Source organism: Pseudomonas sp. 5P_3.1_Bac2 (assembly GCF_025465995.1).
Lineage (GTDB): Bacteria > Pseudomonadota > Gammaproteobacteria > Pseudomonadales > Pseudomonadaceae > Aquipseudomonas.
The window spans coordinates 55,519-107,755 of the sequence record NZ_JANLNY010000016.1 but is presented as its reverse complement, the minus strand read 5'-3'; the positions used below and the strand labels follow the sequence as shown (position 1 = coordinate 107,755).

The 52,237-nt window shown below is 63.0% G+C and carries 46 protein-coding genes and 2 pseudogenes; 40 read left to right on the top strand and 8 right to left on the bottom strand.

Going from position 1 to position 52,237, the window contains the following annotated elements:
• The 4 genes and pseudogenes from NTD81_RS10715 to NTD81_RS10700 all read right to left on the bottom strand — a co-directional run.
• A pseudogene (locus tag NTD81_RS10715) lies at positions 1–297 on the bottom strand (acetaldehyde dehydrogenase (acetylating)); the annotation flags it as partial.
• 27 nt (positions 298–324) lie between these two features.
• On the bottom strand, positions 325–1,116 hold the full coding sequence (locus NTD81_RS10710; RefSeq protein WP_262182282.1) for a fumarylacetoacetate hydrolase family protein: 792 nt from the start codon (positions 1,114–1,116) through the stop codon (positions 325–327).
• Between the two features lie 77 nt (positions 1,117–1,193).
• Complete coding sequence (locus NTD81_RS10705) at positions 1,194–1,967, bottom strand: glucose 1-dehydrogenase (protein ID WP_262182281.1); 774 nt, start codon at positions 1,965–1,967, stop codon at positions 1,194–1,196.
• Between the two features lie 18 nt (positions 1,968–1,985).
• Positions 1,986–2,963: a flavin reductase family protein gene (locus tag NTD81_RS10700; protein WP_262182289.1), complete on the bottom strand. Its 978-nt coding sequence runs from the start codon at positions 2,961–2,963 to the stop codon at positions 1,986–1,988.
• 294 nt (positions 2,964–3,257) lie between these two features.
• Here NTD81_RS10700 and NTD81_RS10695 point away from each other — a divergent pair, with 294 nt between their 5' ends.
• The 10 genes from NTD81_RS10695 to NTD81_RS10650 all read left to right on the top strand — a co-directional run bounded on the left by NTD81_RS10695 (position 3,258) and on the right by NTD81_RS10650 (position 17,501).
• On the top strand, positions 3,258–4,910 hold the full coding sequence (locus NTD81_RS10695; RefSeq protein ID WP_262182278.1) for a methyl-accepting chemotaxis protein: 1,653 nt from the start codon (positions 3,258–3,260) through the stop codon (positions 4,908–4,910).
• A 113-nt stretch (positions 4,911–5,023) separates the two neighbouring features.
• On the top strand, positions 5,024–6,211 hold the full coding sequence (locus NTD81_RS10690) for an acyl-CoA dehydrogenase family protein (protein ID WP_262182277.1): 1,188 nt from the start codon (positions 5,024–5,026) through the stop codon (positions 6,209–6,211).
• Between the two features lie 91 nt (positions 6,212–6,302).
• A complete protein-coding gene (locus NTD81_RS10685) occupies positions 6,303–8,012 on the top strand; it encodes an FAD-binding protein (protein WP_262182276.1) in 1,710 nt (569 codons plus the stop codon).
• 10 nt (positions 8,013–8,022) lie between these two features.
• Positions 8,023–9,717 carry an FAD-binding protein gene (locus tag NTD81_RS10680; protein ID WP_262182275.1) on the top strand — a complete coding sequence of 565 codons (1,695 nt, stop codon included), beginning with the start codon at positions 8,023–8,025 and terminating at the stop codon, positions 9,715–9,717.
• Positions 9,718–9,736: 19 nt separating this feature from the next.
• Positions 9,737–10,759, top strand: a complete 1,023-nt coding sequence (locus tag NTD81_RS10675) for a ferredoxin--NADP reductase (RefSeq protein WP_262182273.1) — start codon at positions 9,737–9,739, stop codon at positions 10,757–10,759.
• A 94-nt stretch (positions 10,760–10,853) separates the two neighbouring features.
• On the top strand, positions 10,854–12,401 hold the full coding sequence (locus tag NTD81_RS10670) for a FadD3 family acyl-CoA ligase (RefSeq protein ID WP_410017144.1): 1,548 nt from the start codon (positions 10,854–10,856) through the stop codon (positions 12,399–12,401).
• Positions 12,402–12,575: 174 nt separating this feature from the next.
• Positions 12,576–14,183: a DUF1302 domain-containing protein gene (locus NTD81_RS10665; protein ID WP_262182270.1), complete on the top strand. Its 1,608-nt coding sequence runs from the start codon at positions 12,576–12,578 to the stop codon at positions 14,181–14,183.
• 43 nt (positions 14,184–14,226) lie between these two features.
• On the top strand, positions 14,227–15,402 hold the full coding sequence (locus tag NTD81_RS10660) for a helix-turn-helix transcriptional regulator (RefSeq protein ID WP_262182269.1): 1,176 nt from the start codon (positions 14,227–14,229) through the stop codon (positions 15,400–15,402).
• Between the two features lie 79 nt (positions 15,403–15,481).
• Positions 15,482–16,717, top strand: coding sequence for an NADH:flavin oxidoreductase (locus NTD81_RS10655; RefSeq protein WP_262182268.1), 1,236 nt, complete (start codon positions 15,482–15,484; stop codon positions 16,715–16,717).
• Positions 16,718–16,727: 10 nt separating this feature from the next.
• Positions 16,728–17,501, top strand: coding sequence for an SDR family oxidoreductase (locus tag NTD81_RS10650; protein ID WP_262182267.1), 774 nt, complete (start codon positions 16,728–16,730; stop codon positions 17,499–17,501).
• A 10-nt stretch (positions 17,502–17,511) separates the two neighbouring features.
• On the opposite strand, the gene NTD81_RS10645 is transcribed toward NTD81_RS10650, so the two are convergent.
• Positions 17,512–18,297 (bottom strand): enoyl-CoA hydratase, encoded by a 786-nt coding sequence (locus tag NTD81_RS10645; RefSeq protein WP_262182266.1) that lies wholly within the window; start codon positions 18,295–18,297, stop codon positions 17,512–17,514.
• 134 nt (positions 18,298–18,431) lie between these two features.
• Between NTD81_RS10645 and NTD81_RS10640 the strand changes: the two genes are divergently transcribed.
• On the top strand, positions 18,432–19,208 hold the full coding sequence (locus NTD81_RS10640) for an SDR family oxidoreductase (RefSeq protein WP_262182264.1): 777 nt from the start codon (positions 18,432–18,434) through the stop codon (positions 19,206–19,208).
• A 102-nt stretch (positions 19,209–19,310) separates the two neighbouring features.
• Here the strand turns inward: NTD81_RS10640 and NTD81_RS10635 are convergent, their stop codons facing one another.
• A complete protein-coding gene (locus NTD81_RS10635; RefSeq protein WP_262182261.1) occupies positions 19,311–20,144 on the bottom strand; it encodes an alpha/beta fold hydrolase in 834 nt (277 codons plus the stop codon).
• A gap of 233 nt (positions 20,145–20,377) precedes the next feature.
• On the opposite strand from NTD81_RS10635, the gene NTD81_RS10630 reads away from it, so the two are divergent.
• The 4 genes from NTD81_RS10630 (at position 20,378) to NTD81_RS10615 (ending at position 23,746) form a co-directional block, all read left to right on the top strand.
• Complete coding sequence (locus NTD81_RS10630) at positions 20,378–21,112, top strand: SDR family NAD(P)-dependent oxidoreductase (protein ID WP_262182259.1); 735 nt, start codon at positions 20,378–20,380, stop codon at positions 21,110–21,112.
• Positions 21,113–21,128: 16 nt separating this feature from the next.
• Positions 21,129–21,902, top strand: coding sequence for an SDR family NAD(P)-dependent oxidoreductase (locus tag NTD81_RS10625; protein WP_262182257.1), 774 nt, complete (start codon positions 21,129–21,131; stop codon positions 21,900–21,902).
• 6 nt (positions 21,903–21,908) lie between these two features.
• Complete coding sequence (locus NTD81_RS10620) at positions 21,909–22,538, top strand: nuclear transport factor 2 family protein (protein WP_262182256.1); 630 nt, start codon at positions 21,909–21,911, stop codon at positions 22,536–22,538.
• Between the two features lie 143 nt (positions 22,539–22,681).
• On the top strand, positions 22,682–23,746 hold the full coding sequence (locus tag NTD81_RS10615) for an alkene reductase (protein WP_262182254.1): 1,065 nt from the start codon (positions 22,682–22,684) through the stop codon (positions 23,744–23,746).
• A 110-nt stretch (positions 23,747–23,856) separates the two neighbouring features.
• Here NTD81_RS10615 and NTD81_RS10610 read toward each other — a convergent pair whose 3' ends face one another.
• Complete coding sequence (locus NTD81_RS10610) at positions 23,857–25,050, bottom strand: acyl-CoA dehydrogenase family protein (RefSeq protein ID WP_262182252.1); 1,194 nt, start codon at positions 25,048–25,050, stop codon at positions 23,857–23,859.
• Positions 25,047–26,207, bottom strand: a complete 1,161-nt coding sequence (locus tag NTD81_RS10605; protein ID WP_262182251.1) for an acyl-CoA dehydrogenase family protein — start codon at positions 26,205–26,207, stop codon at positions 25,047–25,049. Before NTD81_RS10605 ends, NTD81_RS10610 begins: the two co-directional genes overlap by 4 nt.
• 191 nt (positions 26,208–26,398) lie before the next feature.
• On the opposite strand from NTD81_RS10605, the gene NTD81_RS10600 reads away from it, so the two are divergent.
• From NTD81_RS10600 to NTD81_RS10480, 25 genes and pseudogenes are all read left to right on the top strand, one after another.
• Positions 26,399–27,292 (top strand): VOC family protein, encoded by an 894-nt coding sequence (locus NTD81_RS10600; protein WP_262182250.1) that lies wholly within the window; start codon positions 26,399–26,401, stop codon positions 27,290–27,292.
• A 9-nt stretch (positions 27,293–27,301) separates the two neighbouring features.
• A complete protein-coding gene (locus NTD81_RS10595) occupies positions 27,302–28,180 on the top strand; it encodes a CoA transferase subunit A (RefSeq protein WP_262182249.1) in 879 nt (292 codons plus the stop codon).
• Positions 28,181–28,190: 10 nt separating this feature from the next.
• Positions 28,191–28,988 carry a CoA-transferase subunit beta gene (locus tag NTD81_RS10590; RefSeq protein ID WP_262182287.1) on the top strand — a complete coding sequence of 266 codons (798 nt, stop codon included), beginning with the start codon at positions 28,191–28,193 and terminating at the stop codon, positions 28,986–28,988.
• Positions 28,989–29,001: 13 nt separating this feature from the next.
• A complete protein-coding gene (locus tag NTD81_RS10585; protein ID WP_262182247.1) occupies positions 29,002–29,895 on the top strand; it encodes an enoyl-CoA hydratase in 894 nt (297 codons plus the stop codon).
• Complete coding sequence (locus NTD81_RS10580; RefSeq protein WP_262182245.1) at positions 29,895–30,995, top strand: NAD(P)H-dependent flavin oxidoreductase; 1,101 nt, start codon at positions 29,895–29,897, stop codon at positions 30,993–30,995. The genes NTD81_RS10585 and NTD81_RS10580 overlap by 1 nt, the downstream gene beginning before the upstream one ends.
• Positions 30,992–31,744, top strand: a complete 753-nt coding sequence (locus tag NTD81_RS10575; protein ID WP_262182244.1) for an enoyl-CoA hydratase family protein — start codon at positions 30,992–30,994, stop codon at positions 31,742–31,744. Before NTD81_RS10580 ends, NTD81_RS10575 begins: the two co-directional genes overlap by 4 nt.
• Positions 31,745–31,752: 8 nt before the next feature.
• The gene (locus NTD81_RS10570) at positions 31,753–32,919 is read left to right on the top strand and encodes an acyl-CoA dehydrogenase family protein (protein ID WP_262182242.1); all 1,167 of its coding nucleotides are present in this window, start codon (positions 31,753–31,755) and stop codon (positions 32,917–32,919) included.
• Between the two features lie 10 nt (positions 32,920–32,929).
• Positions 32,930–33,979, top strand: a complete 1,050-nt coding sequence (locus NTD81_RS10565; RefSeq protein ID WP_262182241.1) for an acyl-CoA dehydrogenase family protein — start codon at positions 32,930–32,932, stop codon at positions 33,977–33,979.
• A gap of 3 nt (positions 33,980–33,982) precedes the next feature.
• Entirely contained in the window at positions 33,983–35,134 is a 1,152-nt protein-coding gene (locus tag NTD81_RS10560) for an acetyl-CoA C-acetyltransferase (protein WP_262182240.1), read from the top strand.
• A gap of 47 nt (positions 35,135–35,181) precedes the next feature.
• Positions 35,182–36,066 carry an SDR family oxidoreductase gene (locus tag NTD81_RS10555; RefSeq protein ID WP_262182239.1) on the top strand — a complete coding sequence of 295 codons (885 nt, stop codon included), beginning with the start codon at positions 35,182–35,184 and terminating at the stop codon, positions 36,064–36,066.
• Positions 36,067–36,227: 161 nt separating this feature from the next.
• Entirely contained in the window at positions 36,228–37,013 is a 786-nt protein-coding gene (locus tag NTD81_RS10550) for an SDR family oxidoreductase (RefSeq protein WP_262182237.1), read from the top strand.
• Positions 37,014–37,023: 10 nt separating this feature from the next.
• On the top strand, positions 37,024–37,494 hold the full coding sequence (locus NTD81_RS10545; RefSeq protein ID WP_262182236.1) for a MaoC family dehydratase: 471 nt from the start codon (positions 37,024–37,026) through the stop codon (positions 37,492–37,494).
• Positions 37,495–37,502: 8 nt separating this feature from the next.
• Entirely contained in the window at positions 37,503–38,705 is a 1,203-nt protein-coding gene (locus NTD81_RS10540) for an acetyl-CoA C-acyltransferase (RefSeq protein ID WP_262182235.1), read from the top strand.
• A 457-nt stretch (positions 38,706–39,162) separates the two neighbouring features.
• Positions 39,163–40,134 (top strand): WD40/YVTN/BNR-like repeat-containing protein, encoded by a 972-nt coding sequence (locus tag NTD81_RS10535; protein WP_262182234.1) that lies wholly within the window; start codon positions 39,163–39,165, stop codon positions 40,132–40,134.
• Entirely contained in the window at positions 40,134–42,518 is a 2,385-nt protein-coding gene (locus NTD81_RS10530) for an efflux RND transporter permease subunit (RefSeq protein WP_262182232.1), read from the top strand. The genes NTD81_RS10535 and NTD81_RS10530 overlap by 1 nt, the downstream gene beginning before the upstream one ends.
• A 131-nt stretch (positions 42,519–42,649) precedes the next feature.
• A complete protein-coding gene (locus NTD81_RS10525; protein WP_262182231.1) occupies positions 42,650–43,891 on the top strand; it encodes a helix-turn-helix transcriptional regulator in 1,242 nt (413 codons plus the stop codon).
• A gap of 255 nt (positions 43,892–44,146) precedes the next feature.
• A complete protein-coding gene (locus tag NTD81_RS10520) occupies positions 44,147–45,535 on the top strand; it encodes a DUF1329 domain-containing protein (protein WP_410017143.1) in 1,389 nt (462 codons plus the stop codon).
• A 105-nt stretch (positions 45,536–45,640) separates the two neighbouring features.
• Entirely contained in the window at positions 45,641–46,213 is a 573-nt protein-coding gene (locus NTD81_RS10515; protein ID WP_262182229.1) for an EthD domain-containing protein, read from the top strand.
• Between the two features lie 144 nt (positions 46,214–46,357).
• Entirely contained in the window at positions 46,358–47,404 is a 1,047-nt protein-coding gene (locus NTD81_RS10510; protein WP_262182225.1) for an aromatic ring-hydroxylating dioxygenase subunit alpha, read from the top strand.
• Between the two features lie 140 nt (positions 47,405–47,544).
• Positions 47,545–48,318 (top strand): enoyl-CoA hydratase/isomerase family protein, encoded by a 774-nt coding sequence (locus tag NTD81_RS10505; RefSeq protein ID WP_262182224.1) that lies wholly within the window; start codon positions 47,545–47,547, stop codon positions 48,316–48,318.
• Positions 48,319–49,352: 1,034 nt separating this feature from the next.
• On the top strand, positions 49,353–49,757 hold the full coding sequence (locus NTD81_RS10500) for a PAAR domain-containing protein (RefSeq protein WP_262182223.1): 405 nt from the start codon (positions 49,353–49,355) through the stop codon (positions 49,755–49,757).
• Positions 49,757–50,287 (top strand): DUF4123 domain-containing protein, encoded by a 531-nt coding sequence (locus NTD81_RS10495; protein ID WP_262182221.1) that lies wholly within the window; start codon positions 49,757–49,759, stop codon positions 50,285–50,287. Before NTD81_RS10500 ends, NTD81_RS10495 begins: the two co-directional genes overlap by 1 nt.
• Positions 50,280–50,636, top strand: a complete 357-nt coding sequence (locus tag NTD81_RS10490; RefSeq protein ID WP_262182220.1) for a hypothetical protein — start codon at positions 50,280–50,282, stop codon at positions 50,634–50,636. The genes NTD81_RS10495 and NTD81_RS10490 overlap by 8 nt, the downstream gene beginning before the upstream one ends.
• A 22-nt stretch (positions 50,637–50,658) precedes the next feature.
• Positions 50,659–51,258, top strand: a pseudogene (locus NTD81_RS10485) (restriction endonuclease fold toxin 5 domain-containing protein); the annotation flags it as partial.
• Positions 51,259–51,456: 198 nt separating this feature from the next.
• Positions 51,457–52,179: an immunity 52 family protein gene (locus NTD81_RS10480; protein ID WP_262182219.1), complete on the top strand. Its 723-nt coding sequence runs from the start codon at positions 51,457–51,459 to the stop codon at positions 52,177–52,179.
• Positions 52,180–52,237: the final 58 nt, after the last annotated feature.

Here is a 52,237-nt window from a genome sequence, read left to right as displayed (position 1 = left end):
ATCGATCATCAGCACACCCAGCTCATTGAGCTTGCGGCTGTTCTCGGCATGCACGTAAGCGCTGGTGGCATCGAAGGCGATGCGGATTTCATCGGCTTTAATGTGGGCGAGCAGGCCGTCGACACCGTCGCTGGTGGTTTTCAGGCCCATTTCGCGGGCGCGGGTCAGGCCTTCGGAAGTGGGGTCGATGCCGACCATCCATACCGGCTCCAGCACCGGGCTGCGCTTCAGTTTGTACAGCAGATCGGTGCCGATGTTGCCCGGCCCAATCAGGGCGCATTTGATCTTCTTGCTCATGGTCTACTCCTGATAGTGGCGCGCCGGTCAGTCGACGAAGCGCAAGCTGGATTCGCCCAGGCCGCTAAGGCTCAGGCTGATTTCGTCACCGGGGCTGACCGGAACCAGTGGAGCCAGGGCGCCGGAAAGAATGATTTCGCCCTTGCGAAAGGGAATGCCGAATTCGCCCAGGGTGTTGGCCAGCCAGGCCACTGCGGCGCAGGGGTGGCCCTGTACTGCACTGCCAAAGCCGTGGCCGGCCGCCTGGCCGTTTTTCAGCATCTGCAGTTCTACTGCGGCCAGATCCAGTGCGCGTGGGTCAATGCGTTGGTTGCCCAGGGCGAACACGCCGCAGGAGGCGTTGTCGGCCACGGTGTCCTGGATGCGGATCTGCCAGTCGTGGATGCGCGAGTCGACGATCTCGAAGCAGGGGGTGACGAACTCGGTGGCATCCAGCACATCGGCGGCGGTGATGCCCGGGCCGGTCAGGTCTGCGCCGAGGATGAAGGCAATCTCGCCTTCGGCACGCGGCTGGATCAAGCCGTGGGCGGAGCAGCTGACCTCGCAGCCGTCGGCGACCTGCATGCGGTCGGTGAGAAAACCGAAGTCCGGCTGATGCACATTGAGCATCTCCTGCACCACTTTGCTGGTGACACCAATCTTCTTGCCGATAACGCGCTCGCCCAGCTGCAGGCGGCGTTCCAGGAAGCGCAGCGAGATACGGTAGGCGTCCTCCAGCTGGATCTGCGGATGTCGTTCGCTGAGCGGGGCAATGGTCTGGCGCCCCTTGAGGGCTTGGAACAGCTCGTCACCGAGCGCTTCGATCAGGTGTGCGTCCATAGGGCAGGATCGCTCCGTGGTAGTGAATAAAAAGGCCAGACCTCCACTCGGGATAAGGCCTGGCAAGTAGGGGATAGTTAGTCGAGCCAAACGCTAGACTCGGCGCCTCCATCTATCTCGAGAACCTTGCCGGTGACCCAGCTCGATGCCGGGCTGGCCAGGAATAGCGCTGCGTCGGCGATGTCTTGCGGCGTACCCAGGCGCTTGAGCGGCGTGGCGCGCTCCATGACCTGGCGCATGTCGCTGCTCATCACTTGGTGCAGGGCGTCAGTCAGGACCGGGCCTGGCGCCACCGCGTTGACTCGCACCTGGGGCGCGAAGTCCTGGGCGAGCAGGCGGGTCAGCTGATTGAGCGCGGCCTTGGCCGAGCCGTAGGCGCTGAAGTGGCGTTGGGCGTAGCGTGCGGCGACCGAGCTGATGTTGAGAATGTTGCCACCGCCGCTCTCACGCATGGCGGGCACGCACAGCTGGCTGAGGGCATAGGTGCTGACGACATTGAAGTCGAGCATCTGCAGCAGCTCTTGCGCGCTCAGCTGCAAGGGATCGTTGGGGCCGCCACCGCCGGCGTTGTTGACCAGGTGGGTGAGGCGGCCGAAATGCTGCAGGCTCTGTTCGACCAAAGCGCGGCGCTGGGCGTCGTCGCTGACATCGCAGGGCACGGCCAGGGCGCGTTGGCCGAGGCCTTCGATCTCGCTCACAAGACTGTGCAGGTCGGCGCGGGTACGGGCGCTGCAGACCACATCGGCACCCGCTTCGGCATAGCACAGGGCAATAGCTCGACCTATGCCGCGCCCTGCACCGGTGACGATGGCGACGCTACCCTTGAGGCTGAAACGCTGGGCGAGGCTCATGTCTGCCGGCTCCTGGTCTTAACGCGGGCCCCAAAGATCGGGCAGACCACAGTCAGTGGCGGCGATCAGGCGCTTGAGCAGTACCTTGAGAGCCTGTGCATCGTTGCTACCCAGGCGCATGGAGACTTCTTCCTCGACCGCCTTGGCCAGGGCGATTTCCTCCAGCGAGGTTTCCCGGCCTGCTGCGGTGAGCACATAACGGGTGACACCTGCCTGGATTTCTCGTGCGACGAGGCCCTGGCGTTCGAGAAACAGCAGGGTGCTCGGTTGCGCGTTCTTGCCGGTATAGCCAACAAAGGTATTGAGCTCTTCCAGCGTCAGGGCATCGCGGATGCACAGTACCGACAGCAAGAAGAAGGCGTGATCGTCGAGCTGCTGTGAGTGCAACTGGCGGCGCAAGGCGTGCAGCATCTGGTAGTGGGAGCGGCCGAGCAGGTAGCCGAGCAGGTCCTCGGTGTAGCTGCACTCTGGCGGCGGGGTGCTGCCCAGGCGCAGCTCCTCGCGCGGCTTGCGTGTGGCCAGGGCGTACTGGCCGCTCTGGAAGGCCAGCGGGGCGCGCTCGCTGTGATCGAAGGCGAGCACTTCGCCGACGAAGATCACATGGTCGCCGCCTTCATACTGGAAGGCCGTGCGGCACTGGAAGCGGGCGGTGCAATCTTGCAGTAGCGGTGCGTTGCTTACCCCATCATCCAGCTCGATACCCGCGAACTTGTCCTCGCCCTGGCGGGCAAAACGTCCGGACAGGCTCTCCTGCTCGGTTGACAGCACATGAACATTCCAGTGTTTGGAGTGGCTGAAGGTCGGCAGGCTGCGTGCGTTCTTGGCCAGGCTCCAGAGCACCATCGGCGGGTTGAGGGATACCGAGTTGAAGCTGTTGGCGGTGATGCCGACCGCTTCTCCGTCTTCGCCACGACTGGTGATGATGGTCACACCTGTCGTGAAGGTGCCCAGAGCGGTACGGAAGGCTTGGGGGTCGAAGCTGAGGTTTGCGGTCATGGCAGGCCCGTTGAGCTGGGATTTGGTGATCGCAGTATCGGCAGACATGCTGACTCCAACATCGTCTCAACGGACTAACGCTGGCGTGGCAGGGTGTCGTCCGTTTGGACGAGGTAATCCCCGGTCTGTGGATGCAACGTGCCGAGCTGGGTGATAGGCCTGAGCAAGAGCTTGCCTCCTGTCCATACCCCTTATACCGGCCTTTTCGCAGGCAGGTTTTTTCAATGGCGCCCATGGCTCGGAATGAGCGTTTTCGCGCATGCCCGCGTCTGGTGCCGAGTGGAGCAGCCGTCGATGTCCAGAACAATAACAATCGCTCAACGCCTGTGGTTTTGGGCTGCGTTGGCCAGTGGGCTTTTCTTCGCTGCTGTCGCTCTGGGGTGGTATGGCCTGGACCAGGCGCGCAATAGCCTGCGCCTGGTGCACGATGAGCGTTTGGCGGCTATTCAGGAGTTCAACGAGGTGCGTGACCGCCTGGATGACAATCTCCGCCTGACGCTGCTGGCCTTCCAGTACGACCCCGCCGGTACTCTGGTGGTGGCCCATGACCGGCCCATCGTCGGTCATCTGGATGCGATCAAAGCCAATGATGAACAGATCGAGATGGCCTGGACGCAGCGCATCAAGCCTCGCCTGGCGGAAGCCGATCAGGAGCAGGGCAGGCTCTTCGAGGAAAATTACAAGGAGTGGCAGATCGAGCTGGAGAGTGTCACCGCTTCCCTGCGCCTGGGGGATTTCCGTACCGAAAGCATGCTGAGCTTCCTGACCGCCGGGATGCCTTTTGCCGAGCAGGCCATGCAGGCGCTGCAGGAGCTGCAGAAGAATCAGGCGCAACTGACGGCGCAGGAGTACGGCGATGCAGAACGGCGCTACCGCCTGAGCCTGATTGCCTATCTAGCACTGGCAGTGCTGGGGGTGTTCGCGGGCAGCGTTACTGCGCTGACCACCCTGCGTCGTCTTCGGCGAGCGTTCGCGGTGGCCGGCGACAGTTTGCAGGCAATCGCGGCGGGTAATCTTTCGCGGTCGATACCGCAGGCGGGCAACGACGAGTTCGGGCGCATGCTGAGCGACATGGCGGGCATGCGCGAAAGCCTCAACGCAATGATTGGCGCGCTGCGTGGACAGGTGCAGCGTCTCGGGGTGGAGGCGCGGCAGATGGCCGAGGCCGCCAGCGGGGCTTCGGTGGCCACCGAACAGCAGGCGGCGGCAGTGAGCAGCATGTCGGCGGCGGTGACGCAGCTGTCGCATTCGATCAGCGAAGTCGAGGGGCATGCCGAGGCCTCGCGGCGCATCACCGAAGATTCCGCCGGGCGCTCGGGTGAAAGCGAGGGCTTCATTCGCGACATGGCCGGCGAGATGCGGCGAATTGCCGAGGTTGTGACGGACACCGCGAGCTATATCCGCGAGCTGGAGACTTACTCCGCCGACATCAATGGCGTGTTGGGGGTGATCAAGGCGGTAGCCGAGCAAACCAACCTGCTGGCGCTCAATGCCGCTATCGAGGCGGCGCGGGCGGGTGAGCAGGGGCGTGGTTTTGCTGTGGTGGCCGATGAGGTGCGCATGCTGGCTCAGCGTACCGGGCGCTCCATAGCCGATGTCGGTGCAACTGTTGAGCGTATCCAGGGTGGCACGCGGGAGGTGGTCTCGCGTATGGAGCAGGCGGTGCAGTGTGTGCAGGAAGGTTCCAGGCTGGCGGAGCAGGCCGGGGCTTCGATTGCGCAGATCCGCCAGGGGACTGAGCAAGTCATACGCGCAGTGGACGACATCAGCGGCGTGTTGCGTGCCCAGGTTGAAGCTACCCGCGAGATTGCCGAGCAGGTCGAGGGGGTTTCGGCAGGCACCAGCGAGCTGTCGCAAGGCGCCGGAAGAAGCGCCGAGGCCGCTGCTGGCCTGGAGAGTCTGGCGGCGGAGCTGGATCAGCTGTCGGCGCGCTTCACCACTGCCTGAGTTAATGCACTGGGCTGTCTGACTAGTCCGGTTTGACGATGATCATCTGCTTGCAGCAACCGAATATCTCTCCATGTCCGCGCAACCGCGCAATAACAAGAGAGAGTCGACGGATGACTGGCATGCGAGAAAAAACGCCCCAAGAGATCGAACTGATCGAACGCGCCCGCAACTTGGTACCCACGCTCAAAGCACGCGCCGCACAGGCAGAGCGTGACTTCAAGGTGCCGGTCGAAACCATTGCGCAAATGCAGGAACTCGGCCTGTTCCGCGCGTTGCAGCCGAAAGCCTTTGGCGGCTACGAAATCGACCTGCGGGCCTTCTTCGAGATCCAGATGACTCTCGCCGAAGGCTGCATGTCTACCGCCTGGATCTATGGTGTGATTGGTGTGCACCCGTGGCAGTTGGCGCGCTACCCGATTGAAGCCCAGCGCGACGTGTGGGGGCAGGACAGCAGTACGCTGATCTCCTCGACCTATATGCCGGTGGCCAAGGTTACGCCGGTCGAAGGCGGCTACCGCATCAGCGGTCGCTGGGGTTTCTCCAGCGGCAGCGAGCACTGCGAGTGGTGTCTGCTGGGCGGTATTCTGCCGCCGGCAGACGATATGCCGGCTGAGCACGGTACCTTCCTGCTGCCCAAGAGCGATTACCGCATCGAGCACAACTGGGATGTACTGGGCCTGCGTGGCACCGGCAGCCACGATATCGTGGTCGAAGATGCGTTCGTTCCGGCGCATCGCGTGCAGCGCACCAATAACTGGACCATCGAGGCAACCCCGGGCCGCCTGATCAACAGCAACCCGATCTATGCGATTCCTTTTGCCCAGGTCTTCGCGCGTGCGGTGTCCACTTCGGCGATCGGTGCGTTGCAGGGGGCGATCAACGAGTACTGCGCCAACGCCGCGCAGCACATTGGCAAGCACGGCGCCAAGACCGCCGAAGACCCGATGGCGCAGACCGCGGTGGCCGATGCGCTGAACACCGTGGACAGCCTCAAGCTGGTGCTGATGCGCAACTACGCGCAACTGATGAAGCTGGCTGAGGCCGGTGAGTATCCGGACGTCGAGATGCGTCTGCAGTACCGCTATCAGTCTTCCTATGTCACCAACATCTGTGCCGAGAAGGCCAGCGAGCTGCTGCGCAACATGGCCGCTTCGGGGCTGTACAACAGCAATCCGGTGGCGCGCATCTTCCGCGACCTGCACCAGGCGCGCGGGCACATCGCCAACAACTACATGGCCTATGGCCGTAGCTATGGCGCGGTGAAGTTGGGCCTGCCCAACCCCGATCCCTTCGTGTGATCGGCCCGGGGCGAGCGCTGTTGTGCTCGCCTTGCTGTAATGCGGCAGCAGTGGCTGCCGATGTTTTCCCTTCGGCTCAGGCATAACAACAATGACAGCTCAAGCTCAAGATCAGTCCATCTATGACGTAGTCGTCGTGGGGTCCGGTGCGGGTGCCATGACCGCAGCGCTCTTCGCTGCCGACCGTGGTCTTTCCGTCCTGGTTCTGGAGAAGAGCCAGCAGTTTGGTGGCACTTCGGCCATCTCTGGTGGCGGCATCTGGATTCCCAATAATCACCACTTCATCGCCAAGGGCGGTAACGACAGCCCGGAAAAGGCCTGGACCTACCTCAAGGCGGCGGTGGGTGACCGAGTCGACGAAAAGCGTCTGCGCACCTACCTGGAGCAGGCGCCGCAGATGGTGAGTGAGCTGGAAGCCTGCAGCCGCGTGCGTTTTGCCGTGGCCGAGAAATACCCGGATTACTACCCGCACCTGCCGGGGTCGTTGCCGGGTGGCCGCTCGCTGGATCCGGAAATCTTCGATGCCAGCGTGCTCGAAGAAGAATTCGCCAACATGCGCCCGGCCTCGGCCACCACGCTGCTGATGGGCAAGATCGCCTGGACCGCGCGCCAGGCGCACAGGGCCATGTCGCGCAGCTTCGGCTGGCGCCTGATGCTGCTGGGGCTGATGCTGCGCTACAAGCTCGACTTCAAATGGCGGCGCAAGAGCGAGCTGGATCGCCGCACGGCACTAGGCGCCTCGCTGGTGGCCTCGCTGCGTCGCTCGCTGATGGATCGCAATGTGCCGCTGTGGCTGGGCAGTGATTTTCGCGAGCTGCAGGTCGAAGCGGGGCGTGTCAGCGGGGTCAAGGTGCTGCGTGACGGTCGCGAGCTGCTGATCGGCGCGCGCCTCGGGGTGATTCTCGGCAGCGGCGGCTTCGAACAGAACCAGGAGCTGCGTGATCGTTACCTGCCCAAGCCGAGCCGTCGCGAGTGGAGCGCCACGCCGCCGGACAACAACACTGGCGCCGCGCTGCTGGCGGCGCAGGCGCATGGCGCCGCCACCGACCTGATGGACTGGGGCTGGTGGGCGCCGACCATCGCCGTTCCGGGTGAGGAGAAGCCCCGGCCGATCTTCGCCGAGCGTGCCTTCCCGGGGCCTATCGTGGTCAACCAACAGGGCAAGCGCTTCGTCAACGAAGCGGCGCCTTACCTGGAATTCGTCGATGCGATGTACCGCGACAACCAGGGCAAGAGCCCCGAGCAGCTGTCGGCCTGGGTGATCTTCGACGCGCACTTCCGCTTCCACTATGCAATGGGCCCGTTGATGCCGGCGCAGATCATTGCCGACAGCCGCCTGCCGGAGCAGTGGCTCAATAGCCTGTACTTCAAGGCCGATACGCTGGAGCAGCTGGCCGATCAGATCGGCGTGGATGCCGCCGGCCTGCAGGCCAGCGTGGAGCGGTCCAACGGCTTTGCCCGCAGCGGCGAGGATCTCGACTTCGGCCGTGGCGGGAACGTCTTCGACCGCTACTACGGTGATGTCAACGTCAAGCCCAATCCCTGCCTGGCGCCACTGGCCAAGGCGCCGTTCTATGCCATGCGCATCGATGCCGGCGACATCGGTACCAAGGGTGGTCTGCTGACTAACGAGCATGCCCAGGTGCTGCATGAGAACGGCCAGCCGATCAGCGGCCTATACGCCATCGGCAACACCTCTGCCTCGGTCCTGGGTACTACCTATCCGGGCGCCGGAGGCACCCTCGGTCCGGCCATGACCTTTGGCTATGTCGCCGCCTGCCATCTGGCTGCGCAGCGCTGAGGAGAGGGTGATGAGCAAGCTTGAGCCGAGCAGCGTCACGGAGATTCTGCAGCCGCTGTATATCGACAGCGCCGACACCCACGAGTGGAACGAGCAGTGCGATCTGCTGGTGGTGGGTTGGGGCGCGGCCGGTGCCTGCGCTGCCCTGGAGGCCCATGCCCAGGGGGTGGAGGTACTGATCGCCGACCGTTTTTGTGGCGGCGGTGCCAGCGTCAAGAGCGGCGGCGTCGTGTATGCCGGCGGTGGCACCCGCCAGCAGGTGGCGGCCGGTTTCCGCGACACGCCGCAGGCGATGTTCGAATACCTGCGGCACGAAACCGCCGGCGTGGTCAGCGACGTCACGCTCAAGCGCTTCTGCGACGAAAGCGTGAGCAACCTGCAGTGGCTGGAGAGCCATGGCGCCGAATACGGTTACAGCATGCCGCCTGGCGGCGGCAAGACTTCCTATCCGGCCGACGGCTACTACCTGTACTACTCGGGCAACGAGATGGTTCCGGCCTACGCCGGTGATCAGCCGCCGGCGCCACGCGGACACCGCACCGTGGCCAAGGGGCAGAGCGGCAAGGTGCTCTATGGCCATCTGCAACAGGCCTGCTATCGCGCTGGCATGCGTGCGCGGCTGCAGTCGAGTGTCAGACGTCTGGTGCTGGATAGCTCGGGCAAGGTGGTGGGGGCCGAGCTGTGGCGTTTGCCGGAGAACAGCGACGTGGCGCGCAAGCACGCCAAGCTGGCGGCCAAGGCCGAGAGCCTGCAGAACTTCCGCCCCGCGTATTGCGACAAGCTGCGCGCGCAACTCAGCCGGCTCGAGCGCGAGCATGCCCGGCCCTGGCTGGTCCGTGCCCGGCAGGGGGTGCTGCTGAGCACCGGCGGCTTCATCTTCAACCCGCAGATGGTGCGTGAGCACGGTGCCAAGTACCTGCGCAACTTCAGGCTCGGCGCCACCGGCTGCGATGGCTCGGCGGTGCGCCTGGGGGCCACGGTCGGGGCGGCCAGCGACAAGCTCGGGCAGGTGTCTGCCTGGCGCTTTCTCAACCCGCCGCAGTGCTGGCCCAAGGGCATCGTGGTCAACCAGCAGGGCCGGCGCTTCTGCAATGAAGAAGTCTATGGCGCGACACTCGGCGCGCCTTTGTGCGAGGAGCACGGCGGCAACGGCTGGCTGATTCTTGACCGCCGCCTGCGCCGCCAGGCGCTGTGGGAGACGCTGCGCGGCGGTTACTGGTGGTTCCAGACCGTCCCGGCGTTGCTGCTGATGCTGCAGGCACGTAAAGGCAAGACACCGGCGCAACTGGCCGAGGTCACCGGCATGGACCCTGCCGAGCTGGAGGGTGCGCTGGCGCGTTACAACGCCGCGGCGCGGGGCCTGGCCGAGGATGAGACCGGCAAGTCGGCCTACAGCCGCCAGGTGCTCGACCAGGGACCGTTTTATGCCTGCGACATTTCCGCCGGCAACCCTGCCTATCCCATGAGCGGACTGACGCTGGGCGGCCTGTGCGTGGATGAAGACAGCGGTGCGGTGCTGAACGGCGAGGGGCGGCCGATCGCCGGCCTGTATGCCGCCGGCCGTGCGGCTGTGGGGGTGGCGTCGCATCTCTATGTCAGCGGTCTGTCGCTGGCGGATTGCGTGTTTTCCGGTCGCCGGGCAGCGCGCGCGGTGGCGCAGCTGAAACAGGCCTCGGGCGAGAAGCGGGCCTGGGCGAAGTCATGAGTTGGATGAGTATCGAATTATGAGTAACTACATGATCCTGCGTGTGGCGCGGGTGGTCGAGGAAACACTCGACTCCCGCTCCCTGGTTTTCGATGTACCGGCTGAGCTGGCCGGGGACTTTCGTTATCAGCCGGGGCAGTTCCTGACCCTGCGCGTGCCTTATGGCGAGGACTGGCTGCCACGCTGCTACTCGCTGTCGAGTACGCCGCTGCTCGACGAGCCCTTGCGCGTGACCATCAAGCGCGTGGCCGATGGGCGTGCTTCGAATTGGCTCTGTGACCAGCTCAAGGCTGGCGATGAACTGCAGGTGATGCGCCCGGCCGGGGTCTTCGTGCCGCGTAACCTGAATGGCGATTTGCTGCTGTTCGGCGGCGGCAGCGGGGTCACTCCGGTGCTGTCGATCCTGCGTTCGGCGCTGCTCGCCGGGCAGGGGCGCATTCTGCTGATCTACGCCAACCGCGATCAGGATTCGGTGATCTTCAAGGAGGAGCTCAAGGCCTTGGCCAGCGCTCACCCTTCGCGCTTGCAGGTGGTGCACTGGCTGGACGCGGTGCAGGGCATTCCGCAGGTCGAGCAACTGACCGAGCTGGCCCGCCCCTTCGCCCATGCCGAGGCATTCATCTGCGGCCCCGGTCCGTTCATGGACGCCGCGGTCAGGGCGCTGCAAGCGCTGGAGATGGCCAAGGCGCGCATTCACGTCGAGCGTTTCGTGTCGCTGCCGGGCGAGGGCGAAGAGCTGCCGGTGGCCGCCAGCGACGCAGCCGTAAGCGCGCAGGTGACCGTGGATCTCGACGGCGCGCGACATGAGCTGGATTGCCAGAGCGGCGAGACCCTGCTGCAGGCCATGGAGCGTGCCGGCCTCAACCCGCCCAATGCCTGTCGCGTCGGTGGCTGTGCCTCCTGCATGTGCACCCTGGAGCAAGGCAGCGCGCAACTGCTGATCAACGATGCGCTGGATGCCGATGAGCTGGCCGAGGGCTGGATTCTCTGCTGCCAGGCGGTACCGACCAGCGCTGCGCTGCATATCCGCTTTCCCGAATGACTCGTCAGATGAGCCTGTAGCAATGACCCAGACCTCAATAACTCAGGCGCCTGACATGGCTCCTGCCGGCGCTGCGGCGCTCTCGATTCCTGCCATGTTGTTTGAGGCCGCGCGCCTGCATGGCGGCCGCTCCGCCATCGAGGAAGACGGTGTGGTCACCGACTACGCCGAGCTGCCTGGCCAGGTCCTGGAAGTTTCACGGGGATTGCTCGCCATGGGCATCGAACCGGGTGACAGGGTGGCCGTGTGGGCACCGAACTGCCGCAACTGGATCATCGCCGCCCTCGGCATCCACTGTGCCGGGGCGGTGCTGGTGCCGGTCAACACGCGCATGAAGGGCCCGGAGGCGGCGGATATTCTCGAGCGCAGCGGCACCCGCGTGCTGTTCGTTCAGGGCGATTTTCTTGGCGTCGATTACCCCGCCCTGCTGATGCCTTATCGGCCGCAGAGTCTGGAGTGCCTGGTGGTCTTCGGCAGCCAGGCGCAGGCGGCAGCGGGCACCCTGGGCTGGAGCGATTTTCTCGCCAGGGGGCTCCAGGTTGATGAAGTCAGGGCTCGCCAGCGGGCCGAGTCGCTGACTCCCGAGCATCTGAGCGATCTGCTGTTCACTTCCGGCACCACCGGCAAACCCAAGGGCGTGATGAGTGCCCATGGCCAGGTGACCCGTGCCTTCCGCGAGTTCGGCAAGGTGCTTGGGCTGGTACCGGGCGATCGCTATCTGATCGTTAACCCGTTCTTCCATGCCTTCGGCTACAAGGCGGGCTGGATGACCTGCCTGCTGGCTGGCGCGACCATCCTGCCGCACCCGGTGTTCGATGCCGAGGTGGTGTTCCAGCGCATCGCCGAGGAGCGCATCAGCGTGCTGCCCGGTCCGCCCACTCTGTACCTGTCGATGCTGGCGCACCCGAAACTGGCGCAGATGGATCTGTCTTCGCTACGCGTGGCGGTCACCGGCGCATCGACCATCCCGGCCGTGTTGATCCAGCGCATGCGCGAGGAGCTGGGCTTCAGCGTGGTGACTACTGCCTATGGCCTGACCGAATGCGGTGGCCTGGCCACCATCTGTGATCCGCAAGCTGCCGCTGAACTGATCGCCGGTACGAGCGGGCTGCCGATTGCCGGCACCGAGGTGAGCATTCGCGACCCCGAAAACCGTGCCTTGGCCGCCGGCGAGACCGGCGAAATCTGTCTGCGAGGCTTCCACGTCATGCAGGGCTATTTTCAGAACCCCGAGGCCACCAGCGAAACCATCGACGCCGAGGGTTGGTTGCATACCGGCGACGTCGGCAGCCTGGACGATGCCGGCAATCTGCGCATCACCGACCGGCTCAAGGACATGTTCATCGTCGGCGGCTTCAACTGCTATCCGGCGGAGATCGAGGCCGGCCTGCTGGAGCACCCCGCGATTGCCCAGGTGGCGGTTATCGGTGTGCCGGACGAGCGCATGGGCGAGGTTGGCTGCGCCTGCGTGGTGCGGCATGTCGGGCAGGCGCTGGGTGAGTCGGAGCTGATCTCCTGGAGCCGCGAACGCATGGCCAACTACAAGGTGCCGCGTTTCGTGCGCTTCCTCGATGGGCTGCCGCTCAACCCTTCGAACAAGGTCGACAAGAACGTGCTGCGCGCCCAGGTGGCCGCAGGCTGAGGGGTGAAACAGAACCACCGGAAAGTGTGGCGGACTAGGCCAAATGGATGATGTGTCCGGGGCAGGGGCTTTCCACACTGCCAGTGTGACCAGCAAGTCTGAGCTCTTGGGGCGCCAGCCTTAGCAGCCAGGTCTGATGCTCGATTGCAATACAACAATAATAAGGAGAGGGCCATGTTTAACAAACAACTGAGATGGGGATTCGCGCCCGGTCTGCTGAGCCTCGCCGTTGCGTTGGCGAGCGGAACCGCAGTGGCGGGGCCGACCATTGAGCTGGGGGAGAGTACTACTCTGGACTCCACGCTGACCGTCAACTACACCGCCTCGATGCGTACCGGCAAGCAGGCCAATCAGTACCTGGAAAGCCTGAACAACGATGACGCGACCCGTAACTTCGACCGCGGTTCGCTGATCACCAATCGTGTCAGCCTGTTCGGTGAGCTGTTGCTCAAGCACGAGAATCTCGGTGCAGTGCTGCGCGGCAGTCACTTCTACGACGCGGTCTATAACGACAGCAACGACAACGACTCGCCGGGCACGGTGAACAAGTCTGGTGCGAACAACCACTTCGTCAGCGATACCCGTCGCGACAGCGGCAGCCGCGCTCGTCTGCTCGACGCCTACGTGTATGGCGACTTCGACGTGTTCGACGATCAGTACCTGTCGCTCAAGGCCGGTCGCCATCTGGTGGCCTGGGGCGAGAGTCTGTTCTGGCCGAACATCAGCCAGGGCCAGGCGCCGGTGGATACCACCAAGTTCAACGTTCCGGGCACCGAGGCCAAGGATGCGTATCTGCCCATCGGGCAGTTCTCCGGCATCTGGACCCTCAACGACAGTCTGGCGCTGATGGCCTACTACCAATACGAGTGGGAAGAAAGCCAGCTCAGCCCGGTAGGTGACTACTTCAACTCCAGCGATATCTTCGGCCCAGGTGCGCAGTACTTCCGTTATGCCGCTGGCAACCCCGAAGTCGCAGCCATGCGCTACACCGGCGAGGAAGAAGCCAAGGACAGCGGCCAGTGGGGTGCCGGCGTGCGCTACCGCCTGACCGAGAGCACCGAAGTGGGCCTGTTCCACACCCGTTACCACGAGCGAGTCGGCGCGCTGTTCTTCAGTTGGGGGCCGGACACCGTGTACTCCACCCTCGACGGTGCAATGTCCGACGGCACCTACAAGCTGGGCTACTTCGAGGACGTCGAGCTGACCGGTATCAGCTTCAGCTCGAAGATCGGCGACTCGGTGCAGTACGCCGGTGACCTGAGCTACCGCGATGGCTCCGCCGTGTACCTGGACAACGGCGCCCCGGCGCGTGGCCAGCTGTGGCAGGCCAACCTCAATGCCATGTACATCATGGGACCCAACTCGCTGGCGCAACAGACCAGTTTGTATGGCGAAGTGGTGCACCAATACATCGAGGGCGTGGATGACGTGGATGTCAGCGTCGGCGGCTACGCAGCCGGCAGCTACGACAAGTTCGTCTACGACGGCCAGACCCGTGGCTCGAGTCTGTTGGGTGTCGGTGCGCAGTTTGACAACCCAGGCGTGTTCAGTGGCTGGGATCTGACCAACAAGATCACCTGGCAGCAGAACATCGATGGCAGCTCGCTACAGGGGCTGGGGCGCGAAGAAAAGCGTCTGACGGTGAGTGCCGATCTCAAGTACCTGGGTAACTTCCAGGTGGGGCTGACCTATGTCGACTACCTGAGCTCGCCCAACATCGCCAAGGGTCGCACCATGGCTGACCGCGACTATGTGTCGTTCAACGCCAAGTACAGCTTCTGATGCACCGGGCGGCCGCCGCGCTCTGCTGCCGCAGGCGCAGAGCATGAGCGAAGACCACGAGGGCCACGGCCCTGGGGGTTCGCCGCCGGCGGCCGAGCCATCACAGGACTGGCTCGAGCTGGTCTACGAAGGGGTACTGGAACCTGTGCCCTGGACTCTCCTGCTCGAGCGTCTGCGCCTGCATCTGCAGGCCAATTTCGTGTCCCTGGCCATCCGCTCGCCGAGTGCCGATGATCCGGGGCAGGTGGTTTTCGCCGGCGCTGCCGTGTCTGGTACGCAGCTGGCCTACGAGCGCTCCTTCTACGCGCTCGATCCTTTTGTCGATCTGCCCAGTGACCGCGTGCTGATGCTGCACGAGTGCGTCGATGAGCAGCAATGGCTGGACAGTGCCCTGTACCGCGATTTCCTCAGTGCGCTTGATATCCGCCATGTCATGGGCGCTGACATACGGATATCGGCGGGGCAGTCGAGCCGCCTGCGTATCAGCCGGGGCAAGCAGGGCGCGCCCTTCGGTGAGTCTGAGCGGCAGTTGTGCATGGGCCTGTTGCCGCACCTCAGGCATGTCCTGCGCATCTATGCCCGTTTGGATGATCTGGAAAGCGAGCGGCGTCTGTACGCCTCGACCCTGCAATGCCTGAATATCGGCACCCTGCTGCTCGATGCGCAGGGACAGGTCCTGCAGTGCAGCGAGGTGGCGAGTCAGTTGCTGACCGGCGAGCACGGTTTACAACTGCTGGCGGGGCGCCTGCATGCTCAGGCCGGCATGGACGAGCGGCGGCTGTGGCGGGCGATCAACCATGTGCTGGAGGCACGCGCCAGTCACAGCGCCGAGCTGGTCGAGGCGGTGTCGCTGAGCTGGGCGGGCAAGGGGCTGGGCATCTTGTTGCGCGGCCTGGCGCAGAAGGAATGCTTCGAATGCGGCTTGCCGGCGGCCGTGGAGGTGATTCTGCGCGATCCGCAGCGCCAGCCGGAACCCTCCGAGATGCTGCTGCGGCAACTGTTCCTGCTCACCCCGGCCGAGGCTGCGCTGGCGGCGCAGCTGTGCCACGGGCAGAACCTCGAGCAGGCCGCGATCGATTTGGGCATCAGCCGCAACACCGCCCGGGCGCATCTGCGGGTGATCTTCTCCAAGACCGGGACGGCCCGGCAGGCCTCGCTGGTGCAGTTGCTGCTGGGCAGTGTCGCCGCCCTGCATCCGCTGGCGGCGCAAAAGACTTAGTCCCCTTGGACGATGTTGCTGGTGCGCCTGGCGGATGACGCTTGTGGCTCCCTCACAAGCACAAAAAAAAGGGCTCACCATGCACGTACCGGCTGCTGCTGATTCGACCGCTTTTCAACCTTTGACCCTGGGGCCGCTGACCTTGCGTAACCGCTTTATCAAGGCGGCGACCAACGAAGGGGCCTCGCGGGGCGGCCTGCCGACCAAGCAGATGGTGCGCCTGCATGAGTCTCTCGCCGCCGGCGGTGTCGGCATGACGACCGTGGCCTACTGCTCGGTGAGCGCCGACGGCCGCACCTTGCCCGATCAGATCGTCCTGGCCCCCGATACTCTGGTGCATCTGCGGCGGGTGGTGGAGGCGGTGCAGCGCCACGGTGCCGCCGCTTCTGCGCAGATTACTCACGGTGGCTGCTTCACCTTTCTGCCGCCGCAGCAAACAGCGCGGCCACTGTCCGCCAGCGGCGGTTTCAACAAGGTCGGCGTGATGAGCGGCATGTGGCGCAAGCAGGCCATGAGCGAAGCCGATCTGCAGCAGGTGGCGAGCGAGTTCGTGCGTGGCGCGCGCCTGGCGCGTGAGGCCGGTTTCAATGCCGTGGAGCTGCACATGGGCCATGGCTATCTGCTTAGCCAGTTCATCTCGCCGCTCTATAACAAGCGTCACGACCAATATGGCGGCAGTCTGGAAAACCGTCTGCGCTTTCCGCGCCTGGTATTGCGCCAGGTGCTCGATGCGGTGGGCAAGGACCTGGCGGTGCTGTGCAAGTACAGCATCACCGAAGGGGTGCGTGGCGGTAACAACGGTGAAGATGGCGCGGCCATCGCGCGCATGCTGGAGGCGGAGGGGGCGCACATGCTGGTGCTCAGTGCGGGGATGAATGTGGAGTCGACCAGCACCACCTTCGGCTCGACTTTCCCAAAGGAAAACCGGGTCAAGACCGGCAATGCCCTGGTCAATGCCGCCATGTTCCTGAAGAACCTGAGCGAGCCAACCATCGCATTCCGCGAGCTCTACCTGCTGGAGCAGGCGCGCCTGGTGCGGGCCGCGGTGAAGCTGCCGCTGGCCTATATCGGCGGGGTTAAGAGTCTGGATGGCATCGAGCAGTTGATGCATGAGGGTTTCGATGCGGTTGCGCTGGGGCGGGTATTGCTGGCCGAGCCAGACTATGTGAACAAGCTGCACAGCGGCACCAGTCGCGACTCGATCTGCACGGCCTGCAACCGCTGCGTGGCGATGATGTATACCCCGGGCGGCACCTCGTGCGTGCTCGGTGCGCCGGGCGATGCGCTACTCAACAGCCAGGCCGCGGCATCCTGAGGAGTTGAGCATGTTGACGACTGTGGTGAGCGGTAGTGCGTCGGGCATAGGCGCGGCGGTCGTTCAGGCGCTGCGTGCGGCGGGGCAGCGGGTGATCGGCATCGACCTGCGGGATGCCGAGGTGATCGCCGATTTGTCCTCGGCTGAAGGGCGGCGTCTGGCGCTGCAAGCCGTGCAGGCGCAGCTGGATGGGCGCCTGGAGGGGCTGGTGCTGTGTGCCGGTCTGGGGCCACAGGTGCGGCCGGAGTCCTTGATTGTTTCGATCAATTATTTCGCTGCGCTGGAACTGCTCGATGGCCTGCTGCCGCTGTTGCAAAAGGGCGACAGTTCGGCGGCGGTGGTGATTTCCTCGACGGCGGCGACCAGCCTGGAGTGGGCCGATAATCCGCTGGCCGGGGCGCTGGTCGCGGGCGATGAGGCGGCGGCCGGAGAGCGGGTGATGGCGGCGGGCGCGCAGGGCGGCTATCTGGCCTACGCCGCCTCGAAGAACGCGCTGAGCGTGGCGGTACGCCAGCGCGTGGCGACCTGGGGGCAGGCAGGGGTGCGGCTCAACAGCGTCGCGCCGGGTGCCACCCGGACGCCGCTGCTGGCGGCCGGTTTGCAGGACCCGCGCTATGGCCAGGCGATCCGCGACTATATCTCGCCGCTCGGGCGCAATGCCGAGCCGCATGAAATTGCCGAGGCTGTGCTGTTCCTGCTCGGGCCGCGGGCCAGTTTCATCCACGGCGCGCAGCTGTTCGTCGATGGCGGGATCGATGCGCTGACGCGCCCGACCCGTCTCTGATCCGCTTGGCTCAGCGGCCCTCGAAGCGCGGTGCGCGCTTCTCGAGGAAGGCCTGCATGCCTTCCTTCTGGTCTTGGGAGGCGAACAGCAGGGCATTGGCCTTGCGCTCCAGGGCCAGGCCGGCCTCCAGCGAGGCGTCCATGCCGGCCAGTATCACCTCCTTGATCTGCTCTGCCGCCAGTGGCGGCATTGCGGCGATGTGACGGGCTATCTGCAGGGCGTGCTCGAACACCTGCTCGTCGGCCACCACCTCGCTGATCAGACCGGCGATCCAGGCTTCCTCGGCGCTGATCGGCTGGCCGGTGAGCGCCATGCGCATGGCCTTGGCCTTGCCGACAGCGCGCACCAGGCGCTGCGTGCCGCCGATGCCAGGCATGATGCCGATGCGGATCTCCGGTTGGGCGAAGCGGGCGCCACGGCCGGCGACGATGATGTCGGCGATCATGGCCAGCTCGCAGCCGCCACCGTAGGCATAGCCGCAGACCGCGGCGATGACCGGTTTCGGGCAGTGTCGGATCGGCGCCCAGAGGCGTTCGGTGTGGCGCTGGTGGATGTCGATGGCACCGACCCCGACCATGCTGGTGATGTCACCACCGGCGGCAAATACCTGCTCGCCGCCAGTGAGCAGGATGCAGCGCACCTGCCGGTTCTGGCCGAGGTCGGCGAAGTGCTGCGAGAGCAACTCCTGCAACTCCAGGCTGAGGGCGTTGGTCGCCTGCGGGCGGTTCAGGCGCAGCACGGCGATACCGGCTTCCGGGAATTCCAGCAGCACAGGGGGGAGGATGGGCGCGGACATGCCGGGGCTCTCGCAGGCGGTAATGACTGAGCGCATGTTCCTGCGCGCCAGTACCTCGCTCATCGTCCATTTAGACGACGAGGCGCTGGCGATGACTGCCTAGAGTGCGGGCATTAATGCAACAGGAGCAGTTTATGGATATCCAATCGGGCCTGGATTACCACGGCAAGGTGGTGCTGGTGACTGGCGGGGCCAAGGGCGTCGGTGCTGGCATTAGCTGCAGCTTTCTTGCCGCCGGAGCGCAGGTGGTGATATGTGGCCGCAATGCGCCGCAGCAGCTGCCGCAGGTCGAGGGTCGCTGTGCCCATTTCATCGCCGCGGATGTGCGCGACATCGAGTCGGTGCAGAGTCTGTTCGCGCAGATCCTCGGAGAGTTCGGTCGTCTCGATGTCGTGGTCAACAACGCCGGCGGCAGCCCGTCTGCCGATGCCGCCACCGCTTCGCCGCGCTTCAGCGAAGGCATCATCCGTCTGAATCTGATTGCCCCGCTGAACGTGGCGCAGCAGGCCAATACGATCATGCAGGCGCAGGCCGAAGGCGGGGTTATCGTGTTCATCGGCAGCATCAGCGCGCTGCGCCCGTCGCCGCAGACCGCCGCCTACGGCGCGGCCAAGGCCGGCATCCTGTCGCTGATGACTTCTCTCGCCGTGGAGTGGGCACCCAAGGTGCGCGTGGTCACGATCAGTCCGGGACTGGTGCGTACCGAGCAGTCGCATCAGCACTATGGCGATGAGGCGGGGATCGCCGCGGTCAGCGCCACCATTCCGGCCGGGCGTCTGGCCAATCCGGAAGACATCGGGGCGGCCTGTGTCTATATCGCCTCGCCGCTGGCCAGTTATGCCAGTGGTTGCAATCTGCTGCTGCATGGCGGCGGCGAGTGGCCGGCGTTCCTCGCCGCATCCAACGCCTGACATAGCGTTACCCGCGCGCCCGCATCCGCTGTGTCTGCGGATGCGGGCTGGGTATTTCCGGGGCAGGCATTCAGGCGCGGATAGTCCGCGCCTGAACAGGGCTCAGCCGTGCTGCAGGAAATCCAGACAGGTACGGTTGAACAGCTCGCGATGCTCGACCTGCACCCAGTGGCCGCAGCGGTTGAGCACGACGAAGCGGGCGTTGGGCGCGCCATCGATGATGCGTTGGGCGCCGCTGACCGGGTTGAAGTTATCGTTGCTGCCCCAGAAACCGAGGATCGGGCAGTCGATCTCGCCCAGGCGCGCTTCCATGTTGGGGATCATCATGGTGCTGAACAGGTTTTTCGGCTGGGTCACTGCCACAGCCACGCGTTCGGCGAGCAGGTCGTCCGGCAGGGTCGAAGGGTCGAACAGCTGCAGGCTCATCATGCTGCGCATCTCGGGCATGCCGATGGGGCCTGCGCCGAACAGCGTGACCATGCGCTGGATGCCGGACATCTTGAAGTAGGTTTCGCGCTCTTCAACGCCGCCCGGCGCCAGCAGGATCAGTCGTTCTACCCGTTGCGGCTCGGCCAGCACCAGGCCCAGGGCGATGGCACCGCCCAGGGAGTTGCCCAGCAGGGTGCAGCGCTCGATGCCGGCGGCGTTGATGAACTCGCGCAGGGTGGCGACGAAGAAGGCCAGGTCGTATTGGCCGTCGTCAGGCTTGTCCGAGCGGCCGAAGCCGGGGAGGTCGAGGACGATGTTGCGATAGCCGGCCTCGACAAACTTCGGGAAGTTGCCCTTGAAGTTGCTGAAGCCGCTGGCACCCGGGCCGCTGCCGTGCATCCACAGTACTACCGGGCCCTGGCCCTCATCGAGATAGTGCAGGCGCAGTCCGCTGGACAGGGTCAGGTAGTGGCCGACGGGCAACGGCAGATCTTGTGGCTGGGTCATGTGGAGTCTCCATGGTTGTTTTTATGCTCGAGCCAGTGGCGCGAGTCCGCCTGTGGCGATAGTCCGTCGCAGCCGGTACGCGGGCATCGTCCGTTCAGACCAGCTCACTTCGCCGCGGGGTTAGTCCCATCGGACGATGTGCCTTGCCCGTCGCGGTTCAATCATGGTGGCCAAGTTGGTCGCATTGCTCGCGACCCCAGGTTGTGAACTCAAAGCTAGGCAGGAGAAAAACAATGAAACTGCAAAACAAAGTTGCCTTCGTCACTGGCGCGGGTCAGGGCATGGGCCTGGCTATCGTGCGTGGTTTTGTCGCCGAGGGCGCCCGTGTGGTGGCTGCCGACATCAATCTGGAAACCCTGCAGCAGGCTGTGGCCGAGTTCGGTGACAAGGTGCTGGCGATAGCCTGCAACGTCGGCGACAGCGCCTCGGTGGCGAATGCCATCGGCCAGGCCGAAAGCGTGTTCGGCGGGCTGCACATCGTGGTCAACAACGCCGGCGTCGGCGGCCTGGACAGCTTCCTGGAAACCCCTGACGAAAGCTGGCAGCGGGTTATCGGCGTGAACCTGACCGGCACCTTCTTCTGCGCTCGCGAAGGCGCCAAGCTGATCATCAAGACCGGCCAGGGCGGCAGCATCATCAACCTGTCCAGCACCTCCGCGCTGAGCGGCGAAGGCCCCAACCACTACTGCGCCTCCAAGGCCGGCGTCATGGGCCTGACCCGTGGCATCGCCCGTGAGCTGGCCAGTCAGGGCATTCGCGTCAACACGCTGGTGCCAGGGCCGACCAACACCCCGATGATGGCCGGCATCCCTGACCAAATGATGGCCGACCTGCTCAAGAACGTGCCGCTGGGTCGCCTTTGCGAAACCGACGAGATCGCCCGTGTGGCGGTATTCCTCGCCTGTGAAGACTCGAGCTTCATGACTGGCCAGAACATCGCCGTGAACGGCGGCATGTCCTTTATCTGATTCAGGGGTATTCGCAATGACTCAACGTCTGCAAGGCAAGATCGCTGTCGTTACGGGTGCCGGTTCCGGCATCGGTGAAGCCACTGCTATGCGCTTCGCCGAGGAGGGTGCCGTCGTGGTGCTCTGTGGCCGTAACGCCGAACCGCTGGAAGTGGTGCGCGAGAAGATTCAGTCCGCCGGTGGCAAGGCCGAAGTGGCCGTCGCCGACGTCAGCGACGAGGCTGCCTATGTTGGCGCCATCGAAGCCGCCGCCAAGCGTCATGGGCGTCTGGACATTCTGGTCAACAACGCCATGGCCTTCACCTGGGGCAGTGTCGACAGCATGTCCACCGAAGACTGGCGCGCCAACTTCAATACCACCGTCGACGGCACCTTCTGGGGCACCCGCACTGCGGTGCGCCTGATGAAGGACAGCGGCGGTGGCAGCATCGTTAACATTTCCTCCATCTGTGGCCAGTTCGGCACCGCCTGGATGAGTGGTTACTCCGCCGCCAAGGCGGCGGTGAACAACTTCAGCCGTGCTGTGGCCAGCGAAGGCGCGCCCTACGGCATCCGCTGCAACGTGGTGATTCCGGGGGTGGTCGATACCCCGGCCATGGCCGGCATGTTGAGCGATCCGAAGGCCCGCGCGAACACCGAGAAGCTGATCCCGATGAAGCGTGTCGGCAAGCCGGTGGAGCTGGCCAACGCGATTCTGTTCCTCGCCTCGGACGAAGCCTCCTATGTCACGGGTGCCTGCCTGAACGTCGATGGCGGTCGCAGCTCCGATCTGTACACCGTTGTGGAGTGAGCCTGCATGAGCGATGACAACCTGCTGGCGCGCATCGACCGACTGGAGTCGCTCGACGCCATTCGGCAACTGGCTGGCAAGTACGCGCTATCACTGGATATGCGCGATCTGGATGCCATGGCCAACTGCTTCGCCCCGGATGTGCGGGTCGGTCGCGACAAGGTCGGCCGTGCCCACCTGAAGGCCTGGCTGGACGACACCATGCGTCTGCAGTTCCACGGCACCTCGCATCACCTGGGGCAGCACATCATCGAGTTCAAGGACCCGGATCACGCCACCGGCGTGGTCTATTCCAAGAACGAGCATGAGACTGGCCCGGAGTGGGTGATCATGCAGATGCTGTACTGGGATGACTATGAGCGCATCGACGGGCGCTGGTGCTTCCGCCGCCGCTTGCCGTGCTACTGGTATGCCACTGACCTGAACAAGCCGCCGATCGGCGGCCTGAAGATGCGCTGGCCGGGGCGCGAGCCCTATTCCGGCAGCTTCCATGAGCTGTTCCCCAGCTGGGATGTCTTCTGGGCCAGTCGTCCGGGCAAGGACGAGTTGCCCGAGGTGGCCGCGCCCGCGCCGCTGGAAGGCTTCCTCTCGACCATGCGCCGTGGCGCGGGCGATCCGAAGATCCGCGTTCGCTAAGGCGCAGATAACCCTTTTTCGCCCTCCTTCCTGTGCTCACTGGTCCATGGGGAGGGGGGCTTTTTTATACCGGACAGAGCTGCGCTGCCGAGACCCTTGCGCGGTAGTCGGCGCCTGTCAGCCCTGATCAAGGAGTCGCAAGCATGAGTCTGCTGTTTCACCCTCAGCAACTGGGCGAGCTGTACCTGCCCAATCGTATCGTCATGGCGCCCATGACCCGTAGCCGTGCCGATGAGCGTGGCGTGCCCACCGCCGAGATGGTCGAGTATTACCGCCAGCGCGCCAGCGCCGGACTGATTGTCGCCGAGGGGGCTGCCCCTTCCGCCGACGGCCTCGGATACTGCCGCACCCCGGCGATCTATAACGCCGAGCAGGTCGCCGGCTGGCGCGCGGTGACGGATGCAGTGCATGCCGAGGGCGGGCTGATCGTGCTGCAACTGATGCATGTTGGGCGTGCTGCCAGCCACCACAACAAGCCGGCCGGCGCCCGTACCGTGGCACCCTCGGCGCTGCGTGCGCAGACCCAGGTGTTCAGCGATGCCGCCGGCATGGTCGATACCGATGAGCCCCATGCACTGACTTGCGAGGAAGTACAGGCGGTGATTGGCGATTACCGCCAGGCGGCGATCCTCGCCCGTGAGGCCGGTTTCGACGGCGTCGAGCTGCACTGCACCAGCGGCTACCTGCCGATGCAGTTCATGGCCAGCGGCACTAACCAGCGCACCGATCAATACGGTGGCTCAGTGACGAACCGCGTGCGCTTCCCAGCCGAGGTGCTCGCCGCCATGGCCGATGCCATTGGTGCCGGGCGCGTGGGCTATCGCATGTGTCCGGGCAACCCCTATAACGACATTCAGGATGACGATCCGGCGGCCACTGCAGTGGCCCTGATGGATGCCGTCGAACCGCTGCGTCTGGCCTACCTGCACATCATGCGCTCACCGCTGCCGCAGCTCGATGCCTTCGCTCTGGCGCGTGCTCACAGCGGCACGGCGCTGATCCTCAATGACGGCTTTGATGCGGTTTCCGCCGAGGCGGCGCTGCACCAGGACGGTGGGGCGGCGGTATCCTTCGCCCGTCACTTCATCGCCAATCCGGACCTGGTCGAGCGCATGCGCAACAACCGGCCGCTGGCTGCCTTCGACCGCAAGACCCTGTATACCGTCGGGGCCAAGGGCTACAGCGACTATCCCGCCTGGAGCGAGTAAGGCTCAGCGGCGGCTGCGCTGCAAAACGCCCGATGCATGGCATCGGGCGTTTTTCATTGGCTCGCTTAATCGCTGCCGGCCTGCACAACGAGGCCTGCGTGAGCGGCCCTTCAGGCCTGCACGCGTGGCTCGCGCGGCATGCCCAGGGCGCGCTCGGCGATGATGTTGCGCTGGATCTCGTTGCTGCCACCGTAGATGGTGTCGGAACGGGTGAACAGGAACAGCGACTGCAGGCGCGACAGTTCATAAGGTGCAGCGTCGAGTAGTTCGGCCTGATCGCCGAGCACGTCCATGGCCAGCTTGCCCAGCTCCAGATGCCAGGTCGACCAGGCCAGCTTGTAGATCATCGCTTCGCGGCGCAGGCTGCCGTCCTGGGTGCCGGAAAGCATGCGCAGCGAGTTGTAGCGCAGTACCTTGAGGCCGGACCAGGCCTGGGCAAGGCGCTGGCGGATCAGTGGGTCGCGGTCGGCGCCGTTGTTCTTGGCCAGACGGATCACTTCATCCAGCTCGTTCTTGAACAGCATCTGCTGGCCGAGGGTGGATACCCCGCGCTCAAAGCCGAGCAGGGCCATGGCCACCTTCCAGCCATCGCCGGGCTTGCCGATGATGTTGTCCGCTGCGGTGACGGCATCGGCGAAGAACACTTCGTTGAACTCGCTGGTGCCGGTCAGTTGCTGGATCGGCTGCACCTGGATGCCCGGCTGATCCATGGGCACCAGCAGGAAGCTCAGGCCATGGTGGCCGACGCTGCCCGGCTCGGTACGGGCCAGTACGAAACACCATTGCGATTCGTGGGCCAGCGAGGTCCACACCTTCTGGCCATTGACCAGCCAGTTGCGGCCTGCGGCATCGAGCTGGGCGCGGGTCTTGACCCCGGCCAGGTCGGAGCCCGCGCTCGGCTCGGAATAGCCCTGGCACCAGAACTCCTCGCCCTTGAGGATGCCGGGCAGGAAGCGTTGCTGTTGTTCGGGGCTGCCCATGGCGACCAGGGTCGGGCCGATCAGGCCTTCGCCGATGTGGCCCATGCGGCCGGGGCCGCCGGCGCGGGCGTACTCTTCACAGAAAATCACCTGCTGGCTGATCGACAGCTCGCGTCCGCCCAGGGACTGGGGCCAGGCCAGGCCGATCCAGCCGCCCTGGGCCATTTCCCGCTCCCAGGCTTTGCGTTCCTCGGGGAACGCGTGCTCGTCGCCCGGTCCGCCGCGGAAACGCAGGTTGGCGAACTCGCCTTGCAGGTGCTCTTCGAGCCAGGTGGCAACCTCCACGCGGAAGGCTTCATCCTCGGTGCTGAATCCGATTTTCATGGGCGGGACTCCAGGATCAGGGTGGCCAGACGCTCGCGGTGCCAGCTGGGACTGCCCAGCATCTGCTCACTGGCGCGGGCGCGTTTGAAGTACAGGTGCGGGTCGTATTCCCAGGTGAAGCCAACGCCGCCGTGCAGCTGAATCGACTCGCCGGCGCAGCGCATGAAGGCCTCGCTGGCTTCGCTCTTGGCGATGGCGGAGGCCTCGCCCAGCTCGCCGGCGAGCTGGGCGTCGCCTTCGCTGGCCAGAGCCTCCTGGGCTACGCAGGCGGCGTAGTAGGCCGCCGAACGGGAGTTTTCGATGCTTAGCATCAGGTCGGCGCAGCGATGCTTGATGGCCTGGAAGCTGGCGATGGCACGGTTGAACTGCTTGCGCTCGGCGATGTAGGCCAGCGTCAGGTCCAGGCTCTGCTGGGCGCCGCCGACCTGTTCGCAGGCCAGGGCGATGGCGCCGATCTGCAATACCTTGTCCAGCAGCTCGGCACCGTTGCTGGCCGGGTGCAGGCACTGTTCGGCAGTCAGCGCTACGTCTTGCAACTGGATGCGCGCCAGGCGGCGGGTCTGGTCCAGGGTCGGCAGGGCCTCACGGCTGATGCCGGCCTGATTGGCCGGTACGGCGAACAGCGCCAGGCTGCCGTCATCCCCTTCGCAGGCGAGCAGCAACAGGTTGGCCTGCGCACCGTCCAGCACGGCGTCGTACTGGCCGCTGAGCAGCCAGCCGTCGGCCTGCTTGTGCGCCCGTGGTTGTTGCGCCTGGCGCCAGTCGCCACGCTGGTGCTGGTAGGCGACGGTGGCGCACAGGCTGCCCGCGGCCAGCTCCGGCAACCACTGCTCGCGCAGGGCCTCGTTACTCCCCAGCAACAGGGCCGGGGTGGCGAGACAGGCGCTGGAGAGGAAGGGCGAGCAGAGCAGGCGACGGCCCATCTGCTCGAGCAGGATGGCCTGCTCGACAAAGCCCAGGCCGAGGCCGCCGTACTGCTCCGGCACGATCAGCGCCGGCCAGTACAGCTCCTGGGCAATCTGTTGCCAGACCTCGGGGTTGAAACCCTCCGTGCGCAGCATGGCATCACGCACTGCCGCCGAATCGGAGGCCTTGGCGAGAAAGCTGGCGGCGCTCTCCTGAATCATCAATTGCTCGTCGTTGAACGCGAAGTCCATTGCAGGCTCCTTGGGCCGACCTCTGTTGGCCGCGAGTCTGCGTGGACTTGTGCGTGGGCGAATCCCTAAAAAGGACTAGCCGCAGACGAGGCCCATTTCGCTGCCAGCCATAGTCTCAACGGACGATGAGGCATGGGTAGGCGCTTCGCACAATGTGCCTGTCATGAAACGACCAGTTCAGGAGCAGGGACATGATCGAGATCCGTGGATTGAGTTACCTCGTCGCTCAGGTCGCCCATCTGAGCGACTGGCAACGTTACGCTGAAGACGTGCTCGGCATGTCTGTCAGTCAGGCCCCGCAGGGTGGCCTCTATGTGAAGATGGACGAGCGTCCGTTCCGCATGCTGATCACCGAGGGTAGCGAGGGTCGCTATCTTGCCTCGGGCTGGGAGCTGGCCACTGCGGCCGCCTTCAAGCATGCCCTGCAGGTGCTGCAAGAGAAAGGCGTGGCCTTCACTCTGGGTAGTGCTCAGGAGATCGACCAGCGCGGCGTGCAGGAGCTGGCTGTGGTCATCGATCCGTCTGGCAACCGCCATGAACTGTCCTGGGGACATCGTTCCGACTGCTTGCCATTCGTTTCGCCGCAAGGCGTGCCGCGCTTCATCACGGGCGACATGGGCCTGGGGCACACGGTGCTGCCTGCGCCGAATTTCGATGAAACCTTGGCCTTCGTTCGCGATGTGCTGGGCTTCGAAATGTCCGATATTTTCAACTTCCGCCCGGCCCCGGATGCTCCACCCGTGCGCATCTACTTCATGCATTGCGCCAACGCCCGCCACCACAGCCTGGCGCTGGCCGAGTACCCGGTGCCCAGTGGTTGCGTGCATGCCATGGTGGAGGTCGACTCGATGACCGAGGTCGGTCGCGCCCATGACCGCATGCTGGCCCATGGCGCTCAGCTGTCGGCCACCCTGGGTCAGCACCTCAACGACCGCATGACCAGTTTCTACATGAAGACCCCGTCCGGCTTCGATCTGGAGTACGGCTTTGGCGGTCTGCAGCTGGATTGGAAAGAGCACAGCGCCTTCGAATTCACCCGCGTGAGCATTTGGGGGCACGACTTCTCGGTCGGTCGCCAGCAGTAAGGAATCCTAATGAACAAGCAAATGACAACCCAGCAGGCTGTTGCCCTGCTGCGCGACGGCATGACGGTCGGATTCGGTGGCTGGGGTCCGCGGCGCAAGCCGATGGCCGTGGTGCGCGAGATCCTGCGTTCGGACGTCAAGGACCTCACCGTAGTCGGTTATGGCGGCCCGGAGATGGGCATGCTGTGCGCTGCCGGCAAGGTCAAGAAGCTGATCTTCGGCTTTGCCACCCTTGATGCCATTGCGCTCGAACCCTGGTTCCGCAAGTGCCGTCAGGCCGGGCAGATTAAGGAACTGATGGAGCTGGACGAGGGCATGTATCAGTGGGGCCTGCGCGCCGCCGGCATGCGTCTGCCATTCCTGCCGACCCGCTGCGGTCTGGCCACCGATGTCACCCGGCTGAACCCGGAGATCAAGACCATCACCTCGCCCTATGCCGACGGTGAGGTCCTGCTGGCCATGCCGGCGCTGAATCTGGATATCAGCTTCCTCCACGTCAACGAGGCCGATCGCCTGGGCAACACCCTGATCACCGGCAACGACGCCTACTTCGATCATCTGATGGCGCGTGCGTCCGCGCAGTGCGTGGTGTCTTGCGAACGCCTCAGCGAGCGCTTCGAACTGACCGCCGAGCAGGCGCGTTTCAACATGTTCGAGCGCTACCTGGTCACCGGCGTGGTGCATGCGCCGTTCGGCGCGCACCCGACCACCTGTGCCCCGGACTATGGCTGGGACCTGTCGCACATGAAGCGCTACGCCGAATCGGCCGAGGCCGAAAACGGCTGGGCCGCCTACATGGACGAATTCGTGCAGATCAGCGAGGCCGACTACCAGGCCAAGAACGGCGGCGCCGAGCGCCTGTCCACCCTTGCCCAGCCGGTATTCTGAGGAGAAAACCATGAGCGTTGCCAAAGACTTTTCTCTCGCCGAACTGATGATCGTCGCCGCCAGCGAAGCCTGGCGCGGCAATGGCGAGATCCTCGCCTCGGGTCTGGGTATCCTGCCGCGCCTGGGGGCCGGACTGGCCAAGCTGACCCACAGCCCCGAGCTGCTGATGACCGACAGCGAGTGCTTCCTGGTGGAAGAGCCGATCCCGGTCGGCCCACGCGGCGACTACGTGCCGAAATACTCCGGCTACATGGGCTTCGAGCGGGTCTTCGAGTGCGTCTGGGGCGGGCGTCGCCACGCCATGATCGGCCCGACCCAGGTCGACCGCTTCGGCCAGACCAACCTGTCCACCGTGGGCCCCGACTACTACCAGCCGAAGATCGCCATGCTCGGCGTGCGCGGCCTGCCGGGTAACAGCATCAACCACAAGAATTCCTTCTTCATGCCCAGTCACTCGACCCGTGCCCTGGTGCACGAGGTGGACATGGTCTCCGGTGTGGGCCTGAATCCTGAGCGCTGGGAAAAGGGCATGAACCAGGAGCTGATGTCGATTGGCATCGTCCTCACCGACCTGTGCGTGCTCGACTACAACGGCCCGGACAACGCTGCCCAGGTGCTGTCCCTGCACCCGGGCGTGAGCTTCGACGAAGTGCAGGAAAAAACCGGCTTCGCCCTGCTCAAGGCGCCGGGCATGGGCGAAACCCCGTACCCGAGCGAAGAGCAGCTGGCGGTTATTCGCCGTCTCGACCCGCATGATCTGCGTAGCAAGCAGCTCAAGGGCAACCCGCCAGGCATCCGCCAGGCCTGATAGGAAGTAGATGATGAGCGAATTTATCGAGCGGGTGGACAGCAGCGTCTACGAGACCGACAGTCCGGTGAAGTACGCCGTGGCCGATGGCATCGCTAGCGTGACCATGAGTCGTACCGAGTTCAACAATGCGCAGAACTCGCAGATGACCTACGCGCTGGACGCTGCCTTCAAGCGGGCGATCAACGACGACGCGGTCAAGGTCATCGTCCTGCGCGGAGAGGGCAAGCACTTCTCCGCCGGCCACGATATCGGCACGCCGGGGCGCGACATCAACAAGGAGTTCGAGCGCGCCCATCTGCTTTGGGATCACAGCAACAAGCCCGGCGGCGAGTTCCTCTACATGCGCGAGCAGGAGGTCTACCTCGGCATGTGCCGGCGCTGGCGCGAGATGCCCAAGCCGACCATCGCCATGGTCCAGGGCGCCTGCATCGCCGGCGGCCTGATGCTGGCCTGGGTCTGCGACCTGATCGTGGCCAGCGACGATGCCTTCTTTCAGGACCCGGTGGTGCGCATGGGCATTCCGGGGGTGGAGTATTTCGCTCATCCCTACGAGATGAACCCGCGCATCGCCAAGGAATTCCTGATGACCGGCGATCGCATGCCGGCCAGCCGCGCCTATGAGGTGGGCATGGTCAACCGCGTGGTCTCGCGAGCCGAGCTGGAGGCCGCCACCTACGAGCTGGCCGCCAAGGTGGCCAAGCAGCCGCGCATGGGCCTGGCGCTGACCAAGCAGGCGATCAATCACGTGGAAGACTTGGCCGGCAAGCGCACCGCGATGGATGCGGTATTCGCCTGGCACCACTTCGCGCACACCCACAACGAACTGCTGTCCGGCGACAAGCTCGGCGGTTATGACGCCAAGGCCATGGCCGCGGCGAACAAGAAGTCCGCAGGAGAAGCCTGATGAGCAGCTGGCTGCAAACCGAACTGACCCGCCGCCTGGGCTGCCGTTATCCGGTGGTGCAGACGGCCATGGGCTGGGTGGCCGATGCCAATCTGGTGATCGGCACCAGCCGCGCCGGCGGCTTCGGCTTCCTGGCTGCGGCCACGCTGGATACGGCGCAGACCCGCAGCGAAATCGAGAAGATCATCGCCGCCACCGGCAGCCGCAATTTCGGCCTGAACTTTCACATGTTTCAGGAAAACGCCGGCGACTGCGTGGACATGGCCATCGAGTACGGCCTCAAGGCCGTGAGCTACGGCCGTGGCCCGGATGCGGCGACGGTCAGACGTTTCAAGGATGCCGGCGTGCTGTGCATTCCCACCGTGGGCGCGGCCAAGCATGCGATCAAGGCGGTGCAGATGGGCGCCGACATGATCACCATTCAGGGCGGTGAGGGTGGCGGTCACACCGGTGGCGTACCCAGCTCGATCCTGCTGCCGCAGGTGCTCGACGCGGTCGATGTGCCGGTGATTGCCGCCGGTGGCTTCTCCACCGGCCGTGGCCTGGCCTCGGCCCTGGCTGCGGGTGCCTGTGGCATCGCCATGGGCACGCGCTTCCTGATGAGCCAAGAGTCGCCAACGCCAGCCAAGACCCTGGAGCGTTACCTCAAGGTCAGCGATCCGCAGCAGATCCGCGTGACCCTGGCGGTCGACGGCATGCGCCACCGCATGATCGAGAACGCCTTCATCAACCGTCTGGAAAAAGCCAGCGGCCTGGGCCGTCTGCTGATCGCCCTGCGCAGCGCCTGGAGCTGGAAGCAGCAGACCGGCATGAGCAGCGCGCACATGCTCTCGACCCTGCTCAAGGTAATCAAGGAAGAACCCGAGGCGCTGTCGCAGACCATCATGGCCTCCAACCAGCCGGTGCTGCTGCAGAAGTCTATGCAGGACGGCCAGCCGGACGAAGGCATCCTGCCCTCCGGCCAGGTGGCGGCGGCCATCGGCGAGCTGGCCAGCTGCGAAATCATCATTTCCGAGATCGTCGCGCAGGCCGAGGCCTGCCTCGCCGAGCTTTATCAACGCAACGCCCAGCCCAAGGCTGTGGCAGGGAGCGCGCTATGAGCACCGCATTCATCACCAGCCTGGACAACGGTGTGGCCGAGCTGGTCATCAACAAGCCGCCGGTCAACGCGCTCGACAGTCAGCAGTGGCTGGGTCTGGCCAAGACCATCGACGAGTTGGGCGCCAATCCCGAGACCCGGGTCATTGTCATCCGTGCCGAAGGCCGTGGCTTCTGCGCCGGCGTCGACATCAAGGAGCTGGACCAGCATCCGGAGCTGATCGTTAAGGTCAACCGTGGCAATTACGAGACCTTCAAGGCCGTGCATCGCTGCCCGGTGCCGGTGATCGTCGCGGTGCACGGTTTCGTCCTTGGCGGCGGCATTGGTATCACCGGCGCGGCCGACATCGTGGTCGCCTCCGAGTGCGCCACCTTCGCCCTGCCGGAAGTGGACCGTGGCGCCATGGGTGGCGGCGCCCACCTGCAGCGCCTGTTCCCGGTGCAGAAGGTGCGTTACCTATTCTTCACCGGCGACAAGATCGGTGCGCGTGAGGCCGAGCGTTACGGCTTCATCGAACGCGTGGTGCCGCGCGAGCAACTGCGCGACGCCGCGCTGGAAATCGCCGGCAAGATCGCGGCCAAGAGCCCGGCGATGATCCGCATCGCCAAGGAAGCCCTCAACGGCATCGAGGACGGCAACCTGGAAGACAAATATCGCTGGGAGCAGGGCTTCACCCTGCAGGCCTACAACGAGGCGGATTCGGCGGAGACCCGCCGCGCCTTCGTCGAAAAACGCGACGCGAAGTTCTGAGGCACGCCATGGATCTGATCTATACCCCCAAGCAAAAGGCCTTCCGCGCCGAAGTGCGTGCCTGGCTGGCCGCCAACCTGCCCAAGGAAAAGTTGGCCAGCTACGACACCCGTGAAGGTTTCGAGCAGCACCGGACCTGGGAAGGCAAGCTGTTCGAGGCGCGCTATTCCATGGTCATGTGGCCCGAGCACCTGGGCGGCCGTGGCTGCGATCTGATTGAGTGGCTGATCTTCGAGGAAGAGTACTACGGTGCTGGCGCGCCCATGCGCGTCAACATCAACGGCCAGTTGCTGCTCGGCCCGACCCTGATGGAATTCGGCACCGAGGAACAGAAGCGCGACTTCCTGCCGCGCACGGCCTCCAGCGAGATCATGTGGGCGCAGGCCTGGTCGGAGCCCAATGCCGGCTCGGACATGGCGGCGATCAGCTCCAAGGCCACCCTCGACGGCGACCACTATGTGCTGAACGGGCAGAAGACCTGGTCGACCCGCGCCAGTTTCGCCGACATGGCCTTCGGCCTGTTTCGCAGCGATCCGGCATCCGTTCGTCACCATGGCCTGAGCTTCCTGATGGTGCCGCTGGATGCGCCCGGGGTGACCATTCGCCCGATCAAGGCGCTCAACGGCAAAGACGCCTTCGCCGAAATCTTCTTTGACGATGTGCGCGTGCCGGTGGCCAACCGCATCGGTGACGAGGGGCATGGCTGGCATGTGGCAATGGCCACCGCCGGTTTCGAGCGTGGCCTGCTGCTGCGCTCGCCGGCGCGCTTCCAGTCCACTGCCCGGCAGTTGGTCGAACTGTATCGCGCCAACGCTGAAGTGGCCGACCGCGACCCGAGCATCCGCGAGGCAGTGGCCCGTGCCTGGATGGGGGCCGAGGCGTACTGCCTGGGGGCCTACCACACCGTGGGCCGGCTGAGCCGCGGCGAGAAGATCGGCGCCGAGTCGAGCACCAACAAGATCGTCTGGTCAGAGTTGGATCTGCTGATCAACGAAACCGCCATGCGCATCCTCGGTGCCCGTGGCGAGCTGCGCAGCGGCGCGCCGCTGCTGGCCGCGCAAGAGACTGGCTGGCTGGAGGGTTTCCTGTTCGCTCAGGCCGGCCCGATCTACGCCGGCACCAACGAAATCCAGCGCAACATCATCGCCGAGCGCATGCTCGGTCTGCCGAAGTGAGGGGCGGGCGATGAACTTCACCTTTACCGAAGATCAACTGGCGTTCCGTGAGGCCATCAGCCGTTTCCTGATGACCGAGGCCGCTCCGGAAATGCTCCGCGACATCTGGGAAACCGATACCGGGCGCTCGCCGGACCTGCGTGGCAAACTCGCCGAGCAGGGCATGACCGCGCTCTCTGTCCCGGAAGAATGCGGCGGCCTGGGCATGGACGACATCGCCTGGGCGCTGATGACCCAGGAACTCGGCTACTACGCCATTCCCGACTCGCTGAGCGACACCGCCTACCTGGCGGCGGGGCTGCTCGCCGGCTTGCCGCAGGGCGAGGCCCGCGACGCCTGGCTGGCGCAGATCGCCGAAGGCAGCATCCGCGTGGCCGTCGGCCATCCGGTCAACCCCTGGGTGGCCGATGCTCAGGTGGCCGACCTGCTGCTGCTGGCGCATGACGATGAAATTCACGCCCTGCGTAGCGATCAGGTCGAGCTGCAGGCCAATACCAGTATCGATGCCTCGCGCCGCCTGTACTGCGTGAAGTGGACGCCGGGCGCCGAGACGCGCATCGCCGATGCCGAACTGGGTCGCGTGCTGTGGGCGCAGGCCCTGAATCGCGGCGCCCTGTCGGTGGCCGGGCAACTGGTGGGCCTGGCCCAGCGCATGCTCGATCTGTCGGTCGACTACGTCGCCCAGCGCAAACAGTTCGGCAAGCCAATCGGCAGCTTCCAGGCGGTCAAACATCATCTGGCCGATGTCGCCACCCAGATCGAATTCGCCAAGCCGGTGCTGTATCGCGCGGCTCATGGCCTGGCCCGTGGCGAAGCGGATGTCGACGTGCGTATCTCCCATGCCCGTCTGGCCTGCTGCGAGGCCAGCTGGCTGGCGGCACGGCACGGCATTCAGGTGCATGGCGCCATGGGTTACACCTGGGAAGTGGATCTGCAGATGTTCATGAAACGTGCCTGGGCGCTGGACAACGCGTGGGGCGACCGTGCCCTGCACAAAACCCGCATCGACCAGCATCTGCTCGGCGCAGCCTTGCTGCCGGGCAACACCTTCGAGGAATAAATCATGGCCCAAGCCTATATTGTTGACGCGCTGCGCACGCCCACCGGCAAGCGCAAGGGCAGCCTGGCCCATGTGCACGCCATCGACCTCGGCGCGCATGCGCTCAAGGCCCTGGTCGAGCGCAACGTGATTCCGGCTGACGAATACGATGACGTGATCTTCGGCTGCGTCGATACCATCGGCTCCCAGGCTGCCGACATCGCCCGCACCAGCTGGCTGGCCGCCGGCCTGCCGCTGTGCGTGCCGGGCACCACGGTGGACCGCCAGTGCGGCTCCTCGCAGCAGGCGCTGCACTTCGCCGCCCAGGCGGTGATGAGCGGCACCCAGGACGTGGTGGCGGTCGGGGGCGTGCAGACCATGACGCAGATCCCGATCTCCTCGGCCATGCTCGCCGGCCAGCCGCTGGGCTTCCCCGATCCGTTCTCCGGCAGCCTCGGCTGGCGCGCGCGCTTCGCCGATCAGCCGGTCAATCAGTTCTATGCCGCCCAGCGCATCGCCGACCACTGGCAGATCAGCCGTGCCGACATGGAAGCCTTCGCCCTGGAAAGCCACCGCCGGGCCCTGGCGGCCATCGAGGCCGGCCGCTTCGCCCGTGAAGTGGTGGCTTGCGAAGGCCTGAACCAGGATGAGACGCCACGCGCCACTACCCTGGAAAAAATGGCCAGCCTGGAGCCGGTCGATGCGAACTTCCCGAGCATCACGGCGGCGGTGTCGAGCCAGACCTGTGACGCATCGGCGGCCCTGCTGGTGGTTTCGGAAGCGGCGCTCAAACGCTACAAGCTGACGCCGCGGGCGCGCATCCACCACCTCAGCGTGCGTGGCGATGACCCGATCTGGCATCTGACCGCACCGATCGAGGCGACCCGCCACGCGCTCAAGAAGGCCGGTATGCAGATGGCCGATATCGACCTGGTGGAAATCAACGAGGCCTTTGCCTCGGTGGTCATGGCCTGGACCAAGGAGCTGGACTTCGATCCGGCCAGGACCAACGTCAACGGCGGTGCGATCGCCCTGGGCCATCCGCTCGGCGCCACCGGTGCCCGCCTGATGACCACGCTGTTGCACGAGCTGGAACGCACGGGGGGCCGTTACGGCCTGCAGACCATGTGCGAAGGCGGCGGCCAGGCCAACGTCACCATCATTGAGCGCCTGTAAGGGCTTCCGGCAGCAAGTGCCGCGACGAATTTTTGGGAGAATGTGAGATGGGTATTCTGAACGGCCGAGTGGCCATTATTACCGGCGCCGGCGGTGGTCTGGGCGCTGCCCATGCACGGGTGTTCGCTGCCGAAGGCGCCTGCGTGGTGGTCAACGACATCAACCAGGCGGCCGCACAGAAAGTCGTGGATGAGATCATCGCCGCCGGCGGTAAGGCGGTGGCCAACGCCTCCGACATCACCCATTACAGCGACAGCGAAAACGCCGTGAAGCAGGCCATCGAGACCTTCGGCGATCTGCATGTGGTGGTCAACAACGCCGGCATCAACCGCGACCGCATGTTCGCCTCGATGACCGAGGCCGAGTGGGACGCGATCATGAGCGTGCACCTCAAGGGCCACTTCTGCATCAGCTCGCACGCCGTGCATTACTGGCGGGACCAGGTCAAGGCCGGCAAGGCGGTCAGCGCGCGCATCATCAACACCACTTCCGGTGCCGGTCTGCAGGGCTCCATCGGCCAGTCCAACTATGCCGCCGCCAAGGCCGGCATCGCCGCACTGACCCTCAACCAGGCCGCCGAGCTGGGGCGCTACGGCATCACCGCCAACGCAGTGGCACCGGCCGCCCGTACCGGCATGACCACGGCGGTTGAGGCCATGGCCGCACGCATGGCCGCGCCGGAAGATGGCAGCTTCGACTACTGGGCGCCGGAAAACGTCTCCAGCCTGCTGGCCTGGCTGGCCTGCGAGGAGGCCGCGCACATCACCGGCCGGGTGTTCGAGTCCGAAGGCGGCAAGATTTCCATTGCCGACGGCTGGCGTACCACGGCCGGCGTAGACAAGGGCGCGCGCTGGACCCCGGCAGAGCTGGGGCAGGCGATGGCCCGGCTGCTCGCCGCCGAAGTGCCGGCCCAGAAGGTCTACGGCAGCTGACTTAGGCTGGGGCAGCCATCTGCCCGCTCTTTTATGCCCCCATGGCTGTCTGTACGGCCCTGGGGGTTTTTTATGCCTGGCCCACGTCCGTTTTGACGATGTGAGGCGCTGGCCCGGCGTTTATATCTAGCTGCGTACTGTTTATCGCCGAGGTTTTTACCGTGAGACAAGCTCCCCCCTACGTTCCAGGCCACCAACTGTTGGCTGGCAAGTCCGTGCTGATCACCGCCGCTGCTGGCGCCGGTATTGGTTATGCCGCGGCCAAGCGTTGCGCCGAAGAAGGCTGTCGCGCGCTGATGATTTCCGATATCCATCCGCGTCGTCTCGAGGAAGCGGTGGAACGGCTGAAGGCTGAAACCGGCCTGCAGGCCATCTACGGCCAGCTGTGCAATGTGGTGGTGGAAGAGGAGGTTCAGGCCCTGGTGGCTGCGGCCGAGCAGACGCTCAATGGCGTCGATGTACTGATCAACAACGCTGGGCTCGGTGGTCAGAAACGCGTTACCGAGATGACCGACGAGGAGTGGCTGCGAGTGATCGACGTGACGCTCACCGGCACCTTCCGCATGACGCGCGCAATGCTGCCGCACATGGAGACGCGCGGTGCCGGTGCCATCGTCAACAACGCCTCGGTGCTTGGCTGGCGCGCGCAGAAGGAGCAGGCCCATTACGCGGCGGCCAAGGCCGGCGTCATGGCGCTGACCCGGTGCAGCGCAGTTGAGGCCGCGGAAAGCGGCGTGCGCATCAATGCCGTGTCGCCGTCCATTGCCCTGCACGACTTCCTCAGGAAGGCCTCCAGCCAGGAGCTGCTCGAGCAACTGGCCAGTCGCGAGGCCTTCGGCCGCGCTGCCGAGGTCTGGGAAGTGGCCAACGTGATGATTTTCCTCGCCAGCGACTACGCCTCCTACATGGTGGGCGAAGTGCTGTCGGTCAGCTCGCAGCACGCCTGAGGAGGCCCGGATGAGCGTGATCTTCAAGAACGCCGAGCAAATGCTCGGCGCCGCCGGCATGCAGCTGGGGCACACCGACTGGCTGACCATTACCCAGGAGCGCATCGACCTGTTCGCCGAGGCCACTGGCGACCATCAGTGGATTCACGTGGACCCGGTGCGCGCCGCGCAGGGCCCCTTCGGCGCCTGCATCGCCCATGGCTACCTGACCCTGTCCCTGGCCAACCTGTTCATGCCGCAGCTCATGAGCGTGGAGAACCTCGCCATGGGCGTGAACTACGGCAGCGACCGCACCCGCTTCCCGGCGGCGGTCAAGGTCGGCTCGCGGGTGCGTGGGCGCGGCGAGGTGCTGGGTGCCGAGCTGATCGGTGCTGCGGTGCAGTTCATCGTGCGCATCAGCATCGAAATCGAGGGCAGTGAACGCCCTGGCTGCGTGGTCGACACCGTTAGCCGTTACACCTTCAATCCCGTTTGTGAGTGAGTTCCGTCATGACTGAAGTCGTTATTGTTTCCACTGCGCGCACCGCGCTGGCCAAATCCTTCCGTGGCTCTTTCAACGACACCGAGGCCCCGCTACTCGGTGGTCATGTGGTGCGTGCGGTGCTTGAGCGTGCCGGGGTCGAGGGCGACGCCGTGGGTGATGTGATCATGGGCGCTGCGGTGCAACAGGGTACCCAGGCCTACAACATCGGCCGCCTGTGCGCCTATACCGGCGGCCTGCCGCACAGCGTGCCGGGCATGGCCCTGGATCGGATGTGCGCCTCCGGGCTGATGGCCATCGGGGTGGCCGCCAAGAACATCCTCTGCGGCGAGATGGATATCGCCATCGCCGGCGGCGTGGAGTCGCTGTCGTTGACCCAGACCAAGCACAAGAACACCTATCGCGCGCAGTCGCAGGCGGTGCTGGAAGTGGCGCCGAGCGCCTATATCCCGATGATCGAGACTGCCGAGATCGTCTCGCGCCGCTACCATATCAGCCGTGCCGCGCAGGATGAGTACGCCCTGCAGAGCCAGCAGCGCACCGCGGCAGCCCAGCAGGCTGGGCGTTTCGCCGAGGAAATCGTGCCGCTGCGCGCCAACAAGCTGTGCTTCGATAAGGAAGGCAATCCGCTCGGCCATGAGGAAGTACTGGCCGAGCGCGACGAGTGCAATCGCCCGAGCACCAAGCTTGAGGACCTGGCGGCGCTCAAGCCGGTTTGGAAGGACGGCAAGTGGGTGGAGCAGGGCGAGTTCGTCACTGCCGGCAACGCCTCGCAGTTCTCCGATGGTGCCAGCGCCTGCTTGCTGATGAGCAGCGCCGAGGCCAAACGCCGCGGCCTGACTCCGCTGGGCATCTACCGCGGCATAGCCGTGGCCGGTTGTGCGCCGGAGGAGATGGGCATCGGCCCGGTATATGCCGTGCCCAAGCTGCTCAAGCGCTTTGGCCTGAGCGTCAACGATGTCGATCTGTGGGAGATCAACGAGGCCTTCGCCAGCCAGGTGCTGTATTGCCGCGACGCCCTGGGCATCGCCAATGACAATCTCAACGTTAACGGTGGCGCCATTGCCATCGGTCACCCGTTCGGCATGAGCGGTTCGCGGATGGTTGGCCACGCCCTGCTGGAGGGGCGTCGTCGCGGTGCTCGCTATGTGGTGGTGTCGATGTGCATCGGCGGCGGCATGGGCGCGGCGGGGCTGTTCGAGCTGCCTTGAACGTGATGACCCGCAGGGCTTTGCATTGACCAGCGGGTACGGCATCTAACCCATTTGGACGATGTGGGAGCGGGTGCCTGATCCGAATATCAGTGCATACCTTTGCCTGCCGGTTTAACCACCGGCAGGCGTATAAAACAAAAATAAAATGAGGAATCGCCATGTCCGTCGACATGCGTAAACCGATATCGCCTCGGGCAAGCTGGATCAAGGCAGTCGCCTTGGTTGTACCTGTCGTCGCCATCGCTCTCGTCCCGTTGCTGTACCAGGCGACTCCTCACTACATCAAGCCGGCAGCGGCTCAAGTCCAATTCGCTAGCATCGCCTCCCACGAGTTGCGATACATGCCCACCCCGGCGGATATCGGGGCGTTCTGGGCAGCTCTGCGCTAGCTGAAAACAAGAGGAAGCAGAATGCGTGCATTAAAGCATCTCCCTGCCAGATGCGAGGGCGACTCATGCGTCAGTTGATCGCCTATGGCATGAGCGCCCTGGTAATAGCAATCGTGGCGTATGCCTTCGCCCCTCGTAATCCTGCCTCCATGGCCGCCACCACGCTGCATGTTGATCGGGTGCAGATCAACGATATGGTGGCCATCGAGCACAAGTTGGTTGCTGTCGGTGAGCGGGGCACCATCTTGCTCAGCAGTGATAATGCCTTGAGCTGGCTGCCGGCCAGTGTCTCGCCGCAACGGGACATCACGCTGACCGGGGTCGCGGCATTGGGCTCCGGGGTAATGCTCGCCGTGGGCCACGATGGATGGCTGCTGCGCTCGGAGGATGGCGGAAATAGCTGGACGGAGGTCGCCCACGACGAGGAACAGGGTGAGCCGCTGTTGGGCGTGTGGAGTGTCGACGGTCAGCGGGCGTTCGCCTTCGGCAGCTTCGGCAAGTACTACGAGTCTGCCGATGCCGGATTGACCTGGAATGCCCGCGAGGTCAATCCGGATGGTTACCACCTCAACGGTATGGATGGCGGTTCTGACGGCCGGCAGATGCTGGTCGGCGAGCAGGGCCTGGTCATGCGCAGCCTCGATGGCGGCGAGCACTGGGAAACACTGCCGTCCTTCTACAGCGGCTCGTTCTTTGGTGTGGCCCGCCTCAGCGCTACGCGTTGGGTGGTCTACGGCATGCGCGGGAATGTCTTCGTAACCGACGATTTTGGCCAGCAGTGGCAGCACCTCAAGCTCGAACACGGCAACCCGCTGTACGGCCATGTGCGGCTGCCGGAAGGGCAGGGCCTGGTCCTGGTGGGCGCCGACAGCACGCTAGTGCGTCTGGATGAACAGGGGCAGCTGATTGAAAGCACCCGGCGCAAGGGCCTCGGCACCCTGACTTCCGTTGCCGCGCCGAGCGCGCGTCTGGTTCTGGTGGGAGGGGAACACGGTGTTTCTCAAGGCGATCAAAGCAGATTGGCGGTGAGCAAGTGATGACACACAAGCAAACGCGGATGGAGCACTGGGTGCAGTGGTCGGCGGATCAGCTGATGAAGCACCGTAAGGCGCTGCTTGGCCTGTTCCTGTTGGTGACCTTGGTGCTGGGCTACAGCGCCACGCAGATTCGTCTCGATCCGGGATTCAACAAGCAGATTCCGGTGCGCCACGACTACATGGCCAACTTTCTCGACTTCAGTCGCAATTTCACCGGTGCCAATCGGGTGATGGTGAGTGTGCGCTGGACCGGTGAAGGTGACATTTTCAACACCGAGTTCCTTGAGGTTCTGCAGAAGGTTACCGACGAGGTCTTCTTTATTTCGGGTGTCAGTCGCCCTAGCGTGACCTCACTCTTCACTCCCAACGTGCGTTATATCGAGATCACCGAGGATGGCTACGTCGGCGATCTGGTGGTTCCGCCGCAGTACAACGGCACCGAGCAGGATCTGCAGCAGGTGCGCAGCAACGCCATGCGCTCCGGACAGATTGGCCGTCTGCTGGCCAATGATCTGAAGTCCGCCCTGGTGCGTGCCGACCTGCAGGATACCGATCCGCGCACCGGCAAGAAGGTCTCCTATCTGGAGATTGCCGAAGGGCTGGAAAAAATCCGCGCCAAGTACAGCAGCGCGAAGGTCGAAATCAATATCGTCGGCTACGCCAAGCTGGTCGGCGATGTGGTCGAGGGCTTGGGCACGGTGATTGGCTTCTTCGGCGCCGCTTTCTTCATCACCTGGGCCCTGCTTTGGGTGTATACCCGCTCGCTCAAGCTGACCCTGGTGTCGCTGGGCGTGGCGCTGCTGCCGGTGGTCTGGCTGCTGGGGTTGCTGCCCTTGCTGGGTCTGGGTATCGATCCGATGTCGATTCTGGTGCCTTTCCTGATCTTCTCCATCGGCGTTTCCCATGCCGTGCAGATGACCAATGCCTGGAAGCAGGACGTCCTGGCCGGCTCCGATTCGGTCAGTGCGGCGCGTGAGGCCTTCTGCAAGATATTCATTCCCGGTGCGCTGGCGTTGTTGATGAATGCGCTCGGTTTCGCAGTGATCATGCTGATCGACATCCCGATCGTGCATGAGCTGGGGGTGACCGCGTGCATCGGGGTGATGCTGATGATCATCACCAACAAGATGATGCTGCCGATCATCATCTCGCACATGAGCCTGGGACGCGTGGCACAGCAAGGCAAGCGCACCAGCGCTACGACGGCCCCTCATCCATTGTGGTGGCGCCTGTCGGCGTTGGCGGAACCAGGGCCGGCGCTGGTGGTATTTGCCTTGAGTCTGCTGTTGCTCGGTTTCGGCGTGACCAAGGCACGCCAGCTGGCGGTGGGCGATATCGGCACCGGGGCGCCGGAGCTGAGGGCAGACTCTCGCTACAACCAGGATAACGCCAAGATCATCTCCAGCTACTCCATCGGGCTCGACGTGCTGGCCGTATTTGCCGAGGTCAAGGGGGGCGATGAGGCCTGCCTGAACCCTGCGGTAATGCGCTCTGTGGAGGCCTTCGACTTCAAGATGCGCAACGTCGCCGGCGTGCAGTCGCTGCAGAGCGTGGCAGGGATGGGCAAGGAGCTGATTGCCGGTAACAACGAAGGCAATCCGCGCTGGGCCGCGGTCCCTGGCTCCTCGCGCGGGCTGCAGCAGGGCTCTCTGGCCTATTCACCGGACCATGGCCTGGTTACCGATGGCTGCCAGCGCATGCAGATTCTGATCTTCCTTACCGATCATGAGGGCGCCACGGTGTTCCATGTGGTCGAGGAGGCCAAGCGCATCATCGCCGAGGTGTCTGTGCCAGAGGTGCAGTTCAAGCTCGCCGGGGGCAATGTTGGCGTGATGGCTGCCTCCAACGAGGCGGTCAAGCGTGCCGAAGTGGTGATGCTCGCAGCGCTGTTCGGTTCGGTCTCGCTGTTCTGCCTGATCACTTTCCGTTCGTTGCGAGCGGTGCTGTGCATCCTCGTGCCGCTGGGTATCGTGGCCACCTTGTGCAATGCGCTGATGGCCATGCTGGGCATCGGTTTGAAGGTGGCGACACTTCCTGTGATGGCTTTAGGTGTGGGTGTTGGCGTCGATTATGGTATTTACCTGTACGAGCGTATTCAGCATGAAATGGCGGAGGGCAAGAATCTGCGCATGGCATTCTACGAGGCCATGTGCCAACGCGGCACGGCTGCAGTGTTCACCGCGCTGACGATGTCGATCGGCGTGTGCACATGGGCGTTTGCACCGTTGAAGTTCCAGGCCGACATGGGGCTGCTGCTGGCCTTCATGTTTCTGGTCAACGTGTTCGGTGCGATCTTCCTGCTGCCGGCGCTGGCTGCCTGGTTCAATCAGGGGCGGTCATTGGTCAAGCGTGCACCGTCTGCGGTTGCTGCTGATTCGGTTTAACGGTGTAGAGGCCAAGGAGGGTAAATGATTCTGCATGAAGGGTTCGCTTCGGGAGTGCCTGCTACCAGCTAACCGAAGCGTTTGATAACAATAAAAAAGAGCAGGCCGGACCTGCTCTGCGAGGTGTGCACGTGAATCCCTTGACGCTAGACCAGGTGCTGGAAAGAGTCGGACTGAGTTTTACCCGGTACGACAAGATTATTAGCAACATCTACGAAGCTGCTTTCGATACTCGTTGTTTGGGCGAGGCATTGAATCAAGTCCGCCAGCTGTTCCAGGCCAACTATGTGACCCTGATCCTGCGGGCGGCCGATGAGCCGGTGCCAGCGCCCATGATCGTTGCTGGCGATGTTGCGGGCATGGGGGAGACCAATGGCGAAGTGGTGTATCTGACCTACCACGACGAGTCCGCTCCCTTTATCAACCTTGCACCCAATCAGGTTTTCACCATTGCGGACCTGATGAACGATGGTGAGTGGGAACGCTCGACCTATTACCTGCTGTATTGCAAACCCTACAACACGTTCCATACGCTGGGGGCCAACATCACCACTCGGGATGGTGGACTCCTGCGCTTTCGCATCAGTCGTCCGCGATCCAGTCCGCGTTTTTCCGACGATGAGCGCAAGCTCTGTGAGCTCTTCCTGCCGCACATCCGTCGTGCAGTTCAAATGTATTCACAGCTCGATCGCAGTGCCTCCCTGGGCAGTCTGTTCTCCCAGGCGATCGGACGTTTGTCGATAGCCACCATGATCCTGGATGAGAGCAGCATGGTGCTGGAGCTCAATCCGGTAGCCCAGGAAATTCTGCGCAGCAATGATGGATTGAAATTGGTCGGCGGGCGCCTGGAGGCAACTTACCCGAGTGACAACCGCGAGCTGCAGCGGGTGCTGCGCAGCATTGCGTTGCGCCCTGGCGCGGAGGGGGGCAACACTGCCGAGGCGATGTCTATTTCACGCCCATCAGGGCAGGTAAGTTTTGGGCTGGTTGTCGAACCCATACCTTCCCAGGAGCTGGTCGAGGGTAAAGGGCGGCCCGCTGCGGTTGTCTATATCCGCGATGCCGTCGGCAAGTCCCAGGCCAGCAGCCTGGTTACCAAGCAGTTGTTCAACCTGACGCCAGCGGAAACGGGGCTGGCCCTGGAGTTGGCCAATGGCCTTTCGCTGGAGGAAGCAGCCGAGGCTCTCAACATTCGGCGCAATACGGCGCGGGCCCATTTGCGCTCGATTTTCTCGAAGACCGGTGTGCGCCGCCAGACTGAGCTGGTCCGAATCATGCTCAACAGCGTGGTTGCGCTAACTCAGCCTCAAGCGGTGGTGCGTCCCATCGCAGCTGCGGCCCGAGAGACAGAACGACGTCTTTCCAGCATCTGATCCGCTTCCCTTGAATGTCACGGACGACATTCGCGTTAGTCCGTGCGGACGATGTAGAACCTTCCTTCTCCTGTTGTTATTCAGCAGCACCCTGCCGGGGCGAAGGGCGTCATTCTGGTGCGCCGAAGTCTCAGTTGAGACCTGCCTGCCTCGGGCCTCATGCAAGAGGTCTGTCAGCAGTTTTCCAGAGTGACCCCTTGTGTGCCCATGGCGATGCCGCTGGTGCTGATCGTCGATGTCTATAAGGAGAACAAAATGCGTCGTAACCATCAACTCGGTCTGTGTCTGGGTGCTGTGCTGGCTCTGCAGGGACATGTATCCATTGCCCATGCAGCTTTGTCTGCTGAAGAAATCGCCCGACTGGGCAATGATTTAACCTGTTTCGGGGCCATCAAGGCCGGTAATGCTGACGGCAGCATCCCTGAGTTCACCGGCAAGTGGTCGGGTGTGCCGGATGGGATCGAATTCAAGGGCACTGGCCACCACCCGCAGAACCCCTATGCCAATGAGCAACCACTGTTCGTCATCACTGCGCAGAACATGAGTCAGTATGCTGATCGCCTGTCCGAAGGTCAGAAGGCATTGTTCAAGCAGTATCCGCAGACTTTCAAAATGCCGGTGTATCCGAGCCACCGCGACTTCACTTACACCCAGGGTGTCTGTGACGCCACTCTGGAGAACGCCCGCATCGCCAAGCTGGTGACTGATGGCGAGGGTATCGAGGGCCGCGCAGGTGGCGTGTTCTTCCCAATCCCCAAGCGTGCCGAGGAGATCCGTATGAACGCCACCATGGGTGGCCGCTATGCCTGGACCGAGGACTACGTCTCCGACAACGCCTATGTACTCAAGGATGGCAAGATCAACTGGGGGCGCGTGCACTCGCGCAACATGTCGCCGGGCAACGAGCCGGGCAAGGTGATCTACACCAAGGACCTGCCGGTTTCCTCCTATTACAGCAACCTGACCATGCTGCCGCAGCGTGACAAGGGGGAGGTGAACACCGGTGTGACCTACTGGGATTACGTCGCCAAGCCGATTCAGAGCTGGCGTTACGACCCGGGCACCCGTCGTGTGCGTCAGTCCCCTGGTTATGGTTACGACATGGCGTTCCCGGGCACCGGCGGTTCGATCACCGTGGATGAGGTACGTGTATTCAACGGTTCGGGCCAGCGTTACAAGTGGGACATCGTAGGCAAGCAAGAGCTTTACGTGCCTGCCAACAACTACAAGATCCACTCCAAGGATCTGAAGTACGCCGACATGCTTACGCCCAATCACATCAACCCTGATCTGATGCGCTACGAGCTGCGTCGGGTATGGATCATTCGTGCCACCCTCAAGGAGGGTTTCCGTCACCTGTATGCCAAGCGTGACCTGTACATCGACGAAGACAGCTGGTTCCCGGTTCTGGCAGACAACTACGACAACCGCGGCGAGCTGTGGCGCACCTCCATGCTCAACACGATCCACCTGCCTGACCTGCAGGGCTGGCAGGCCGGCGTGGGCCTGTACCACGACCTGAATGCCGGCAGCTACCTGGCGTTCAACCTGATCAACGAGCAGCGCAAAGGCTACATCTTGAACCAGCCGGACATCACCGCCGGTGACTTCGGTCCGGAAGCGGCCCGTCGCCGCGGTCAATAAGTGCGATCCAGCCCGTGGCTTAGGTCGCGGGTTTCTGCAGTGTTTCCAGCGGCCGCTACCCCCGGGTTACGGCCGTTTTTTATGGTCAGCCGACAGGACAATCTTATGAAATACCTCAGCCTGATTCGCCGGCGCGCAGACCTCAGTGCTGCCGAGTTTCGTGACTACTACGAGCAGCGGCATGCACCGTTGGCCCTGCAGTTCTTCCCGCCCAGCCTGTACCAGCGCAACTACCCGGCCGACTGTGCACAGGCTGGCTGCGACTGTCTCAGCGAGTTCGACTACCCCGACGATTTCGATTTGGCCCAGGTGTTCCTGTCCGAGGCTGGCCCGGCCTTGGCGCGCGACGAAAGCAATTTCATGCAGCGCGATTTCACCCGCACCGCACAGGCCCAACTGAAGTGGGGGCGGGCGCCTGAGCAGGTGGCGCCGCGCAGCCGGCAGCTGTGGTTGTTCGCTGGTCAGGTAGCGACAGAGCAGTTGCTGCAGGTGTTGGAGGCGGATGCCGAGTGCCGCGCCGCCGCCCTGTATGAGCTCACACCGTTTTTCTGCGAGGCCTTCCCCTATACGGCGCTTCTCTGCCTGGAAAACCCTCCGGAGGCGGAATGGGCGCAGCGGTTGTTGGCATTTGCGCCGTTGTGCCTGGACGTGAGCAGCTGCCCATCGCCACGATGCTAAGTGTTCTTATTTGTACTAGTCCAAGCAGAGGATGAGTAGCGGTGGACCTTGATAGAAGATGCCCAAGTAAAGATCACTTGTACTCTGTAGGGGAATTCAGAGCGAGTGACCCATTCTGTGAGTGTCTTGAGAGGAACAATAACTATGACGCAACTCGCTGAGATCAAGGTTGAAAACGCTCTGGAGTCACACCGCTACGCGCGTGGTTGGCACTGCCTTGGCGATGCAGATCAGTACCGCGACGGCAAACCGCACACGCTGGACATATTTGGCACCCGTCTGGTGGCCTTTGCGACCAGCGATGGCAAGATCAATATTCTCGATGCGTTCTGCCCGCACATGGGGGCCGATCTCTCTCACGGTACCGTCGAAGATGATCGCGTGGTTTGCCCCTTCCACCATTGGAAGTACGACGCTGGTGGAAAGTGTGTAGAAGTGCCTTACTGCAAGCGCATCCCGCCGAAGGCCAAAACCAAGAAGTGGCTCACCTGCGAAGAGAACAACCTGCTGTTTGTGTGGAACAACCCCGAGGGCAATCCGCCGCGTGAGGGCGTTGTCATTCCGCACCTGCCGGAAATGGACAGCGATGAATGGATCCATGAGTGGAACATCGACATCATGCGCATCGACACCAACCCGCGCGAGTTGGTCGATAACCTGGTCGATGCTCACCACTTCGGCCCGGTGCACGGTACTCCGACCAGCTACTTCTCGAACATCTTCGAGGGGCACATCGGTCATCAGATCTTCCGTGGCGACTCCGAGCACCTTGGCGGCGGCCTGGCGGCAGACTCCGCCTACTATGGTCCGGCGACTCACTTTACGCGCATCAATTCCAACTTCGGCGGAGTCGAGGTCCATGCCATTCTGCTCAACAGCCATGTGCCGGTGACGCCGAACAGCTTCGATCTGCGCTTCGGTTGCATGGTCAAGCGCGTAGCCGGTATGAGCGACGAGCAGACTCGCCAGATTGCGTTGGACTATGTGGTCGGCAACCGTAATTCCTTCTATCAGGATGTGATCATCTGGAAGAACAAGATCCGCATCGACAAGCCGGTATTGGCTGAAACAGATGGGCCGGTTTATCAACTGCGCGAATGGTACCAGCAGTTCTTCATGAACGAGGATCAGGTGCCGGCGAGCATGGCAGAGCGCCGCGAGATCGTCACCGTGGCTCTGAGCAAACCTTAACCTTTAGACGACCTGACAAGGCCGGCCATGTGCCGGCCTTGTCATTTCTGGCTGTAGTTCGAACGGAGGAGGGCGGCCTCCGGCACATGGCATAGCATCTCGGCATTCAATGTTATCGGGCAATCCTGGAGTTGCTAGTCATGTCTCAGCCATCTTTATTAGTCGATCGCCAAGGCGATGTGGTGCGTCTGCACTTTAATCGCCCCGAAGTGCTCAACGCCCTGGATGAAACCCTGGCGCAAAGTCTCTGTGATGCGCTGCGCAAGCTGGCTGACGACACCACTGTGCGTGTGATCGTGCTTGGCGGCAGCGGCAGGGCTTTCATGGCGGGTGGCGATCTTGCGGCCTTGCGTGCTGATCCCGTGGGCGTAGCCAATCGCTTGATCGAGCCTCTGCACGAGAGCGTCCGCTTACTGACGGAAATGCCGATACCCGTGATTGCCTGTGTGCAAGGTGTGGTTGCGGGAGCCGGGCTGAGCTTGTTACTGGCGGCTGATCTGGTGGTGGTGAGCGATGATGCCCGCTTCAGTTTCGCCTACACCGACATTGGAACTAGCTGCGATGGTGGCGCCTCCTGGTCGCTGCCGCGTGTTGTTGGGTTGCGGCGGGCGCTGGAGATTGCGCTGCTCTGCGAGCGGCTCACTGCCACGGAGGCATTGCAGATGGGATTGGTCACCCGTGTGGTGCCTTTGGCGACACTGGACGAGGTGGTTATGGGGATGGCTCGGCGCCTGGCAGGCCGCGAGGCTGTGGCACTGGCTCATTTAAAGCGCCTGATGCGATCGTCTTCGCAGAAGGGTTTGCTCGAGCAGTTGGCAGCAGAGCAACTTGCCTTCAACGATTGTGCTCGGCGCCCAGAATTCATTTCAGCAATCGATCGATTTTATGATCAGCGCCGTCAGCAATCGAAATAGTGATCGTCCTGTTACGCGCAGATCTGGGCTGGTTCAAGCAGGCTTAGTAACTACCGGGGTGCACTTTCAGAACCCGGCAAGGCCTCGGGTCGTTCGCCGCCAACTGACGGATCAAGACCTCCCTCCGCCGGGCTCCCTGGCAAAGCACGCGACGGCCTTTGCCAGAATGTCGCGCTCCCCAGCAACCCGCTCGCTTGAACTCGGCGCGCTGCGGGTCGTCTTCATGATGACGCTGCGCAACCAGCTTGCTCTGTAGCGCGTGATGCGCAGATACGGGCTGTGAGGCGATGCATCCTAGCGAGCAGCTACAGCGGCAGCGGGCAAACCAAGCGCGGCCACTTGCTTTACCACCCCGAGCTTGAGTTCTTCAGGCCAACGCCGGTACCCATGGCCCCTCCTAGTGGACTTTGGAGGTCTCTGCGGAGCCGGGATTATTCAGGGAGCCACCTGAGCCTCAATCTGCGTACTGCAAAACGTCTAGAGTTCCACTGCCGCAGGAAGGAAACGGACGCAGATTTTTCACCGCACCCAGAAACGACTTAGCCCAGCACGGAGGCTGGGCTAAGTCGTTGATTTATATGGTGGGCCCACACGGACACGAACCGTGGACCAAAGGATTATGAGTTGCCTAGAAACGCTGCAAGCCTAGTGAAATCGGGCGGAGCTTAGCGTAGGCACAGTTAGCTGAAAGTAGTGCTGTTATTGATGTTTAACGTAGTTAGGCGAAATCTATAAAAGCTGGTGACTGTACCGCCAGTGTACCGATCTATTTACCGTTAAGATCTCATTTGCCTACCAAACTTGTCTCTATTTGCCGTTTTAACAGCCAAGGGTGAGTGTGTGAGTAGGGAAGTTTTTTGATACGTATGACTGCTTATTTATTTGGAGCGCGGAGCGCTTGGGAGTTACGGGGGGATGCTTACAACTAGGGCCCTAACGCTTTAGTTCGGATACCCTAAGTTCCTAGTTGATTGACGTATCGCCCAACATTGCTTTACAACTAGCTGTAATCTGTTCAGACAAGGATCGTCAGAATGTCAGGAAAACCTGCTGCTCGGGTATCTGACCCAACCGCATGTCCAATTCCTGGGCATGGCACTAATCCCATCGTTACAGGCTCACCGGATGTCCTGTTCGACGGCCTACCAGCCGCCAGACAGGGTGACACCACCGCTTGCGGCTCTGGACTCACGGGTAATCTCGTATCCAACGTCTTCATTAATGGCTTGCCCGTCGCCACCCTTGGAAGTGTGGGCGACCATGGAAATGTTGTAATCGGTGGTTCTGGAACTGTAATCATCGGCAATACACATACGCCAAGCCCTATTTACTCATCTTTCTCTCTGCCTTTGGGAACAAAGCTTTGTCTTCCCTGCCTGCTTTTGGCGGCGAAGCGGAATCAAACTTTTGTTCCGCTTGAATCGCTTGGTGCGAATTAATGAGCTTGCCCGATGGTTTCCGTGGGATTAATGACGAGGTTAGGGCGCGTCTTGCAGAGATCCCGGATTTACAGCTCTACGCACTTGTTGATGGTGCTAAGTACCTTACCTTAGGCAACCGGCTGGATAGCTCCTCAACCCAGTGGCAGTGGTTATTGGCCGGAACCGAGCTGGAAACAATTAAGCATGCAGGTCCTGCCCTTGTTCACCTGAAAGATGATGGTGATTTGCAAAACTGGTTGGTAAGCCGGGACCGCAAGGAGCCGTGGGTATGTTGGCTCATGAGCACGCATGGGTTTGATGTACTTGTCAAGCATCTTGGGTCACTCCTGTTTACCCGATTACCTGATGGCAGAAAATCTCTGTTCCGCTATTACAACCCTACTGTCCGAAGATCACTTGATAGCGTTCTGACTGTTGAGCAAAGGCAGCAAATGATGGGGCCAGTCAATCATTGGTTGGTCTGGCAGCCACTGGGAACCCGCTATTTGGCCATGGAGGCAGCTAGCCACGGAGGGCTAAATGTTTGAGCTATCGAGCGAGCAAGTAGCCCAACTTGATGAAGTACGCAGCGATGAAACAATTGAGCGCTTGTTGCTGGAGTTGCGTACACAAGATCCGGCTTGGTATGACCGACTTGGTTTGACGGGGGGTATTAACTACTTGGCCGGGTATCGACGCCATGCCATAGAGTTGGGGCTAACCGATCCAGAGGTGATTGAGGACTTCATGCGTTACGGTCTTATGTTCCCCAATTTTGATCAAGACAAAGAGTTCGTGTCTTGGATGAAGCGAGCTGTCGCTGACTCACCAGAGCAGCGCTTCAGGGATTATCAGCACGTCATGGAATTTGTCTGGAAACTCAGGAACACTCAATGAAACTGATAGGGACCCAAGTGTTATGGGCGGATTGATCGGCGCAGCGGGGAATTCACTGGGAACTCCGGGGGCGGCTATGGGCTTTAGAGTCACACCTCGGTTAGGCCCCGGCCTTGCTCTACCGCGTCCACTGCCCCCACGACTGCCAATGCCTCCGGCACGGCCTGCACCGCGCCCCATTCCGGAGACGCTTCCCCAATCAAGGCCACTTCCGCGACCGCAGGTGTTGCCGCAGACTCGAACAGCAGACCAAACGCAGGAGCGTACGCGCAGCTGTGATAGCAAGAAGGATAAGGACTGTGTCGATTGTCCACCTGCCGAAGGCACAATGTTGGCCCCTAACAATGGTAAAGGGCACTCAATGTCTAAACAGGCCGCGAGCTATCAAGCCTGGGTAACAGGGTTTCCCTTTCCTTTGGAGTGGAGTTGGAGCGCAACCTGGTGGGATGGGTTCGACGAGCCTCGCTGCACCCTACTTGAGGCTAAGGCTAACTATGCGTTTATGTTTGTTCCCCTCTTGGGAGTGCCCAGGCCTTGGGCTGATGTCAAAAAAAATCTCATTGACCCAGCAATTCGACACTCGGCAAAGGCAAGCCCTACACCCCCAGTGAGAGTCGAGTGGCATTTCCTCCAGCGCGTTGTCTACGAGTATTGTTCTGCTCAGTACCGACGATTGGGGTTGGCTAATTTGACAGCTTTTTGGAACCCCATGCCTGGAAACTCTGAACACGAGGAATACCTGAAGGAGCGTGATCGTGAAAAGCGGGAACTGGAAGACTACTACCGCGATAATCCAGATCTGTCGGTCTAAGGAGCCAGAATGACAAGTCCTTTTCGCTCATTCGTGTTCAAAATGCGATTTGATAAGCAAGCGATTACTTCAGTATCCCGTGACCAGCAGGTGGAGAGGGTTCACCGTTATCTGAGTGCTTTAGGAGGGTTACACCCACTTCTCGGTAAATGGTATTTGCAAGGCTCCTCACTACAGGAGGCGCTGAAAACTGAAGTGGTAGCTGAGGCTAAAAACCTAGAGCGCGCAGCAGCAACAGGATTTGATACCGAATATCCAACCTGGTTGTCACTGTCGCTCTGGAATGGTCAAGAGGATCCGCTACAGGGGGGATTGGCCTTTAATTACTACGCACACGACATGCCCTCTATATCTAGCATTGATTTTGAGGATGCCGGCGCTTTGGTTTCAGCGCTAGATGACCCAGGTGCGTTGCTGGTGGAAATGCTCAGGCTGACGGTAACCATGTGGCCGGAAGTTGATTGGGGCGTTATAGCGCCTAATAAATACTACCTAGACGGCCAAGTCTTCTCAGACCGGCAAACCATCGGCTGGATAGGTTTCTGCCCCCATACGCTGAAACCCAGCGACTTTCCAGATGCTAAAGAGCTCATCGACATACCAGAGCGTGGAACCATCATGGTGAACTTCGAACAGGTGATGGATGAGCGCAACCGCGATCACTTCCGCATCGTCGGAACGCACGACACCAAGCTCGTCGAGTTGGGCTATCTGCCGATGTTTAATAACTGATCGTGAGCTCGGCTGTTGCCTAGAAATGCTGCAATCGTAGCCATCCTATAGCCCGCCG

Excerpts from the sequence above, each read along its gene's own strand:
- NTD81_RS10705 (WP_262182281.1), bottom strand. The coding sequence starts at position 1,967 with ATGAGCCTCGCCCAGCGTTTCAGCCTCAAGGGTAGCGTCGCCATCGTC.
- NTD81_RS10690 (WP_262182277.1), top strand. The coding sequence starts at position 5,024 with ATGACTGGCATGCGAGAAAAAACGCCCCAAGAGATCGAACTGATCGAA.
- NTD81_RS10615 (WP_262182254.1), top strand. The coding sequence starts at position 22,682 with ATGAGTCTGCTGTTTCACCCTCAGCAACTGGGCGAGCTGTACCTGCCC.
- NTD81_RS10555 (WP_262182239.1), top strand. The coding sequence starts at position 35,182 with ATGGGTATTCTGAACGGCCGAGTGGCCATTATTACCGGCGCCGGCGGT.
- NTD81_RS10595 (WP_262182249.1), top strand. The coding sequence starts at position 27,302 with ATGAACAAGCAAATGACAACCCAGCAGGCTGTTGCCCTGCTGCGCGAC.
- NTD81_RS10480 (WP_262182219.1), top strand. The coding sequence starts at position 51,457 with ATGACAAGTCCTTTTCGCTCATTCGTGTTCAAAATGCGATTTGATAAG.
- NTD81_RS10645 (WP_262182266.1), bottom strand. The coding sequence starts at position 18,297 with ATGTCCGCGCCCATCCTCCCCCCTGTGCTGCTGGAATTCCCGGAAGCC.
- NTD81_RS10605 (WP_262182251.1), bottom strand. The coding sequence starts at position 26,207 with ATGGACTTCGCGTTCAACGACGAGCAATTGATGATTCAGGAGAGCGCC.
- NTD81_RS10625 (WP_262182257.1), top strand. The coding sequence starts at position 21,129 with ATGACTCAACGTCTGCAAGGCAAGATCGCTGTCGTTACGGGTGCCGGT.
- NTD81_RS10520 (WP_410017143.1), top strand. The coding sequence starts at position 44,147 with ATGCGTCGTAACCATCAACTCGGTCTGTGTCTGGGTGCTGTGCTGGCT.
- NTD81_RS10600 (WP_262182250.1), top strand. The coding sequence starts at position 26,399 with ATGATCGAGATCCGTGGATTGAGTTACCTCGTCGCTCAGGTCGCCCAT.
- NTD81_RS10620 (WP_262182256.1), top strand. The coding sequence starts at position 21,909 with ATGAGCGATGACAACCTGCTGGCGCGCATCGACCGACTGGAGTCGCTC.
- NTD81_RS10670 (WP_410017144.1), top strand. The coding sequence starts at position 10,854 with ATGTTGTTTGAGGCCGCGCGCCTGCATGGCGGCCGCTCCGCCATCGAG.
- NTD81_RS10565 (WP_262182241.1), top strand. The coding sequence starts at position 32,930 with ATGAACTTCACCTTTACCGAAGATCAACTGGCGTTCCGTGAGGCCATC.
- NTD81_RS10540 (WP_262182235.1), top strand. The coding sequence starts at position 37,503 with ATGACTGAAGTCGTTATTGTTTCCACTGCGCGCACCGCGCTGGCCAAA.
- NTD81_RS10535 (WP_262182234.1), top strand. The coding sequence starts at position 39,163 with ATGCGTCAGTTGATCGCCTATGGCATGAGCGCCCTGGTAATAGCAATC.
- NTD81_RS10570 (WP_262182242.1), top strand. The coding sequence starts at position 31,753 with ATGGATCTGATCTATACCCCCAAGCAAAAGGCCTTCCGCGCCGAAGTG.
- NTD81_RS10710 (WP_262182282.1), bottom strand. The coding sequence starts at position 1,116 with ATGGACGCACACCTGATCGAAGCGCTCGGTGACGAGCTGTTCCAAGCC.
- NTD81_RS10655 (WP_262182268.1), top strand. The coding sequence starts at position 15,482 with ATGCACGTACCGGCTGCTGCTGATTCGACCGCTTTTCAACCTTTGACC.
- NTD81_RS10545 (WP_262182236.1), top strand. The coding sequence starts at position 37,024 with ATGAGCGTGATCTTCAAGAACGCCGAGCAAATGCTCGGCGCCGCCGGC.
- NTD81_RS10630 (WP_262182259.1), top strand. The coding sequence starts at position 20,378 with ATGAAACTGCAAAACAAAGTTGCCTTCGTCACTGGCGCGGGTCAGGGC.
- NTD81_RS10660 (WP_262182269.1), top strand. The coding sequence starts at position 14,227 with ATGAGCGAAGACCACGAGGGCCACGGCCCTGGGGGTTCGCCGCCGGCG.
- NTD81_RS10515 (WP_262182229.1), top strand. The coding sequence starts at position 45,641 with ATGAAATACCTCAGCCTGATTCGCCGGCGCGCAGACCTCAGTGCTGCC.
- NTD81_RS10510 (WP_262182225.1), top strand. The coding sequence starts at position 46,358 with ATGACGCAACTCGCTGAGATCAAGGTTGAAAACGCTCTGGAGTCACAC.
- NTD81_RS10675 (WP_262182273.1), top strand. The coding sequence starts at position 9,737 with ATGAGTAACTACATGATCCTGCGTGTGGCGCGGGTGGTCGAGGAAACA.
- NTD81_RS10505 (WP_262182224.1), top strand. The coding sequence starts at position 47,545 with ATGTCTCAGCCATCTTTATTAGTCGATCGCCAAGGCGATGTGGTGCGT.
- NTD81_RS10585 (WP_262182247.1), top strand. The coding sequence starts at position 29,002 with ATGAGCGAATTTATCGAGCGGGTGGACAGCAGCGTCTACGAGACCGAC.
- NTD81_RS10695 (WP_262182278.1), top strand. The coding sequence starts at position 3,258 with ATGTCCAGAACAATAACAATCGCTCAACGCCTGTGGTTTTGGGCTGCG.
- NTD81_RS10530 (WP_262182232.1), top strand. The coding sequence starts at position 40,134 with ATGACACACAAGCAAACGCGGATGGAGCACTGGGTGCAGTGGTCGGCG.
- NTD81_RS10665 (WP_262182270.1), top strand. The coding sequence starts at position 12,576 with ATGTTTAACAAACAACTGAGATGGGGATTCGCGCCCGGTCTGCTGAGC.
- NTD81_RS10680 (WP_262182275.1), top strand. The coding sequence starts at position 8,023 with ATGAGCAAGCTTGAGCCGAGCAGCGTCACGGAGATTCTGCAGCCGCTG.
- NTD81_RS10560 (WP_262182240.1), top strand. The coding sequence starts at position 33,983 with ATGGCCCAAGCCTATATTGTTGACGCGCTGCGCACGCCCACCGGCAAG.
- NTD81_RS10590 (WP_262182287.1), top strand. The coding sequence starts at position 28,191 with ATGAGCGTTGCCAAAGACTTTTCTCTCGCCGAACTGATGATCGTCGCC.
- NTD81_RS10500 (WP_262182223.1), top strand. The coding sequence starts at position 49,353 with ATGTCAGGAAAACCTGCTGCTCGGGTATCTGACCCAACCGCATGTCCA.
- NTD81_RS10575 (WP_262182244.1), top strand. The coding sequence starts at position 30,992 with ATGAGCACCGCATTCATCACCAGCCTGGACAACGGTGTGGCCGAGCTG.
- NTD81_RS10650 (WP_262182267.1), top strand. The coding sequence starts at position 16,728 with ATGTTGACGACTGTGGTGAGCGGTAGTGCGTCGGGCATAGGCGCGGCG.
- NTD81_RS10700 (WP_262182289.1), bottom strand. The coding sequence starts at position 2,963 with ATGACCGCAAACCTCAGCTTCGACCCCCAAGCCTTCCGTACCGCTCTG.
- NTD81_RS10495 (WP_262182221.1), top strand. The coding sequence starts at position 49,757 with ATGAGCTTGCCCGATGGTTTCCGTGGGATTAATGACGAGGTTAGGGCG.
- NTD81_RS10640 (WP_262182264.1), top strand. The coding sequence starts at position 18,432 with ATGGATATCCAATCGGGCCTGGATTACCACGGCAAGGTGGTGCTGGTG.
- NTD81_RS10685 (WP_262182276.1), top strand. The coding sequence starts at position 6,303 with ATGACAGCTCAAGCTCAAGATCAGTCCATCTATGACGTAGTCGTCGTG.
- NTD81_RS10490 (WP_262182220.1), top strand. The coding sequence starts at position 50,280 with ATGTTTGAGCTATCGAGCGAGCAAGTAGCCCAACTTGATGAAGTACGC.
- NTD81_RS10610 (WP_262182252.1), bottom strand. The coding sequence starts at position 25,050 with ATGAAAATCGGATTCAGCACCGAGGATGAAGCCTTCCGCGTGGAGGTT.
- NTD81_RS10635 (WP_262182261.1), bottom strand. The coding sequence starts at position 20,144 with ATGACCCAGCCACAAGATCTGCCGTTGCCCGTCGGCCACTACCTGACC.
- NTD81_RS10580 (WP_262182245.1), top strand. The coding sequence starts at position 29,895 with ATGAGCAGCTGGCTGCAAACCGAACTGACCCGCCGCCTGGGCTGCCGT.